At 58.6% G+C, this 57,271-nt stretch carries 50 protein-coding genes and 4 tRNA genes (2 of these 54 running past the window's edge); 27 read left to right on the forward strand and 27 right to left on the reverse strand.

Annotated elements, in window-relative coordinates; translation table 11 throughout:
- Positions 1-90, reverse strand: partial view of a fatty acid desaturase gene (locus J7399_RS14165; protein ID WP_209087028.1) — the 5' portion only. It extends 1,002 nt beyond the left edge of the window; 90 of the gene's 1,092 nt are visible here — the first part of the coding sequence; the start codon lies at positions 88-90; the stop codon falls past the left edge of the window.
- 392 nt (positions 91-482) lie between these two features.
- On the opposite strand from J7399_RS14165, the gene J7399_RS14170 reads away from it, so the two are divergent.
- The 3 genes from J7399_RS14170 to J7399_RS14180 all read left to right on the forward strand — a co-directional run bounded on the left by J7399_RS14170 (position 483) and on the right by J7399_RS14180 (position 3,634).
- A complete protein-coding gene (locus J7399_RS14170; protein WP_209079321.1) occupies positions 483-1,487 on the forward strand; it encodes a DctP family TRAP transporter solute-binding subunit in 1,005 nt (334 codons plus the stop codon).
- Between the two features lie 102 nt (positions 1,488-1,589).
- Entirely contained in the window at positions 1,590-2,255 is a 666-nt protein-coding gene (locus J7399_RS14175; RefSeq protein WP_209063576.1) for a TRAP transporter small permease, read from the forward strand.
- On the forward strand, positions 2,255-3,634 hold the full coding sequence (locus tag J7399_RS14180) for a TRAP transporter large permease (protein WP_209087029.1): 1,380 nt from the start codon (positions 2,255-2,257) through the stop codon (positions 3,632-3,634). The genes J7399_RS14175 and J7399_RS14180 overlap by 1 nt, the downstream gene beginning before the upstream one ends.
- Positions 3,635-3,872: 238 nt before the next feature.
- On the opposite strand, the gene tpiA is transcribed toward J7399_RS14180, so the two are convergent.
- From tpiA to J7399_RS14210, 6 genes are all read right to left on the reverse strand, one after another.
- The gene (tpiA, locus tag J7399_RS14185) at positions 3,873-4,616 is read right to left on the reverse strand and encodes a triose-phosphate isomerase (RefSeq protein ID WP_209087030.1); all 744 of its coding nucleotides are present in this window, start codon (positions 4,614-4,616) and stop codon (positions 3,873-3,875) included.
- Between the two features lie 79 nt (positions 4,617-4,695).
- Entirely contained in the window at positions 4,696-5,094 is a 399-nt protein-coding gene (locus tag J7399_RS14190) for an iron-sulfur cluster assembly accessory protein (protein ID WP_209063570.1), read from the reverse strand.
- 28 nt (positions 5,095-5,122) lie between these two features.
- Complete coding sequence (locus J7399_RS14195) at positions 5,123-5,497, reverse strand: SUF system Fe-S cluster assembly protein (RefSeq protein ID WP_209087031.1); 375 nt, start codon at positions 5,495-5,497, stop codon at positions 5,123-5,125.
- 133 nt (positions 5,498-5,630) lie between these two features.
- A complete protein-coding gene (locus J7399_RS14200) occupies positions 5,631-7,610 on the reverse strand; it encodes a pentapeptide repeat-containing protein (RefSeq protein WP_209087032.1) in 1,980 nt (659 codons plus the stop codon).
- A gap of 103 nt (positions 7,611-7,713) precedes the next feature.
- Positions 7,714-7,989 (reverse strand): hypothetical protein, encoded by a 276-nt coding sequence (locus J7399_RS14205; protein ID WP_209063566.1) that lies wholly within the window; start codon positions 7,987-7,989, stop codon positions 7,714-7,716.
- Positions 7,990-7,993: 4 nt separating this feature from the next.
- Positions 7,994-8,875, reverse strand: a complete 882-nt coding sequence (locus J7399_RS14210) for an SPFH domain-containing protein (RefSeq protein WP_209087034.1) — start codon at positions 8,873-8,875, stop codon at positions 7,994-7,996.
- A 134-nt stretch (positions 8,876-9,009) separates the two neighbouring features.
- Between J7399_RS14210 and tgt the strand changes: the two genes are divergently transcribed.
- Positions 9,010-10,140, forward strand: a complete 1,131-nt coding sequence (tgt, locus tag J7399_RS14215) for a tRNA guanosine(34) transglycosylase Tgt (protein ID WP_209087036.1) — start codon at positions 9,010-9,012, stop codon at positions 10,138-10,140.
- Positions 10,141-10,153: 13 nt separating this feature from the next.
- On the opposite strand, the gene J7399_RS14220 is transcribed toward tgt, so the two are convergent.
- Both J7399_RS14220 and J7399_RS14225 read right to left on the reverse strand, forming a co-directional pair.
- Positions 10,154-10,408, reverse strand: a complete 255-nt coding sequence (locus tag J7399_RS14220) for a hypothetical protein (protein WP_209087038.1) — start codon at positions 10,406-10,408, stop codon at positions 10,154-10,156.
- A complete protein-coding gene (locus J7399_RS14225) occupies positions 10,401-11,975 on the reverse strand; it encodes a hypothetical protein (RefSeq protein ID WP_209087040.1) in 1,575 nt (524 codons plus the stop codon). Before J7399_RS14225 ends, J7399_RS14220 begins: the two co-directional genes overlap by 8 nt.
- 357 nt (positions 11,976-12,332) lie before the next feature.
- Between J7399_RS14225 and lon the strand changes: the two genes are divergently transcribed.
- Positions 12,333-14,735, forward strand: coding sequence for an endopeptidase La (gene lon / locus J7399_RS14230; RefSeq protein ID WP_209087042.1), 2,403 nt, complete (start codon positions 12,333-12,335; stop codon positions 14,733-14,735).
- 179 nt (positions 14,736-14,914) lie between these two features.
- Positions 14,915-16,147 carry a hypothetical protein gene (locus tag J7399_RS14235; RefSeq protein WP_209087043.1) on the forward strand — a complete coding sequence of 411 codons (1,233 nt, stop codon included), beginning with the start codon at positions 14,915-14,917 and terminating at the stop codon, positions 16,145-16,147.
- A gap of 71 nt (positions 16,148-16,218) precedes the next feature.
- Here the strand turns inward: J7399_RS14235 and J7399_RS14240 are convergent, their stop codons facing one another.
- The 5 genes from J7399_RS14240 to phaZ form a co-directional block, all read right to left on the reverse strand.
- Positions 16,219-16,509 (reverse strand): CcdB family protein, encoded by a 291-nt coding sequence (locus J7399_RS14240; RefSeq protein ID WP_209087044.1) that lies wholly within the window; start codon positions 16,507-16,509, stop codon positions 16,219-16,221.
- Positions 16,497-16,751 carry a type II toxin-antitoxin system CcdA family antitoxin gene (locus J7399_RS14245; RefSeq protein WP_209087045.1) on the reverse strand — a complete coding sequence of 85 codons (255 nt, stop codon included), beginning with the start codon at positions 16,749-16,751 and terminating at the stop codon, positions 16,497-16,499. Before J7399_RS14245 ends, J7399_RS14240 begins: the two co-directional genes overlap by 13 nt.
- Before the next feature lie 319 nt (positions 16,752-17,070).
- Positions 17,071-17,328, reverse strand: coding sequence for a hypothetical protein (locus J7399_RS14250; protein ID WP_209087046.1), 258 nt, complete (start codon positions 17,326-17,328; stop codon positions 17,071-17,073).
- Positions 17,329-17,338: 10 nt separating this feature from the next.
- A complete protein-coding gene (locus J7399_RS14255) occupies positions 17,339-21,031 on the reverse strand; it encodes a vitamin B12-dependent ribonucleotide reductase (RefSeq protein WP_209087047.1) in 3,693 nt (1,230 codons plus the stop codon).
- A 601-nt stretch (positions 21,032-21,632) separates the two neighbouring features.
- Complete coding sequence (gene phaZ / locus J7399_RS14260; protein ID WP_209087048.1) at positions 21,633-22,904, reverse strand: polyhydroxyalkanoate depolymerase; 1,272 nt, start codon at positions 22,902-22,904, stop codon at positions 21,633-21,635.
- Positions 22,905-23,012: 108 nt separating this feature from the next.
- On the opposite strand from phaZ, the gene phaC reads away from it, so the two are divergent.
- The 7 genes from phaC to J7399_RS14295 all read left to right on the forward strand — a co-directional run bounded on the left by phaC (position 23,013) and on the right by J7399_RS14295 (position 27,685).
- Positions 23,013-24,806 carry a class I poly(R)-hydroxyalkanoic acid synthase gene (phaC, locus tag J7399_RS14265; protein WP_209087050.1) on the forward strand — a complete coding sequence of 598 codons (1,794 nt, stop codon included), beginning with the start codon at positions 23,013-23,015 and terminating at the stop codon, positions 24,804-24,806.
- 146 nt (positions 24,807-24,952) lie between these two features.
- Positions 24,953-25,399 (forward strand): phasin, PhaP, encoded by a 447-nt coding sequence (locus J7399_RS14270; protein ID WP_209079306.1) that lies wholly within the window; start codon positions 24,953-24,955, stop codon positions 25,397-25,399.
- A gap of 135 nt (positions 25,400-25,534) precedes the next feature.
- Positions 25,535-26,083 carry a polyhydroxyalkanoate synthesis repressor PhaR gene (gene phaR / locus J7399_RS14275; RefSeq protein WP_209079305.1) on the forward strand — a complete coding sequence of 183 codons (549 nt, stop codon included), beginning with the start codon at positions 25,535-25,537 and terminating at the stop codon, positions 26,081-26,083.
- Positions 26,084-26,236: 153 nt separating this feature from the next.
- Positions 26,237-26,731 carry an HU family DNA-binding protein gene (locus J7399_RS14280; RefSeq protein WP_209079304.1) on the forward strand — a complete coding sequence of 165 codons (495 nt, stop codon included), beginning with the start codon at positions 26,237-26,239 and terminating at the stop codon, positions 26,729-26,731.
- Between the two features lie 19 nt (positions 26,732-26,750).
- A tRNA-Val gene (locus J7399_RS14285) sits at positions 26,751-26,825 on the forward strand.
- Positions 26,826-26,958: 133 nt separating this feature from the next.
- Complete coding sequence (locus tag J7399_RS14290; protein WP_209079303.1) at positions 26,959-27,540, forward strand: histidine phosphatase family protein; 582 nt, start codon at positions 26,959-26,961, stop codon at positions 27,538-27,540.
- Positions 27,541-27,609: 69 nt separating this feature from the next.
- Positions 27,610-27,685, forward strand: a tRNA-Val gene (locus tag J7399_RS14295).
- 374 nt (positions 27,686-28,059) lie between these two features.
- Here J7399_RS14295 and J7399_RS14300 read toward each other — a convergent pair.
- Positions 28,060-28,251: a hypothetical protein gene (locus J7399_RS14300; RefSeq protein ID WP_209063537.1), complete on the reverse strand. Its 192-nt coding sequence runs from the start codon at positions 28,249-28,251 to the stop codon at positions 28,060-28,062.
- Between the two features lie 225 nt (positions 28,252-28,476).
- Between J7399_RS14300 and J7399_RS14305 the strand changes: the two genes are divergently transcribed.
- Together J7399_RS14305 and J7399_RS14310 are read left to right on the forward strand one after the other, a co-directional pair.
- Positions 28,477-28,553: transfer RNA gene (locus tag J7399_RS14305), tRNA-Asp, on the forward strand.
- Positions 28,554-28,619: 66 nt separating this feature from the next.
- Positions 28,620-28,696: transfer RNA gene (locus tag J7399_RS14310), tRNA-Asp, on the forward strand.
- A 139-nt stretch (positions 28,697-28,835) separates the two neighbouring features.
- Here J7399_RS14310 and J7399_RS14315 read toward each other — a convergent pair.
- Positions 28,836-30,218: a M20/M25/M40 family metallo-hydrolase gene (locus tag J7399_RS14315; RefSeq protein ID WP_209087052.1), complete on the reverse strand. Its 1,383-nt coding sequence runs from the start codon at positions 30,216-30,218 to the stop codon at positions 28,836-28,838.
- A gap of 224 nt (positions 30,219-30,442) precedes the next feature.
- Between J7399_RS14315 and hemA the strand changes: the two genes are divergently transcribed.
- The 3 genes from hemA to ispG all read left to right on the forward strand — a co-directional run bounded on the left by hemA (position 30,443) and on the right by ispG (position 34,284).
- On the forward strand, positions 30,443-31,666 hold the full coding sequence (gene hemA / locus J7399_RS14320; protein ID WP_209087054.1) for a 5-aminolevulinate synthase: 1,224 nt from the start codon (positions 30,443-30,445) through the stop codon (positions 31,664-31,666).
- A gap of 111 nt (positions 31,667-31,777) precedes the next feature.
- Positions 31,778-32,986 carry a helix-turn-helix domain-containing protein gene (locus J7399_RS14325; protein ID WP_209087055.1) on the forward strand — a complete coding sequence of 403 codons (1,209 nt, stop codon included), beginning with the start codon at positions 31,778-31,780 and terminating at the stop codon, positions 32,984-32,986.
- 167 nt (positions 32,987-33,153) lie between these two features.
- Entirely contained in the window at positions 33,154-34,284 is a 1,131-nt protein-coding gene (ispG, locus tag J7399_RS14330) for a flavodoxin-dependent (E)-4-hydroxy-3-methylbut-2-enyl-diphosphate synthase (protein WP_209063529.1), read from the forward strand.
- 203 nt (positions 34,285-34,487) lie between these two features.
- Here ispG and J7399_RS14335 read toward each other — a convergent pair whose 3' ends face one another.
- Together J7399_RS14335 and J7399_RS14340 are read right to left on the reverse strand one after the other, a co-directional pair.
- Complete coding sequence (locus tag J7399_RS14335; protein ID WP_209079299.1) at positions 34,488-35,234, reverse strand: DsbA family protein; 747 nt, start codon at positions 35,232-35,234, stop codon at positions 34,488-34,490.
- Positions 35,235-35,268: 34 nt separating this feature from the next.
- Positions 35,269-36,615 (reverse strand): M48 family metalloprotease, encoded by a 1,347-nt coding sequence (locus J7399_RS14340; protein ID WP_209063525.1) that lies wholly within the window; start codon positions 36,613-36,615, stop codon positions 35,269-35,271.
- A gap of 41 nt (positions 36,616-36,656) precedes the next feature.
- On the opposite strand from J7399_RS14340, the gene J7399_RS14345 reads away from it, so the two are divergent.
- The 3 genes from J7399_RS14345 (at position 36,657) to J7399_RS14355 (ending at position 39,840) form a co-directional block, all read left to right on the forward strand.
- Positions 36,657-37,808: an aminotransferase class I/II-fold pyridoxal phosphate-dependent enzyme gene (locus J7399_RS14345; RefSeq protein ID WP_209087056.1), complete on the forward strand. Its 1,152-nt coding sequence runs from the start codon at positions 36,657-36,659 to the stop codon at positions 37,806-37,808.
- Between the two features lie 188 nt (positions 37,809-37,996).
- Positions 37,997-39,259, forward strand: coding sequence for an N-acetylmuramoyl-L-alanine amidase (locus J7399_RS14350; protein ID WP_209087057.1), 1,263 nt, complete (start codon positions 37,997-37,999; stop codon positions 39,257-39,259).
- 149 nt (positions 39,260-39,408) lie between these two features.
- Entirely contained in the window at positions 39,409-39,840 is a 432-nt protein-coding gene (locus tag J7399_RS14355; protein ID WP_209087058.1) for an NUDIX hydrolase, read from the forward strand.
- A gap of 12 nt (positions 39,841-39,852) precedes the next feature.
- On the opposite strand, the gene J7399_RS14360 is transcribed toward J7399_RS14355, so the two are convergent.
- On the reverse strand, positions 39,853-40,278 hold the full coding sequence (locus J7399_RS14360; protein WP_209087059.1) for a hypothetical protein: 426 nt from the start codon (positions 40,276-40,278) through the stop codon (positions 39,853-39,855).
- Positions 40,279-40,651: 373 nt separating this feature from the next.
- Here J7399_RS14360 and J7399_RS14365 point away from each other — a divergent pair, with 373 nt between their 5' ends.
- Complete coding sequence (locus J7399_RS14365) at positions 40,652-43,207, forward strand: penicillin-binding protein 1A (protein WP_209087060.1); 2,556 nt, start codon at positions 40,652-40,654, stop codon at positions 43,205-43,207.
- A gap of 84 nt (positions 43,208-43,291) precedes the next feature.
- Here the strand turns inward: J7399_RS14365 and J7399_RS14370 are convergent, their stop codons facing one another.
- Complete coding sequence (locus J7399_RS14370; protein WP_209087061.1) at positions 43,292-44,407, reverse strand: Hint domain-containing protein; 1,116 nt, start codon at positions 44,405-44,407, stop codon at positions 43,292-43,294.
- Positions 44,408-44,824: 417 nt separating this feature from the next.
- Entirely contained in the window at positions 44,825-46,654 is a 1,830-nt protein-coding gene (locus tag J7399_RS14375) for a sensor domain-containing diguanylate cyclase (protein WP_209087063.1), read from the reverse strand.
- Between the two features lie 237 nt (positions 46,655-46,891).
- Here J7399_RS14375 and prfB point away from each other — a divergent pair, with 237 nt between their 5' ends.
- From prfB to J7399_RS14390, 3 genes are all read left to right on the forward strand, one after another.
- Positions 46,892-48,019, forward strand: coding sequence for a peptide chain release factor 2 (gene prfB, locus J7399_RS14380; protein WP_209063510.1), 1,128 nt, complete (start codon positions 46,892-46,894; stop codon positions 48,017-48,019).
- 192 nt (positions 48,020-48,211) lie between these two features.
- Positions 48,212-49,654, forward strand: coding sequence for an amidase (locus J7399_RS14385; RefSeq protein WP_209087065.1), 1,443 nt, complete (start codon positions 48,212-48,214; stop codon positions 49,652-49,654).
- Between the two features lie 228 nt (positions 49,655-49,882).
- Entirely contained in the window at positions 49,883-50,608 is a 726-nt protein-coding gene (locus J7399_RS14390; RefSeq protein WP_209063934.1) for a DUF2189 domain-containing protein, read from the forward strand.
- Positions 50,609-50,629: 21 nt separating this feature from the next.
- Here J7399_RS14390 and J7399_RS14395 read toward each other — a convergent pair whose 3' ends face one another.
- The 3 genes from J7399_RS14395 to J7399_RS14405 form a co-directional block, all read right to left on the reverse strand.
- A complete protein-coding gene (locus J7399_RS14395) occupies positions 50,630-50,854 on the reverse strand; it encodes a hypothetical protein (RefSeq protein WP_209087067.1) in 225 nt (74 codons plus the stop codon).
- Positions 50,851-52,035 carry an aromatic ring-hydroxylating dioxygenase subunit alpha gene (locus tag J7399_RS14400; RefSeq protein WP_209087068.1) on the reverse strand — a complete coding sequence of 395 codons (1,185 nt, stop codon included), beginning with the start codon at positions 52,033-52,035 and terminating at the stop codon, positions 50,851-50,853. Before J7399_RS14400 ends, J7399_RS14395 begins: the two co-directional genes overlap by 4 nt.
- Before the next feature lie 139 nt (positions 52,036-52,174).
- Complete coding sequence (locus J7399_RS14405) at positions 52,175-52,990, reverse strand: helix-turn-helix transcriptional regulator (RefSeq protein ID WP_209087069.1); 816 nt, start codon at positions 52,988-52,990, stop codon at positions 52,175-52,177.
- Positions 52,991-53,255: 265 nt separating this feature from the next.
- On the opposite strand from J7399_RS14405, the gene J7399_RS14410 reads away from it, so the two are divergent.
- A complete protein-coding gene (locus J7399_RS14410; protein ID WP_209087070.1) occupies positions 53,256-53,654 on the forward strand; it encodes a hypothetical protein in 399 nt (132 codons plus the stop codon).
- Positions 53,655-53,846: 192 nt separating this feature from the next.
- On the opposite strand, the gene ilvN is transcribed toward J7399_RS14410, so the two are convergent.
- Entirely contained in the window at positions 53,847-54,410 is a 564-nt protein-coding gene (gene ilvN / locus J7399_RS14415; protein WP_209087071.1) for an acetolactate synthase small subunit, read from the reverse strand.
- Positions 54,411-54,421: 11 nt separating this feature from the next.
- On the reverse strand, positions 54,422-56,176 hold the full coding sequence (locus J7399_RS14420; protein ID WP_209079285.1) for an acetolactate synthase 3 large subunit: 1,755 nt from the start codon (positions 56,174-56,176) through the stop codon (positions 54,422-54,424).
- 304 nt (positions 56,177-56,480) lie between these two features.
- Between J7399_RS14420 and J7399_RS14425 the strand changes: the two genes are divergently transcribed.
- On the forward strand, positions 56,481-56,864 hold the full coding sequence (locus J7399_RS14425; protein WP_209087072.1) for a VOC family protein: 384 nt from the start codon (positions 56,481-56,483) through the stop codon (positions 56,862-56,864).
- 7 nt (positions 56,865-56,871) lie between these two features.
- Here J7399_RS14425 and J7399_RS14430 read toward each other — a convergent pair whose 3' ends face one another.
- Positions 56,872-57,271 carry the 3' portion of a response regulator transcription factor gene (locus J7399_RS14430; RefSeq protein ID WP_209063486.1) on the reverse strand. Its footprint extends 260 nt past the window's final position, so 400 of the gene's 660 nt are visible here — the last part of the coding sequence; its start codon lies beyond the right edge, outside the window; the stop codon is at positions 56,872-56,874.

Consider the following 57,271-nt stretch of genomic DNA (forward strand, 5'->3'; position numbering starts at 1 on the left):
TGGGTGCGCGGCCAAAGCAGCTTTGCGCATTTCATTGTGGCGGCGGGAATGCGGAGAGATCCCCTTGGGGCGCGGTGCGGTATCAGACATCGGGTTTTCAGCGTTCAAAATGGTGTTGTCGCCAGCCTAAGCTGCGCAGGGGGAGCGTCAATGTGCAAATCGCCTGCGAAGGGCGCTCCTACCGTAGCTTGCCTTAACTTGGCGTTTCATAGGGCTGCTAGCCGCTTTCCCAGTTGTGCGGATTTCCGCACAACCCCTGTCTCGCCTGTGCGGGATTTCGCACGTTTTTGAAGGCCGCCTATCGGGGTAAGTGGGTATTTTGCCGATAACCATCTGTTTTTGTGACGAAAAAATTTCAAGAGGGGACATATGCAAGAAATTGTTGAGCGGTCTCTTCGGTAGGGCCACAGTCCTGTCATCCAGCGCTTTGAGCACTTCTGGGCGCTGACGGCACTTGAACGAATATCTGGGAGGAAAAAGATATGAAATTCTTGACCACTGCGGCCACAGCGATGGCCCTGACTGTCACCGGCGCGAGCTTTGCGGCTGCGGCCTGTGACGATGGCGAAATCGTCGTCAAATTCAGCCACGTGACCAACACCGACAAGCACCCAAAAGGGATTGCTGCGTCGCTCTTGGAAAAGCGCGTGAACGAAGAGATGGACGGCAAGATGTGCATGGAGGTCTTCCCGAACTCCACACTCTATAACGACAACAAAGTGCTGGAAGCGATGCTGCAGGGCGACGTTCAACTGGCCGCGCCTTCGTTGTCCAAGTTTGAAAAATTCACCAAACAGTTCCGCCTGTTTGACCTGCCGTTCATGTTCAAAGACATCGCGGCCGTGGATGCGTTCCAAGCCTCTGACAAAGGTCAGGCGATGCTGGACAGCATGCAGCGCCGTGGTCTGCAGGGGCTGGGTTACTGGCACAACGGCATGAAGCAGATGTCTGCCAATGTGCCGCTGGAAACTCCAACCGATGCAAACGGCCTGAAGTTCCGCGTACAGTCCTCTGACGTGCTTGTGGCCCAGATGGAAGCCATGGGTGGCTCCCCGCAGAAGATGGCCTTCTCCGAAGTTTACGGCGCACTGCAGCAGGGCGTTGTGGACGGTCAGGAGAACACCTGGTCCAACATCTACGGCAAGAAGTTCTTTGAGGTGCAGGACGGCATCACAGAGACCAACCACGGCATTCTGGACTATCTGGTTGTGACCTCTGTTGATTGGCTCGACAGCCTGCCAGAAGATGTGCGCACCCAGTTCATCACCATCTTCCAAGAGGTGACCCACACCCGCAACAAAGAAGCGGAAGCGGTGAACCAAGCAGCGCGTCAGTCCATCATCGATGCGGGCGGCACCATTCGTGAGCTGACCCCAGAACAGCGTCTGGCTTGGGTTGAAGCCATGAAGCCGGTTTGGGAGAAATTCACTGACGATGTTGGCCAGGACAACATCGACGCAGCGCAGGCGATCAACGCCGCAGGCTGATTTCAGGGCGTAAATCCTGATCAAATTTGAGCGGGCGGGCCGCCAATGGCCCGCCCGTTTTGCAACCAAAATCCACTCAACACACAAGCGGGACGCAGGACAATGCAAACCAAGCATAGCTTTGTGGACCGGATCGAAGAGACGCTGATCGCGTTTCTTCTGGGCAGCATGACATTGATCACTTTTGCCAATGTGATTGCCCGGTTCGGTTTCAACTCAAACATTCTCTGGGCGCTGGAGGCGACGGTTTTCCTGTTTGCCTGGCTGGTGCTTTTGGGCGCCTCATATGCCGTCAAGAAACACAGCCATCTGGGCGTCGATGCGATCCTGAACATGGTGAGCCCGGCGACGGCGCGTGTTCTTGGCCTGATCGCGGCTGCGGCCTGCCTGATCTTCTCGCTGCTGATGCTGAAAGGCGCCTATGATTATTGGGCGGTCTTTGCGGATCTGCCGCCGACTTCGGGCCGCTGGTTCCCGACCGGCTTTGATCTGAAGGCGCGCAGCCAGTCTTTCTATGAGGTGCAGGACGTGCCGATGGTCAGCGCGTTCAAGTTTCTGGAAGACCTGATCAACTACGGTGACGAATACGAAAAACTGCCCAAAGTGGTGCCTTATATCGTGCTGCCGATCTCCATGTTCCTTCTGGTGTTCCGGTTTGCACAGGCCTCCATCGCGATCTGGAAAGGCGACACCGACCGTCTGGTGGCCAGCCACGAAGTTGAAGATGAAATTGAAGAAGTGCGCGCACTTCAAGGGGAGCACGACTGATGGCTGTTGTTCTACTATTTGCCATGGTGATTGGCCTCTTGCTGATCGGGGTGCCGATTGCGGTCTCCCTTGGTCTCAGCTCGATCCTGTTCCTGCTGATCTTTGGCGATGCGACGCTGGCCTCGGTGGCAGGCACGCTGTTTGAAGCCTTTGAAGGGCACTTTACCCTGCTGGCGATCCCGTTCTTCATTCTGGCCAGTTCTTTCATGACCACAGGTGGTGTGGCACGCCGCATCATCCGCTTCTCCATCGCCTGTGTGGGGCATTTGCCCGGCGGTCTGGCGATTGCGGGTGTGTTTGCCTGCATGATGTTTGCAGCACTCTCCGGATCCTCTCCAGCCACCGTTGTGGCGATTGGCTCCATCGTGATCGCAGGCATGCGTCAGGTCGGCTACTCCAAAGAGTTCGCCGCAGGTGTGATCTGTAACGCAGGCACCTTGGGCATTCTGATCCCGCCCTCCATCGTGATGGTGGTATACGCGGCAGCTGTAGAAGTCTCCGTGGGCCGTATGTTCCTCGCAGGTGTGATCCCGGGCCTCCTGGCGGGGCTGATGCTGATGGTGACCATCTATGTGATGGCCAAGGTGAAGAACCTGCCCAAAGGCGAATGGCGCGGCTTTGGCGAGATCGCACAGAGCGGCATGGAAGCGGGCTGGGGCCTGTTCCTGATCGTGATCATTCTCGGCGGCATCTACGGCGGTGTGTTCACTCCGACAGAGGCAGCGGCTGTGGCGGCGGTCTACGCCTTCTTCATCGCCTGCTTTGTCTACAAAGACATGGGCCCGCTGGCGGCAGACAACAACGGTGGTCAGAAGGTCTCCCTGTTTAAGAAGCCACACGCGCTGGTCACATCCTTCTTCCACGCAGACACCAAACACACGCTGTTTGAGGCCGGCAAACTGACCGTCACCCTGCTGTTTGTGATCGCCAATGCGCTGATCCTGAAGCATGTTCTGACCGAGCAGCAGGTGCCGCAGACCATTGCAAATGCCATGCTGTCTGCTGGCTTCGGCCCTGTGATGTTCCTGATCGTGGTGAACGTGATCCTGCTGATCGGTGGTCAGTTCATGGAGCCCTCAGGCCTTCTGGTGATTGTGGCGCCGCTGGTGTTCCCGATTGCGATTGAGCTGGGCATTGATCCGATCCATCTGGGCATCATCATGGTGGTGAACATGGAGATCGGGATGATCACGCCGCCGGTGGGTCTCAACCTCTTTGTGACCTCCGGTGTGGCCGGGATGCCGATGATGGGCGTGGTGCGGGCGGCGTTGCCGTTCCTTGCAGTGCTCTTCGTCTTCCTGATCATGATCACCTATATCCCGTGGATTTCCACCGTGCTGCCCAATGCGGTCATGGGGCCGGAGATCATCACCAACTAGGGGAAGTAAGCGGTGCGCTTCCGCGCACTCTTATCCTGAACAAAACAAAGGCGACGCTCCGATCTCGGGGCGTCGTTTTTTGTTGTGGGTTAGGATTAGGAAGTTTTGTTGAGAAGCGGTTCAGGGGCAGGTCTGCCCTGAACGCGCCAATCCCAGTGTCAGGCTTGCGCGGCCCGCCTCGAGGCCAGGCCGCTGCGCGGGCGCTCACGCGCGCCTTGACCCGCGCCACCCAGCGGTGTCAGGCCGCGTCAAGCGCGGTGATGATGGCGCTGAAATCCGCTGCTTTGAGGCTTGCGCCGCCCACCAGAGCACCGTCCACGTTAGAAACTGCAAAGATCTCTGCGGCATTCGAGGGCTTTACGGAGCCGCCGTAGAGCAGGCGCACAGAGCGGCCAACGCCTTCGCCAAAGCGCATTTCCAGTTGGGTGCGCATGAAATCATGGACCTCGCCAATCTGGGACATGGTGGGCACTTTGCCGGTGCCAATCGCCCAGATCGGCTCATAAGCCACCACGAGGTTTTCGCCGGTCGCCTCATCCGGGATGGAACCCGCCAGCTGGCCGCCGATGATGTCGAGCGTGTTGTCGGCCTCACGCTCCGCGAGGCTTTCGCCCACGCAGATCACAGAGATCAGCCCGGCTCCCCAGGCGGCGGTGGCTTTGCTGCGCACATCCGCATCGGTTTCGCCGTGGTCTTCGCGGCGCTCGGAGTGGCCCAAGATCACATGGCTTGCGCCTGCATCCTTCAGCATGTCGGCTGCGATGTCGCCGGTGTGGGCGCCGCTGGCATTGGCGTGGCAATCCTGACCGCCGATGGCGACAGGCCCGCTGATCGCGGCGGCGCGGGAAATCAAGGTGGACGGGGGGCAGATCAGCACATCGGTTTGCGCCTGCGCGCCTGCGGCGGCGAGCGTTTCCAGCTCCGCCAGAGCTGTGGCGGTGCCGTTCATTTTCCAGTTTCCTGCTGCCAGTTTGCGACGCATTTCTGCCCCTCCGTGTGTTGACCCGAGCTATCTAGTGTGAGCGCAAGTCATGCGAGTATGGGCGGCTTACGTCAAGCGCTCAGGTGAGTTTCGGCGCTCCGTTTGCGGCAACCTGTTCGGCCAGCTCATCCATGTCCTTGAATTTGATGGATTCGCCGCAGCCACAGGCATCGGCCACATTGGGGTTGTTGAATTGAAAGCCGCTTTCCAGAAGCGAAACGCGGTAGTCAATCTCGGTGCCAAAAAGGAACATTTGCGCCATGGGGGCAATCATCACCACCGCGCCATCCTGTTCCACACGCTCGTCATGCGGGTCGGACTCGGTCACGTAATCCATGGTGTATTCCATGCCCGCGCAGCCGCCTTTTTTGACGCCAATGCGCAGGCCCGCATGGCCCTCTTTGGCCATGAGTTTGGAGATCTGCGCGGCGGCAGATTTGGTCATGGTGACCGCTTGTTTTCCGGGAATGCCAAACATCAGCTTTCCTTTATAACCCGTTGTGAGATCACATGAAGCCCAGCTCAAGCCGTGCTTCATCGCTCATCATTTCCATCCCCCAAGGCGGCGACCAGACAAGTGCCACCTCAACCGTGCGCACACCGCCGACACCGGCGACAGCTTCCTGCACCCAGCCTGGCATTTCGCCAGCCACAGGGCAACCGGGCGCGGTGAGGGTCATGATCACATTCACGTCGTTCTCGTCATTGACCAGGATCGTGTAGATCAGGCCCAGATCGTAGATATTCACCGGGATTTCAGGGTCATAGACGCTGCGGCACGCCTCCACGATCTGCTCGTGCAGCGGGTGATCCGTGCTTGACGGAGTGATCAGCGGCGCGCCTTCGACGGGATCGGTGGCGGGATCGGGAGCCTGTGTCATGCTGTGTCCTACATAAATCCTGAGGTTTTCATATAGGAAATTCCAATTCAGAGGTCCAGAGGGGGGAAGGGGCGAAAATGCAGGGTTGGTGTTTAGGAGGTAGTGCGACTGTATCGCGGCGGTGCGGATTTCGTCAGTTTTCCGCCGCGCCGGGGAGCGGATCGGTGATCCATTTGCAGTCGGCGGGTGGGGGGATAAGAGGGACGTTTCGAAATTCGGGCGGCGCGAGTCTCTCCCATCCATCATCTCCCCATTTTTCTTCGATGCTCAGCCATCCGCGCCATCGCGCAAAGTACTCAAAGTCCTTTAGCGGTTTCGGGTTGGCTTCGACCCAATCCCACCAACACGGTGATCCGATCCGGTCTCTCATATCTTTGGGGACCGAGACAGATGCATCAAAAAAGACATTTCTCCAGTCTGTACTTGCGTCTATTTTGGCGTAGGTAAAATCGACGGATCTAATCGCGCCGCCATAGTTACGACTACCACTTAGGTCCGTTTGAAAAAGCTCGATTGGGTTTTTGATTGGTGCCCCTATTAGGGACCCATCGAAGTTTACGTTTTGTAACTTTGTGTTACTTAGATTGACATTATGTAGTTTCGCGGCTGTGAAGTCAGCATTTTGGATGCTTGCTTCCATAAGGTCAGAATTGACTAGCTTTGCGCCGCTGAGGTTAACTCCTGTCATAATAGCGAAGCTAAAATCAGCATTCTCTAGATCAGCTAAGGCTAGGAACGCTTTTTGCATTTCCGATTTATCTAAACTCGCACCTTGCAGCTTCGCGCCTGAGAGATTTGTCCCTTGCATTTTAGCCCAGCGAAAGACTGCTTCGTTTAACTGTGCTCCGCTCAGGTTGGCATTTTGCATCTCGGCGCCACTCAGGTCTGCGCCGCTAAGATTTGTCCACTGTAATTTACTGTGGTGCAGTTTTGCCCCATTGAGATTTGCTAGTTGCATCTCCGCGCCACGCATTATGGCATGCGACATTTCTGCCCTATTCAAACGTGCTCCCTGCATCTGCGCCTCTACCAAGAGGGCGCGTTGTAAGAGAGCCTTAGATAAGTCCACTCCCGGCAAGTAGGCCTTGGCTGCTCGTGCGTCCCTTAAATCTAGCTGACTACCCTCTTCTGTATGCCAATGGGGTTTTCTCAATCCGCTTACTTGTGCACTCAGTCGCTGATGCCATTCTTCAACAAAGGCTTGTGGTTCAAGTTCTGTTTCACATGCGGTCGTTTCGCGCTTGCACCAAACGGCGAGAAAGTCTTTGCGGGCTATTTCGTAGGGGAGCCAGTTGGCTGGGCGCTCTACGATGTCTTCGCCAGTGAGATCGAGTTCGGCAAGCCAGATCGTCGGTTGCTCGCCAATATACTCTGGGAGTTGCGGCCAAGCTTCTACCCACTTCGCAGGCCATTCGTCTGGGGCTTCTGTTTTCAGATAGCTGAAAGCGAACACGCCGGGCACAAAGATAAATATAGACAAGAGTCCTCCGGGGATCGTCCACCGTCGCACGCGGTAAACCTCCTTTGGTGGCCCTAAGCGCAGCCAAGCCATAATCAGGCTTGCCAGCCCGGCCCAAAGTACAGCCAGAAAGGAGGCGGCGGCGACGGCTGTCATCCAAAATTCGCGGGCGGGTAGGGATTGCAACCAGACAAAACCCAGAATGAGCCAGCCGCCGCCCCATGCCAGAATGATGTTCAACAGAGCGGAGGGGAATTCTAGGGGGCGACGCTTGGCGCTGTTGTCCTTGCGACGAAAGCGGCGCACGAAGAGTGCGGCGTCGGTGATCAGCCATGGCGTCACGGCGTCGCTGAGTTGACGGCCTTCAATCCGCGTGGGCGCGTCGGCCAGCGCATCCCACAAACGGATCAGATAGAGGTGGAAGTAGCTGTAGACCGCCGCTGTAAGGATCGGCGAAGCGTAGAAAAACAGCGGCGTCGGGACGGAGACATTGATCAGCGGCAAGTCCGTGGCGCGGTCTGCGCCGTAGAAATCAATGTCGCTCACGCTCATTAGGGTAATGCCGACAAACAGGAGCACAGAGAGCAGAGCGAACCATGTGCTGCGCGCGTTTTGGGTGAGGGCGTTGATCCGCTCGACGGAGGGGTCGGCCATAACTACTGCTACCAAATAACCTAAAGAATAGCGGCAGCGTAGCAGGTTTGGCGTTTCAGACAACTTTGGGCTGCCTGAAACGCTGTGGTGGTCTTAACTGACGTCAGTCGTTGATGTCATGCTTGAAGGTTTTGACCTGGCCTTTGGGCAGCGCGAACAGGCGGCGCAGGATGAGCCAGGCGGCCAAGCTGACGGCGGCGAAGATCAGGAGCAGCATGGGCACGGACAGGAGTTGCAGCGGGCCGAGGAGGGCGAGGCCGACCACGGCGGCGGCGATTGCGAAGCCGAGGAAGACAAAGCCCGGGGCGAGCACTTCGAGGATGGCGAGCACCAAAGCGGCGGCGAGCCAGACCCACCATGTTGTCATGAGGTCGGCCATATCCTTATCCTTTCAAGAGCTTAAATGCGTCGCCAAAGGCTTCGATCGCGGCGGCGGGCAGGACGATGGTCTGTTTGCCTTCGCCATTGCCAAGCGCGTTGAGCGATTCGACCTGCTTCAACGCCACCTGATATTGCGCGGCCTCGATGCCGTTATTTTTGATCGCTTCGGCCACAACGCCGGTGGCATAAGCTTCGGCCTCCGCCTCAATGCGGCGGGCTTTGGCGGATTGCTCGGCGGCGTAAAGCTCCGCATCAGCCTGCAGTTCAACGGCGCGCTTCTGGCCCTCGGCCTCGGTCACCTGCGCGCGGCGGGCGCGTTCGGCGTTGAGCTGTTGCAGCATGGCGTCGCGGGTGGCTTGGTCGAGGTTCACGTCAAGGATCTCGGCGCGGGTCACTTCGATGCCCCAGTCATCCACGGCGGTTTCGACCATTTTCTGGATCGAAGAGATCAGATGTGCACGATTGGATTGCACCTCGTCCAGATCCATTTTGCCGATCTCGGCCCGCACAATGCCGGCGACGGTGGTGGCAATGGCGCCATCCACATCGCGGATGCGGTAAACGGTCTTTTCCGGCTCCAGAATGCGATAGAATACGGAGGTGTCGATCTGCACCAGCACGTTGTCTTTGGTGATCGCGTCCTGTGTGGCGTTGGGCAGCTGACGCTCCAGAATGGAGATCTGGTGGCGAACCACATCAAGGAAGGGCACGACAAAGTTGATGCCCGGCCCAAGCACCGAATGCAGGCGGCCAAAGCGCTCGACCACGTGTTTTTCGCTCTGCGGCACGATGCGCACGCCTTTCAGAACGACGATGATCAGGAAAATAGCGCCCAAAATCAGGACGATGTTTTGTGATAGCAACGATAAAATCAGATCTTCCATATGTGGTCTGCTCCCCAAAAAATGCTTGTGTTTCTGTGGTTTGCAATATGGGGATTGGGGGGTGTTTTACAAGCGAAACGCGAGGGCGTATGGAGGGGGAAAATACGTCAAATGTCCCCGAAAGAAGGTGTGTGATGTCAGAGAAGTTTTCGTTCTCGCTTAAGGCCACGGATGGCAAAGCCCGTACAGGTGTGATCGACACGCCGCGCGGCGAAATTCGCACGCCTGCGTTTATGCCGGTGGGCACGGCGGCAACGGTGAAGGCGATGATGCCGGAAAGTGTGCGCGCGACCGGGGCGGATATCCTGTTGGGCAACACCTATCACCTGATGCTGCGCCCCACAGCGGAGCGGATCGACCGTCTGGGTGGGTTGCATAAGTTCATGAACTGGGAGCGCCCAATTCTGACGGACAGCGGCGGGTTTCAGGTGATGAGCCTTGCGGGGCTGCGCAAGCTGACGGAGAAAGGCGTGACCTTTAAGAGCCACATTGATGGCTCCAAACATGCGCTGACGCCGGAGCGGTCAATGGAGATCCAGAAGCTCTTGGGCAGTGACATTGTCATGTGTTTTGATGAATGCCCGGCGCTGCCCGCGGATCGGGACCGGATTGCAGAGAGCATGCGGCTGTCGATGCGCTGGGCGCAGCGCTCGCGTGATGCTTTCGGGGATCGCCCCGGCCATGCGCTCTTTGGCATTCAGCAGGGTGGGCTCGAGCAGGACTTCCGCGAAGAATCCGCTGAGGCACTCAAAGAAATCGGCTTTGACGGTTATGCCGTGGGTGGCCTTGCGGTTGGCGAAGGACAGGAGGCGATGTTTGGCTGTCTGAACTATGCGCCTGACATGCTGCCGGTGGACAAGCCACGCTATCTGATGGGCGTGGGCAAACCGGATGATATCGTTGGTGCCGTCAAGCGCGGGATCGACATGATGGATTGCGTGCTGCCGTCCCGATCGGGCCGGACGGGGCAGGTGTTCACGCGCCACGGGGTGGTGAACATCAAAAATGCACGCCACGCGGATGATCCGCGCCCGCTGGATGAGCAGTGTAGCTGCCCGGCGTGTTCCAACTATTCACGCGCCTACCTGCATCATGTGTTCCGCAGCAACGAGATGATCTCTGGCATGCTGCTGACCTGGCACAATCTGCACTATTTCCAAGAGATTATGCAGGGCATGCGGGATGCCATCGCAGAAGGCGCCTTTGCGGCCTGGGAAGCGGACTTCCATGCGCAGCGTGCGCAAGGGGACATTGAGCCGCTGTAAGGCTCATGATTTCCTAAGTTTGTTGGCCCTCGCCCTCGGCGGGGGCTTTTTCGTCTTCGTCGCTCTCTGCATCCTCGGCTGGCCGGTCAAAGATCAGATCGATCAGCATCCCGATGCCGCGCAGGATCAGGGTGAAAAAGAGGAACGAGACAATCACCAGCGCGATGTCACCGTCGCGGGTGGTGGGGTCAACCCACATCATCATGCCAAGCGCCAGAAGCAGCGCGGCAATGGAGGCGGACTTGAGGGAGGTGAGTTTCTTAAGCATCGTCGCTGTCCCCTTCGCCCAAGAGTACATCCGTGATCATTGCCCGAATGGCCCCAATGATGCGCGCGCCGTGATAGTCGCTGTAAAGCCGCAAGGTGCGGCGCAGCTCATACCGATAGATCGGACAATCCCAGCAGGTTGCGGCGATCTTGCGTTTCCACGCGCGGAAATCAGCCTCGGCCTGCTGTTTGGTCACAACGAGGCTCAGGTTCTTGCTCAGCACCGGCGCACCAATGGTGCCGATGGAATGGCCCGGGTTCCATGCCAGCAGGAAGGGGCCGCGATCTGAGCCGATGTTTTCGCCTGCGGCGCGGGCCGCATCCATGAAGAAGTCGCTGTGGGGCAGGTTGTAGTGCTTCGCTGCCAGCTCGCATTTTTGCCCGTTGGGGCTGGAGTTCAGCTCATTTGCGATCTCGGCGCTGGAGACTGGCCAGATCGTCACAACCTGTCGGGCCGAAGGGAAAGCTGCTGTGGCCCCTGCAACGGAGGAGATGATGCCCTGAAACGCGCGGCACAGCATGGCGAAGCGCGCCTCTGTGTCCGGTGTCGGATTTTGTGGGAAGGCCACCACGCCATAGGCCAGATAGCCCTCAGGCGGGAACTGGCCCGGTGCGGCAAACAGATGCGTGGGGATGATGCGGTCAGACGGAGGCGGACTAGCGGCGGTTGCCGGCAGGAGCTCGCTGAGATCTGCGCCTTGCTCCAGCGCTTCCAATAAGGCGTCGACCTCCTCAGAGTCCGTCTCGGCGCGTTCCTCCGCGCCAACCGTGTCAGAAGCCGCTTCCACGGAGATGGTTTCCTCCGCAACAGGGGCGGCAGCGGTGTCTTCAGTTGCGCTGACATCCATTGTCGCGAGCTGTTCGAATGCGCCCTCTGCCGGGATGTCTGAGGCGCTTTCAAACTCATCGGGAGCCTCTAACACCATTTCAAGCGGGGCATCAAAGTCTTCGATCACTGGTGGCTCTTCGGAGGCAAACGGTTCGGGATTGTCTTCGATGCTCAGAAGCGTGCCCGGCTGGATTGAGAGCGCTTCGTCAAAGGGGGCGCTTGTTGGGCTGTCTGGTTGAGCGGTGGTGGTCGAGGGCGCGGCGATGCTTCCCGTGGGAATGTCCATTTGCGCCAGCGCTTCGGGCGTTATCGCGCCGTCTTGGATCATCTGCTCGGCAGTGTTGAGAACCAGACCACGGGTGGGCTGTTGTGTAGATTGAGCCTGCTGTTGAGCGTCGCCAATCTCGGCGCGTAGAGCTGTCATGGCCCGTTGCGAATTTGACTCTTCAGCGCTGGGCTCTGCCGCGATCTCAGGGGTAGTTGGTGCAGCGGTATCTGCGCGCGGTGCGGATACCACGCTGTCTGTTGCCGGAGCGACCTCTTGTTCCGGGGTCGGGCTTGGGGGAACGCTTGCCACCTCTGACTCGGTGGCCGTCTCAGATGCCTCAGGCGGGATGCCGGACATCGTGATCATAAGCGGAGCATCGTTCTCTGTCGGGCGGGGGCTGAACGTGCCAAGCGCGAGGAAGCCGCCAAGCAACACAACGGCCAAAATCCCAACGATCGCAAACCTGCGCATAAAATCACCTCAAAACCGGATACTTAGCAAATACCCAGAAACATTAGCACAAATGCCATCTATTGCCTAACTTCCCGCGCCGTGTGGGATGCGGGGGATCCCAGCTGTGGCGTGGTTGCCGCTACGGCAACTTTTTGCCGATCAAACGGGGCAAACCTACGTCACGAAAAATCACCTGAGATGGGGCTTTCCGCCTTGTTCCTTACGCTCTGTAAAGGCATTGTGTGCTCCAACGAGCAAAACGCTGTTGAAAGCGGAGGCATCGGCCCCCAAATCAATAAGCCGAGGAAACGGAAAGTGGCCGAGTGGCTGCCTCAAAGAGGGGCCTGTGTCGCTTTGCTAGAACAAGGAAAACTCATGCAAGAGCCTCTCAACACATCTTATCCTGTCCTGCCGCTGCGCGACATTGTGGTCTTCCCGCATATGATCGTGCCGCTGTTTGTGGGCCGGGACAAATCGGTCCGCGCGCTGGAAGAGGTGATGGCCGATGACAAGCAGATCCTGCTGTCGAGCCAGATGGATCCCGCTGAGGATGATCCAAACATTGATGGCATCTATCGCACCGGCGTTCTGGCGAATGTGCTGCAGCTCCTGAAGCTGCCCGATGGCACTGTGAAAGTGCTGGTCGAAGGCCAGAGCCGCGTGACAATCACCGACTTTTTGGAAAACGACGACTTCTTTGAAGCGACGGCTGAGCCGCTTGAAGAAATGCCAGGCGACGCCGCCACCATCGAAGCGCTGCTGCGCTCTGTTGGCGATGAGTTTGAGCGTTATGCCAAGGTCAAAAAGAACATCCCAGAAGAGGCGCTGAGCGCGGTGGAAGAAGCCGCTGAGCCGGCGCGTCTGGCCGATCTGGTGGCCGGGCATCTGGGCATTGAAGTGTCTGAGAAGCAGGAGCTTCTGGAGACCCTGTCTGTGAGCGAGCGTCTGGAGAAGGTCTATGGCCTGATGCAGGGCGAGATGAGTGTTCTGCAGGTTGAGAAAAAGATCAAAACCCGCGTCAAATCCCAGATGGAAAAGACCCAGCGCGAATACTATCTGAATGAGCAGATGAAGGCCATTCAGAAGGAGCTGGGCGACGGCGAAGAGGGCGAAGGCGAAATCGCCGAGCTCGAAGAGAAGATCGCCAAGACCAAGCTCTCCAAAGAGGCCAAGGAAAAGGCTGACGCGGAACTCAAGAAGCTCAAGAATATGAGCCCTATGAGTGCCGAGGCCACCGTGGTGCGCAACTATCTGGATTGGATGCTCTCCATTCCATGGGGCAAGCGCGGCCGCGTGAAGAAAGACCTCAAAGGCGCGCAGGCGGTGCTCGACAAAGACCACTACGGTCTGGAGAAGGTGAAAGAGCGCATCGTCGAGTATCTCGCGGTGCAGCAGCGCTCCTCCAAGCTCAAAGGACCGATCTTGTGCCTTGTTGGCCCTCCGGGTGTGGGTAAAACCTCGCTGGGCAAATCTGTGGCCAAAGCGACTGGGCGTGAATTCATCCGCATCAGCCTTGGCGGCGTGCGCGATGAAAGCGAAATCCGCGGCCATCGTCGGACTTACATCGGCTCCATGCCGGGTAAGATCATTCAGGCGCTGAAGAAAGCCAAGACCACCAACCCGCTGATCCTGCTCGATGAAATCGACAAGATGGGGCAGGACTTCCGCGGCGATCCGGCCTCTGCGATGCTTGAGGTGCTCGATCCGGAGCAGAACGGCACCTTTGTGGATCACTACCTTGAGGTGGAATATGACCTCTCCAACGTGATGTTCCTGACCACGGCGAACTCCTACAACATGCCGGGGCCTTTGCTGGACCGGATGGAGATCATTTCGCTGGCCGGGTACACTGAGGACGAAAAGCGTGAGATCGCGCGTCAGCACCTGATCGACAAGCAGATCAAGAACCACGGCCTGAAAAAGGGCGAGTTCGAGGTCTCTGACGAGGCGCTGCAAGAGGTGATCCGCACCTACACCCGCGAGGCGGGCGTGCGGAACCTTGAGCGTGAGCTGGCGAAGCTGACCCGGAAGGCGGTCACACAGATCGTGAAAGGCGACGCCGAAAGCGTGTCTGTCACTCCCGAGAATCTGGATGATTTCCTTGGGGTGAAGAAATACCGCTACGGTCTTGCGGAAGAAGAGCATCAGGTCGGTGTTGTCACCGGCCTGGCATGGACCAGCGTGGGCGGCGATCTGCTGCATATCGAAGGTTTGAAACTGCCCGGTAAGGGGCGGATGAAAACCACCGGTAAGCTCGGCGATGTGATGAAAGAATCCATCGACGCGGCAAGCTCCTACGTGCGCTCGATCAGCCCGCAGATTGGCGTGAAGCCAACCGTCTTTGACAAGATCGACATCCACGTGCACGTGCCAGATGGCGCAACCCCTAAGGACGGCCCCTCTGCGGGCCTTGCGATGGTGACCTCGATTGTGTCTGTGCTGACAGGCATTCCGGTGCGCAAAGACATTGCCATGACTGGCGAAGTCTCTCTGCGCGGCAATGCGATGCCGATTGGCGGCCTCAAAGAGAAGCTCTTGGCGGCGCTGCGCGGTGGCATCAAAACCGTGTTGATCCCGCAAGAGAACGAGAAAGATCTGGCGGATATTCCGGACAACGTGAAAGACGGTCTGGAAATCGTCGCGGTGAAACATGTCTCCGAAGTGCTGAAGCTTGCGCTGATTGAAGAGCCTGAAGCGATTGAGTGGGACGAGGCGGCAGAAGAAGCCGCAGCAGCCGCGCTGAAATCTGAAGAGGGCACAGGCGCCCGCGCGCACTAAAAAGCCCGCTTAAAGTACGAGAAAACGCGTCAGCAATCTGGCGCGTTTTTTTATGCGCTAGATGTATCCAATTTTAAGAAAAAATCGTGTGATTTTAATCGGTCACAGCGGGGTTTTGATCCACTGATCATTAATCATATTCCGGCATCCCAGAGGGGCATTTTACATCAGGAGCCAGAATGGAACCTCAAACACGACTCGGCCTTGCACGGCTGACGAAGATGGCCTTTGACGGAATCGATTTGATGCCGCTGCGGGCTGAACTGCTCACACAATCGGAGCAGAGTGATGACACCGACGGCATTTTTATGGACCTCTCGGTGATTGATCAGCTGCATGGAAATCAGGAGATGGGGCTGGAGTGGCAGGCCAAGGCGCTGAAGGGCCATCGCATGTTCTCCATCAACCGGCGCGAAACGGCGCAACCCAAGCTCTTGGTGTTTGCGGAGCCGAGCCATGTGGGGGGCAATACGCCGATTGAATTCCTGCTGGAAACCTCTGATTTTGAGATCATCACCTATTATCCTGACCTGACACCCGGCGCGCAGAATGTGCTGCCGGAGCATGATGTGGCGTTCTGTGCGGTGCCGACCGATTCCGACATTGCCACACCGTTTTTTGAGACCGTGCGCGGGCTGACAGCACAGAGCGGCGTTCATACGTTCAACCTGCCGGATGGGCCGGTTGACCTTGACCGTGACGTGCTGGCACGCATCTTCCCTTACGTGCGCGGGCTGCGCTTCCCGAAGACCACCCGGATCACACGCGACGCGCTGATTGGCGCGCTGGTTGCGGGGCAGGAGGAAGCGGTGCTGGCCGGGGTAGGGGGCTGTCCCTACATCATCCGTCCGGTGGGTTCTCATGCCGGTCTGGGGCTTGAGAAAGTCGATGATAAAGATGCGCTGGTGGATTACCTGCTGCGCCAACCTGCGCCGGATTTCTTTGTTTCTGAATATGTGGACTATGCGACGCCTGATGACGGCCAATTCCGCAAGTACCGGATTGTTTTTGTGAACGGCAAAGCCTTCCCGTGTCACATGGCGATCGCGGATCAGTGGGACGTCTGGTATCTGAACGCAAAGATGGAGCAGCATCCGGAGAAGCGCGCGGAAGAGGCCGACTGGATGGAAGCGTTTGACGCAGATTTCGCAGCACGCCACAGCCATGCGTTTGAGGCGCTGACCACGGGCATCGGGTTGAACTACTTCGGCATTGATTGCGCCGAGGATCGGGACGGCAATCTGGTGGTGTTTGAAGCGGACAATGCGCTGATCGTGCACGACATGGATTCAGATGCGATTTTCCCGTACAAAAGCAAACACATGCACGAGATCTTTGCGTCTTTTGAAGCGATGCTGAACGCCTATCGCAAAGACGACAAAACAGCCGTTTCTACCAGTGTTCCGCACTGATTGAGACGCAGGTTTGATATTGAGAGCGCGCCCTTTGAGTGGCGCGCTTTTTCATGCTTGGTCGGATGTGCCTAGACACCTGACAACAACACATCCATGGCACGGAGAATGCGGTCGCTTTGATCTTTCACGGTTCCAGTACGCCGCAGACTTGGCCGATGCACGGATGCAATCAGGCGTGTGGCGAGAATGAAGCGTGCGCCATTGTGGACGATCTCAGGATTTAGGAGCCGCACCGCTGGATAGTCTGTCAGCAGAGGGATGACGACAACAGCGGCATCAGGAGGCAGCAAGTAACTTTCGACAATGACCATGGAAACGCCATTGTATTCAGCCACATCGTAGCGCGTCAGCTTTTCCAAGAGGATGCCCTTGGGGTCGTCATGATGTCAGCCAACGGATGCCGGTGGCGTTCGTGCCAATCGGATTGATCGGCAAAGGCGCTTTTGTTCTCTTCCAGCCATTGTTTGTGGCGTGCTTCTGCCACGGCCTTGATGAGAGCCGCCTCTGCCACAGCCGAAACATTCACGCCCAGTTGTTTGGCATCGTCGAGCGCCTCTGCATCAAGCGTGAGGGAGGTTTTGCGTTTCGTGATGGTTGTCATGGTCAGATACTCCCCAACATACCGCAAACATATACCGACATTGAGTTTCAGGCAAACGCCCAAGGCTCAGCAGCCAGATCCGCTCGCCTGTATTCCCTCAAAAAGAAAAAAATTGGGGGGCGCTTGGCCCCCCAGTTTCGCCATTCAGGCTCACTCTATATACCGCTCGATGTTTTTTGCCTGCGGCCTGAATGTCGTCGGAGCGAGCGCACCCGCTCCGGGTATCACCACCACCTGAAATAGGGACGATGGCGGGATATTTCGTCGGGGGCTTCTGCCCCCTACCCAGGTCCCCCCGGGATCTTGTGTGGCGGCGGGGTCAGGCCCGGCGCTGGCTGGCCGCGTAGAGCAGCTGCTCTGCGTAGCCGCTGTCTTTGACTGCTTTGGGGCCGGAGGTCTCCGCACCCAGCAGTTTTTCTTTGGCCCCCTGACGGACCTGCTTGGCCCATTCGCGCCGGACAGAAATACGTCCGACGACGGCGAGATCATCCGTGAGTGGCTTTTCAGCAGGTGATATCTCGTGAATGCTGGCTGTCATGTCTTCGGCTCGAAGGCTTCTGCGCTTCGTGGTAGTCACATTCTTCTCCTTAGCTGCAGCCGCTTGTCGCGCCACAGGTGTTGCATTTCATGCAGGTGCCGTTGCGCACCAGCGTGTAGTTTCCGCAATCGCCGCAGGGGTCTCCCTCATAGCCCTGCATCTTTGCCTTGGACCGTGCGTCCATCGAAAGAGTTGCGACAGGTGCAGCTGCCGGCGTGGCCACCGTTGCGGCGGAGGCGCTGGATGCCACGTCTGATACGCCCGCGCTAGCGGTTTCCGGCACAAGCGTGTTCAATTTTTGGATAGGATCGCCCATTTCCGGCGAGGTCCCGCCGCCGCCGTTCAGAACCACAAGTTCCTGTGGCAGGCGCTTGCGCAGATACCCCGTAGAGGAGATCTGTTTCAGCACTTCCAGAGACCGGCTTGCGGCCGATTCTGACAGCTCTGAGAGGTTTGATACGCCTTCCTCTTCGCCGCGGCCCATATCGTCAAAGCTGGTGCCTTGAGGCTTGATGTGGGCCAGGTCGGTGCGGTCGAGATAGGACACGGCCAGCTCGCGGAAGATATAATCCAGGATCGAGGTTGCGTTCTTGATGCTGTCGTTGCCCTGCACCATGCCTGCAGGCTCAAATTTGGTGAAGGTGAACGCATCGACAAACTCTTCCAGCGGTACGCCGTATTGCAGGCCCACGGAGACCGCGATGGCAAAGTTGTTCATCATCGCGCGGAAGCCTGCGCCTTCCTTGTGCATGTCGATGAAGATTTCGCCCAGCGAGCCGTCGGAGTATTCGCCGGTTCGCAGATAGACCTTGTGGCCGCCCACAACCGCTTTCTGGGTGTAGCCTTTGCGGCGCTCGGGCATCTTCTCCCGACCGCGAGCCACTTCTTTGAGCACGATCTTCTCGACGATTTTTTCGGCCAGCACCTGTGCTTTTTCAGGCACCGAGCCGGATTCGAGCACTTCGGCGGCTTCGTCATCATCTTCCACCAGCGCAGCGGCCAGCGGCTGGGACAGTTTGGAGCCGTCGCGATAGAGCGCATTGGCTTTGATGCCGAGAGACCAGGAGAGCTCATAAGCCTTCTGGCAGTCTTCGATGGTGGCATCATTTGGCATGTTGATCGTCTTGGAGATCGCGCCGGAAATGAAGCTTTGCGCGGCGGCCATCATGGTGATGTGGCTGTCTACGGAGAGGTAGCGCTTGCCTTTCTTGCCGCATGGGTTGGCGCAGTCAAAGATCGCATAGTGCTCTTCTTTGAGATGCGGGGCGCCCTCAAGGGTCATGGTGCCGCAAACATGGTCATTGGCGGCCTCAATGTCGGCTTTGGTGAAGCCGAGGTGGGCGAGCAGCTCAAACGACGGATCGTTGAGTTTCTCCGCCGGAATGCCAAGCGCATTGGTGCAGAACTCTTCGCCCAGCGTCCACTGGTTGAAGACAAAGCGGATGTCGAATGCAGAGCCAAGCGCCGCTTCGATCTTGTCGATCTCATTGGTGGTGAACCCATGGCCGATGAGAGAAGTGTGGTTGATGCCCGGCGCGTTGCCGATGGAGCCGTGGCCCACCGCGTAAGAGACAATCTCTTCGATCTGGGCGGAGGAATAGCCAAGCTTTTCCAGAGCGCCAGGAACGGAGCGGTTGATGATCTTGAAGTAACCGCCGCCTGCGAGTTTCTTGAACTTCACCAGCGCAAAGTCAGGCTCGATCCCGGTGGTGTCGCAATCCATCACCAGGCCAATGGTGCCGGTGGGGGCAATCACGGAGGTCTGCGCGTTGCGGAAGCCGTTTTTCTCGCCAAGCATCAGCGCTTCGTCCCAGCTGGACTGCGCAAGCGCGACCAGCATCGGATCCGGGCAGTTGGCGGTGTCGAGTGCCACCGGTTTGACCGCGAGACCTTCGTAGCCTTCGGTTTTGCCGTAGGCGGCGCGGCGGTGATTGCGGATCACGCGCAGCATGTGCTGGCTGTTGCGGGCATAGCCGTCAAAGGCGCCCAGCTCACCCGCCATCTCGGCGGAGGTGGCATAAGAAATGCCGGTCATGATTGCGGTGAGGGCACCGGCCATCGCGCGGCCTTCGGTGCTGTCATAGCCCAGCCCCATGTTCATCAGCAGGCCGCCAATGTTGGCATAGCCCAGACCCAGCGTGCGGAAATCATAGCTGAGCTGCGCAATTTCCTTGGACGGGAACTGCGCCATGGTCACGGAGATTTCCAGCGTCACCGTCCAGAGGCGGGTGGCGTGGATGTAGTCTTCTGCCTGAAACTGGCCGTCCTTGAGGAAGGTCAGCAGGTTCATGGAGGCCAGGTTACAGGCCGTGTCATCCAGGAACATATATTCAGAGCAGGGGTTGGAGCCGCGAATCTCGCCGTCCTCGGGGCAGGTGTGCCACGCATTCACGGTGTCGTGGTACTGGATGCCCGGATCGGCACAGGCCCATGCGGCGTGGCCCACATCTTCCCAAAGCTTGCGTGCTTTGATGGTTTTGGCGACCTCGCCGTCGGTGCGGCGGATCAATTCCCAATCGTCGTCATTCTCGACCGCCTTGAGGAAGGCGTCGGTGACACGGATCGAGTTGTTGGAGTTCTGGCCCGACACGGAGGCATAGGCCTCAGAATCCCAGTCGGTGTCATAGGTTGGAAATTCGATGCTGGCGTAGCCCTGTTTGGCATAATCCAGCACGCGCTTGATGTAAGTCTCAGGTATCATGACGCTTTTGGCGTCACGTACCGCAGCTTTCAGAGCCGGATTGACCTTGGCGTCATAGGCGTCTGCCTCTGCACCATCCCAGGAGCCGATTGCTGCAAAAATGGCGTTGAGCTTCTGCTCATGCATCTTGGAGCCAGCCACGATGGAGGCAACCTTCTGCTCCTCTTTGACCTTCCAGTTGATGTATTCTTCGATGTCCGGGTGGTCCGCATCCACGATCACCATCTTGGCTGCGCGCCGCGTGGTGCCGCCGGATTTGATTGCGCCAGCAGCGCGGTCACCGATCTTCAGAAAGCCCATGAGGCCGGAGGATTTCCCGCCGCCGGAGAGAGATTCGCCTTCTGCGCGCAGCGAGGAGAAGTTGGTGCCGGTGCCGGAGCCGTATTTGAAGAGGCGTGCCTCGCGCACCCAGAGGTCCATGATGCCGCCATCACCCACCAGATCATCGGCCACGGACTGAATGAAGCAGGCGTGGGGCTGTGGGTGCTCGTAGGCGGATTTGGATTTGGTCAGCTTGCCGGTTTTATAGTCCACATAGTAGTGACCCTGGCTTGGCCCATCGATGCCGTAGGCCCAGTGCAGGCCGGTGTTGAACCACTGTGGAGAGTTCGGCGCTGCGCGCTGGGTTGCGAGCATGAAGCGCATTTCGTCGAAGTAGGCGCGGGCGTCTTCCTCAGAGGAGAAGTAGCCGCCTTTCCAGCCCCAATAGGTCCACGCACCGGCGAGGCGATCAAAAACCTGCTTGGCGCTGGTTTCGCCGCCTAGTTGTACGTCATCATTTGCAGGCACAGAGCGCCACAGGAACTCAGGCACATCCTTTTCGCGCACTTTGCGCAGCTTCGCGGGCACGCCGGCTTTGCGGAAATATTTCTGGGCGATCACATCGGAGGCCACCTGAGACCAGCTGGCAGGAACTTCAACATTGTCGAGGCGAAACACGATGGTGCCATCCGGGTTGCGGATTTCCGATTCGGTGGTCACGAAGTTGAGGTCCGCGTATGCGTCCTGTCCGGTCTTGGTGAAACGCCGTTGAATTTTCATGCCCTGCCTCGTTCCCAGTTCCAAATTAACCCCGACACATCACCTGTGCCCTTGCCCTCAGCGGCCTAAAAACATGCGGTTTGGACCACCGGACGGGGTCTCACTTCGAAAGGCAAAAGGAACCGGGATGCGCACCACACAATATCTGGTGTCGCTAAAGGCCTTAATTGGCGCTGATTTCCGAATTGTCCCTGCCGCCCCTCGCGCCACAACATGTAGTGTGTTTTCTTGGCTGCCCCCACAAACTGGCGTAAATTTACATAGAGGGTCAACGAATTTATTTACAAAAAAGTAGGATTTTCTCTGTTGACCGAATGCGGGCGAGAGGCGGTTTTTGGCCTGCCTACGATTCCTCCACAGAAGGTTAATAGAAGGTTAAAATTGGCTGGCGCCGGTAACCATCTGAAAATCCTTCATGAATCACAAGATCGTGATCTGAGAGCTTGTATTTCTCACTAGATGTTGTGTTGACCTGCGCGGAAATGGCAAAAATGTAGAAATTTTTGCCGATCTGCCCGGATCTGCTCCGCTGGACCTTACGTCAACCAAAAACAGGCCGTCCGAAGGCAGCCTGTTTGATCAAAACTTCAGCGCTGAGGATTTAGGCAGCGGTATTTTTGTTGGCCGGCTTGCGAGTCTGAGGCTCAGAGTTTGCGTCAATGAACTCCAGAACCAGCGGGCGGATGTTGTTGCGCCAGCTCTTGCCGGCAAAGATGCCGTAGTGCCCTGCGTCAGGCTCGACGTGGCTGGCCTTCTTGCTGTCTGGCAGTCCAGTGCACAGATCGAGCGCTGCCACACATTGGCCCGGCGCGGTGATGTCGTCTTTCGCGCCCTCAACGGTCTTGATCGCGACGGTGGTGATTTTGCCCACATCCACAGGGCGGCCTTTCACCATAAAGGTGTTTTTGGCGATTTCGTTGTTTTTGAAGATTCGCTCTACGGTAGAGAGGTAGAACTCTGCGGTCATATCCATCACCGCGAGGTATTCATCATAGAATCGGTTGTGCTGATCGTGGTCGGAGGCTTCGCCGCGGGTCACGCGCATGATCTGGTCGGTGAAGGCCTTGGAGTGGCGCTCCGCATTCATGGACATGAAGGAATGAAGCTGCAGCAGGCCCGGATAGACCATGCGCCCCACGCCGGGATATTTGAAGCCGACACGCTGGATCATGGTTTCCTTAAGCTGGCCCATAGTCACGCGGTGGCCGAAGTCTGTGACCTCAGTGGCTGCGGCCTCGGTATCAATCGGCCCGCCGATCAGCGTCAGGGAGCGGGGCTGGGCCTTTGGATCTTCTCCGGCCAGATAGGCGGTCGCGGCCAACGTCAGCGGCGCGGGCTGGCAGACGGCCATCACATGGATGTCCGGGCCGAGGTGTTTCATAAAATCGACAAGGTAGAGGGTGTAATCCTCAACATCAAACTTGCCTTCGCTGACCGGGATGTCACGCGCGTTATGCCAATCGGTTATATAGACTTCGCAATCGGAAATGAGGCTTTTGACGGTCGAGCGCAGCAGGGTGGCGTAGTGGCCGGACATGGGCGCGACCAGCAGCACCTTGCGTTTCATCGGCGCGCGGCCGGAGACGTCAAAATGGATCAGATCGCCAAAGGGACGCTCAACCAAAGTGTTGATGTTGACGATATGGTCCTTGCCGTCCTCACAAGTGAAGCTGTCGATGCCCCAGTCAGGCTTCACAACCATCCGCTGGAATGTGCGCTCTGTGACTTCGCCCCAGGCCCGCATCCATTGCAGGGCCGGATTGGGAACCAATGCCATCGCAGGGTAGGAGGCCATGGCCGAAGCAGTTGCGCCGAGCCATTGGTTGGTATTGCGCATGGTTTCCATAAGATCATACGTGGCCATGTACCGCATGTGTGTATTCCTTACCTTGGGGTATCCAGTAACTTGTTTCCCCATTAGTATTACAGGGGCGGATATTTTTATGCTGCGTAGCAGCGAGAATAGGACGAATGGGTTAATATGACAACAAATGAGACTGAAGCAGGTGAAAAAATGGATCGCCTGAACGCCAACCTCGCAAAAGTTGAGGCGTTGTCATTAAAGCTCGCGGACATCATGAGCCGCCATAAACCCCTGAGAAATGAACTGAACAGCCCGGAACCCGAAGTCTTTCTGAATGCCGCAAGCGCCTATTGGCAAGGTATGTTGGATAATCCGGGCAAAGTGCTCGAAAACCAGCTCGATCTCTGGAGCAAATCGGTCAAAGGCTTTGTTGATGCCCAGAATATGATGCTGAAGGGGCAGTTTGCTGCTCCGCAGGACGACACGCCCACTGATCGCCGATTCTCCCATCCTCTGTGGAAGAGCCACCCCTATTTCAACTTGCTCAAACAGCAATACATGCGCAATGCGCAGGCCATTCAGACTGCGGTGTCTGAATTGGAGGGGCTTGCCCCTAAAGATAAGCAACGCATCGACTACTTCTCCCAGCAGATCATAGATATGATGTCGCCGACCAATTTTCTGGGCACCAATCCGGAAGCGCTGGAGCGTGCGGTGGAGACGGAAGGCCAGAGCCTTGTGGACGGGCTGGAGAATCTGATCTCGGATCTGGATGCCAACAACGGCGAGTTGCTGGTGAAGCTTGCGGATGAAAGCGCCTTTGAAATTGGCGGCAACATCGCTACGGCGCCGGGCAAGGTGGTGTACCGCTGCCGCATGTATGAGCTGCTGCAGTTCTCACCCAGCACCGAGACGGTATATGAAACACCGCTGGTGATCTTCCCGCCGTGGATCAACAAATACTATATCCTCGATCTCAAAGAGCAGAACAGCCTGATCCGCTGGGCCGTGGCGCAGGGCTACACGGTGTTTGTGGTCAGCTGGGTCAATCCGGACCGGTCTTTGGCGGATGTGGGGCTTGATGACTACATCGAGGAGGGGTTCCTTGATGCGATTGCACAGGTCAAAGAGATCACCGCGCAGCCTCAGGTGAATGTGGTTGGCTACTGTATTGCCGGCACTACCATGCATCTGACCCTGTCTCTGATGAAACAGCGCGGCGATGAGTCGGTGAAATCTGCCACGTTCTTCACCACGCTGACGGATTTTGGCGATCAGGGCGAATTCACACCTTTCCTTCAGGATGACTTCATCGACGGGATTGATGAGGAAATTGAGGAAGAGGGCGTGCTACGGTCGTTCATCATGCAGCGCACCTTCAGCTTTCTGCGTTCAAATGACCTGATTTATACGCCTGCGATCAAAAGCTACATGATGGGGGAGGCCCCGCCTGCATTTGATCTGTTGTTCTGGAACGGGGATGGTTCTGGCCTTCCAGGCAAGATGGCGCATCAGTATTTGCGTGATCTGTGCCAGTCCAACAAGTTTGTTGGCGAAGGTCTTGAGCTGTGCGGCGAGACGCTGAAGATTTCCGATGTGGACATTCCGACGTGTTCGGTGACCTGTGAAACCGATCACATTGCACGTTGGAAAGATTGCTATCACGGCTACCAGCAGACCAAGAGCCGCTCCAAAACCTTCATCGTGTCCCAGTCCGGCCATATCGCCGGGATTGTGAACCCGCCGAGCAAAAAGAAGTACGGCCACTACACCAACAGCAAGCTGAGTTTGTCCGCGGATGAGTGGATGGAGGAGGCCACGTTCCACGAAGGCTCATGGTGGCCGCGGTGGGACACATGGTTGTCAAAGAAATCTGGCAAACAGGTGGAGGCGCGGGTTCCAGGAACAGGCACGCATCCTGCGATCTGCGACGCGCCTGGCGAATATGTCCGGAAAAAAGCATTGAAATAATAGCGGCTTAATAGGTTTTTGCTGCAATGCAGCAAAAAATTCTTGAAATGCCGCAATGCAGTATACATATTGTTTTCAGAGACTAGACGCGCAGCCCTGATCATCTGTTTCTTCCTTGGGCTGTTATTCAATTAAGGAACTGAAAAATGGCTAAAGCAGCACAGGACGTAACTGCAATGTTCAAAGACGTGATGGGCTCCTTCCCAGTTGATACCTCGGCTTTTGAAGATGCGTTCAAAAACACCGCAGCGCTGAACGAGAAACTCGCCGCTGTGGCGCTTGGTGCAGCAGAGAAGTCTTCTGAGATTTCTTCCAAATGGACCAAAGACACTCTGACAAAGCTGGGCGACATGTCCAAAGCCAAAGCAGAGCCGGCCGATTACGCCAAAGCGCTGACCGATTTTGCTTCCGCACAGGCCGAAGTTGCTTCTGAAAACATGGCCGCTTTTGCAGAAGTTGCGAAAAAAGTTCAGATGGAAACCGTCGAGTTGTTGATGTCTGCGGGCAAGGAAGCCAGCGAAGAGGCGACCGCAGCTGTCAAAAAAGCCACCTCTGAGGTGACTGCCGCTGCGAAAAAAGCGACAGCAAAATAAAAACTACGCAAATCTCGCGCTTCTCCTCCTCCCCGATGCGCGGTTTGCAAGGGCAGGCTTCAGGCCTGCCCTTTCTTTTTGTTCTGCAGTCGCATAGGCTTTTTTCTGCACTGCATGAATATTGGGGAGATGGACGTGGGTGACGATAAAAAACCATTGCTGATCAAGCGCTATGCGAGCCGCCGGCTCTACAACACCGAAACCAGCGACTACGTGACGCTTGAAGATATCGCCGGATTTATCCGATCCGGGCGCGAAGTTCAGATCGTGGATCTGAAAAGCGGCGACGACCTGACGCGGCAGTATCTGTTGCAAATCATTGCCGAGCATGAGAGCCGCGGCGAGAATGTTTTGCCGGTGAATGTGCTCAACGATCTGGTGCGGGCCTATACTACGCAAGCAACCTCCATGGTGCCGCAATTCCTGCAGACATCTTTTGAGATGCTGCGTGAAGGGCAAGAAAAAGTCATGGAGAGCATGGGCGGCGGCATGAAGATGCCTGGGCTTGAGGCGATGCAGGCGCAACAGGAAGCTTTCATGAAAGCGATGACCGGCGGCATGGCCTGGCCGGGCAGCTCCTCACCAGCGCCGGAAGCGGACGCGGAAAGCGGCGAGGGCGAAGATCTGGACGCGATCAAACGTCAGCTGGCGGATTTGCAGGACAAGCTGTCCAAACTGAAGTGACGCGGGCGATTCTGTCGACCCAAATCGCCTGGATTATTTTGTGCGCATGATGTGAGTTGTGCGCACATATTGTATGTGAATGTGGAATTCCCTGTTGTTTTGAGCGGTCGCTTGTTAAGCTTTTGCTGTCGAGCAGACCAATGAGGGACCAAAATGGCCAAATCCACCACAGGGACAAGCACACGCAAACGCACCACAACGCGGGCGAAAGCCACGACCAAAACCCGTGCACGCAGCACCTCCACCCGCAAAACCAGCACCAGCCTGCGCGAGGCCCCCAAGGGCGCCAAGGCGATTGCCGAAGAGGCTGTGGCACCGGTTGTTGAGGAAGCCGGCGCTGCGGAAGAAGCGGAGGCGTTTCGCAAGCGGGATCTGATCGAAGCGGTGGTGATGCGCTCAGGCGTGAAAAAGCGTGATGTGAAACCTGCTGTTGAGGCGGCGCTGGCGATTTTGGGGGAAACCCTGGCGCAGGGGCAGGGACTTAACCTGCCGGAATTGGGCAAAGTGAAAATCCAGAATCAGAAGTCGGTTGGCGATGTGCAGGTGCTGAATCTCCGTCTGCGGCGCAAGCTTGCGGATGCGGATACAGAGACCAAGTCCGGGGATGCAGAAAGTGACAAAGAGGGCCTTGCGGAGGCCGCGGAGTGAGGATAGAAGCCGCGTCACCGGGTGATTAGCTCAGTGGTAGAGCGCTTCGTTCACATCGAAGATGTCAGGAGTTCAAATCTCTTATCACCCACCATTCTTCCAAGCGGGCGCTCCCCTAAACGGGGTGAGCGCCCGTTTTTATTTATAAATCTCATCTCCTTGCGCGGCGGGCCCGTGCGGGGCTAGGCTCCGCCAAAAGGTGCGATGTGCGCCGTACGAGGCAGCAGATGACAGAGTTTCCGGCAATTTGGTTTTTGCGCCATGGGCAAACCACGTGGAATGCAGTGCGGCGGGTTCAGGGGCAGCTGGAAAGCGATCTGACGGAGCTGGGAAGGGCGCAGGCGGGTCAGCAGGCCGATTTGATCGCGCCGATTCTGAAAGCGCACCAACCGCACTGCCTTGTGTCTCCATTGCGCAGGACACAGCAAACCGCAGCGATTGCGCTGGGTGGGCATCCGATGGTGAGCGATGCAAGATTGGCTGAGGCGCAGGCCGGTGTCTTTCAGGGCATGACCATGGATGAGATCGACGCGCGCTATCCGGAAATCTATGGGGCGAATCCCAAAGCGCTGGATCTTTTCTGCGCAGCGCCGGAAGGGGAGGGCTATGCCGCCTTTGAGGCGCGGGTGCGTGCGGTGTTGGCAAACTTGGACCGGCCGACGGTGATGGTGGGGCATGGATTGTGGGGGCAGGTGCTGCGCGGGCTGATCTGCGGGCTGAGCCACGCAGAGACGGCGGCACTGCCGAATTTACAGGGCTGCGTCTATGAGCTGAAAGGCGGCCGGGAACGGGTTTTACAGGTCGAGTGAAAATTTCTGGAGATTTTCTCAAATCCCCTCTTGCGCTCCCCCGCGGTATTCTCTAAATCCGCCCTCACCGGGTCGTTAGCTCAGTTGGTAGAGCGCTTCGTTTACACCGAAGATGTCGGGAGTTCGAGCCTCTCACGACCCACCATTCTCCTTCAGAATGTAGCTCTACCGGACGCCAGACGGTGTCTCTGATCTTTGGCTTTTGCTACCTCTTGTTTCTTCCTCACTGCTGCACCGTTTGATCTTTGGAATCGCGCTCCGCCTTTCTTTCGTCGCGTGGGCGGGTTGGCTGATTCCTCACGCGGGTCGCGAGTCGCGCAGGTGGGCTATCAGATGCTTCGCCGCGGAGTTCTTTGAAGGACCGTGGTGGAGTGAGACGGGGCGTTTGAGGATCTGTTCGGGCTGGAAACTGCCTCGGGGGAGGGGGCTTGAACCCGTCATGTCCTACGCGAGGGGCCTCCAAGACAAAAGCGGCCCCAGAGGGCCGCTTTAAGGGGTGAAACACGTCTTGGCTCTGAATTAGCCTGCGACGATTGGGGAGCAGATCAGCGCGCCGGTTTCGGTGCTCTGCAGCTCATAGCCACCTGGGCAGCTTGCGTCGCCTGCTTTGTCAAAGCTTGGCTGTACAGTGATCGGGGCCGGCTCTTCTTGTTGGCCACAAGCTGCAAGGGTCAGGCCGGCGATGCAAAGGGCAGCATAAATCGGTTTCATTTTGTTTTGTCCTTCAAAAAGCAATTGAATCGAGTGCGCCTATCTAATCACAAAACCGTCATTGCTCAAAGCGAACCCGACGTCGTGCATAACGGAAAAAATACGGGTTGGCAGGGGCTTGTGAAATTTCTTCGATTTTCGTGCGGATATCCGCTTGACGCGCCTAAGCGCTCAGCATAAACCCCACCACACGCTGAGGGGCACACGCCAAACAGCGAGCAGCGAGCGGTTGTAGCTCAGTTGGTTAGAGTACCGGCCTGTCACGCCGGGGGTCGCGGGTTCGAGCCCCGTCAACCGCGCCACCGCTGCCAGCCCCGACCTTGGGTGCCTTCGGGTAAAGGGTCATGCCGAAAGGCGAAGATATATGCGCGGTTGTAGCTCAGTTGGTTAGAGTACCGGCCTGTCACGCCGGGGGTCGCGGGTTCGAGCCCCGTCAACCGCGCCACTTCTTCCTCCCTTAAAAGTTGGTTGATTTGGTCGCTTATAAGCGCGCATTATCTGCGCCTTGTTGCGCCGTTTTTAGCCCGCCACAGAAAAAACGCGCCCAAGGGGCGCGTTTCTGATTCTTGCATGTTTCTAGTGTCTTATCGTGTGAGCGCTTCAAGGATTCGCGCCCAGGAGCGGGTGCCTTTGTGAAAGCTCTCCACATCATATTTTTCGTTGGGCGAGTGGATCTGGTCGTCATCCCGGCCAAAGCCGATCAGCATCGAATCCATGTCGAGAATCTCTTTGAAGTAGCCTGCGATCGGAATCGAGCCGCCACAGCCCACATAAGCGGCAGGGCGGGGCCATTCGTCGCTCAGTGCGCTGCGGGCTTTTTCAAACGCCGGATCGTCAATGGACATATGGGAGGCGCCAGAGCCTTTCTCGGTGCGATACTCCACGGTGAAGCCTTCGGGCAGATTGCTCTCCAGATAGCTGCGGAAGGCCGCGCGGATTTTGTCCGGATCTTGGTGGCCGACCAGACGGAACGACAGCTTTGCAGAGGCCTGTGAGGGCAGAACCGTTTTAAAGCCATCGCCGGTGTAGCCGCCCCAGATGCCATTCACATCACATGTCGGGCGGGACCAGATTTGCTCCAGCGGTGTGCGGTCCTGCTCGCCAGCAGGCGCCTTAAGGCCCACATCGCCGAGATAGGTGGCGTGGTCAAAGTTCAGCCCCTGCCATTGCGCGCGGATGTCGTCAGGCAGTTCGGGCACATCGTCATAAAAGCCATCAAGCGTCACAGCGCCGGTTTCATCATGCAGACCTGCGAGGATTTTGTTCAGCACGCGGATCGGGTTCATCGCGATGCCGCCGTACATGCCGGAATGCAGGTCGCGCGACGGGCCGGTGATGGTGAAGTCTTCCCCCAAGAGACCCCGCAGCATGGTGGTGATCGCAGGCACGGCGCTTTCAAACAAGCCTGTGTCACAGATCAGGGCGATGTCACAGCTCAGCTCCTCAGCGTTTTCCTTGAGGAAGGGCACAAGGCTTGGAGACCCTGATTCTTCTTCGCCCTCAAACAGGAACGTGATTTTGCAGGGCAGGGCGCCATGCTCTGCGATCCATGCGCGGCAGGCTTCCACGAAGGTCATCAGCTGACCTTTGTCATCAGAGGCGCCGCGGGCGCGGATCACTTGGCCTGCGTCAGTGTCTTCAAGAGCTGGATCAAATGGATCGCGGTCCCAGAGCTCCAGCGGGTCCACCGGCTGTACATCGTAATGGCCATAAAACAGAATGTGGGGGCTGTCTTCGCTGGGGCCGTCCACATGGCCCACCACCATTGGATGGCCTGTGGTCATGCGCTTTTCTGCTGCGATGCCAAGGCTTTGCAGATCTTTCACCAGCCAGTCGGCGGCCGCTTCGACATCCGCGTCAAAAGCCGGATCGGTTGAGATCGACTTGATGCGCAGCAAATCGAACAAACGCTCGATGGCCTCAGGCATATTTGCGTCAATCCGGGAGAGGACTGGATCAAGTGTCATGGGAACTCCTTTTCTATGCGCCACGGGTGCAGCGATTTGCGCAAACCGTAACATTCGAATCTGGGGTGTCCAGAGCGGGGCGTTAACACATTGATCGATATCAAAGTGCTACACTTTGTCAGTTTGCTACCCATTGCCCAAGACGCTGTTGAGGTTTAGAACAGCTCTAATATTCAGTCAGTTCCATCCCCGTGATGATCTGGCCGGGAAAAAGGAAAGCCACTGTGGATTACACTGCAAAGCTAGATGACGCTCTCAATCGTTTGCACGAAGAAGGGCGCTATCGCACGTTCATTGATATCGAACGTCAGCAAGGTCATTTCCCGCATGCCACATGGACCCGTCCTGATGGCACCCAGCGCCCGATCACCGTGTGGTGTGGCAACGACTATCTCGGCATGGGGCAGAACCCTGTGGTGCTGGAGGCGATGCACGAGGCTGTTGATGCCACCGGTGCAGGCTCTGGCGGCACCCGCAATATCTCCGGCACGACCGTCTATCACAAACGCCTTGAGGCGGAGCTGGCGGATCTGCACGGCAAAGAATCAGCGCTGCTTTTCACCAGCGCCTACATCGCAAACGATGCAACTTTAAGTACTTTGCCAAAACTCTTCCCGGGATTAATCATATATTCCGACGAATTGAACCACGCTTCCATGATCGAAGGTGTGCGCCGCAACGGCGGGGCGAAGCGTATTTTCAAACACAATGATGTAGACCATCTGCGCAGCCTGCTTGAGGCCGATGATCCGGCAGCGCCTAAGCTCATCGCCTTTGAATCTGTCTACTCCATGGATGGTGATTTCGGCCCGATCGAGGCGCTCTGTGATCTGGCGGATGAATTTGGCGCACTGACCTACATTGATGAGGTGCACGCGGTTGGCATGTACGGCCCGCGCGGTGGTGGTGTGACCGAGCGTGACAACCTTGCCCATCGCATCGACATCATTAACGGCACCCTTGCCAAAGCCTATGGCGTGATGGGCGGCTACATCGCCGCATCTGAAAAAATGTGTGACGCCGTAAGGTCTTACGCGCCAGGCTTCATCTTTACCACATCTCTGCCGCCTGCTGTGGCAGCCGGTGCTGCGGCCTCTGTGGCGCATCTGAAAATCGATCAGGCGTTGCGCGAACGCCACCAGACGCAGGCCAAAATCCTGAAGCTGCGCCTGAAAGGTCTGGGCCTGCCGATCATCGATCATGGCAGCCATATTGTGCCTGTGATTGTGGGCAATCCGGTGCACACCAAAATCCTGTCTGATCACCTGCTCGACGATTATGGAATTTACGTGCAGCCGATCAATTTCCCGACGGTTCCGCGCGGTACAGAACGCCTGCGTTTCACGCCGTCGCCGGTGCATGGTCCGAAAGAGATTGATGCGCTTGTGCATGCTTTGGATGCACTCTGGAGTCACTGTGCGCTGAATCGTGCCGACCTGGCAGGTTAACCAACACATATTGTTCTCAATTATACCACATATGGTATAGTATTGTTTAACAAGGGGATCGGTCCGAATCGGGGGAAGAACGGACCGGCGTTGCTAAACGAGGCATTTGGGATGATCGGGCGCAGATCCAAGCGCGATACCGAAGAGGTATCCGAGGGACCGAAAGGTTACGACGACTTTGCCGTGAGCCTAGGCGATATGATGCGAGGCGAACGGGCGACTCTGGGCAAGTCGCTGCTGGATGTGCAACGCGAGCTCCGAATACGCGCAAGTTACGTTGCTGCCATCGAAAACTGCGATCCATCCGCTTTTGAAACGCCGGGCTTTATTGCGGGCTATGTGCGCTCTTATGCACGTTACCTCGGCATGGACCCTGAGCAGGCGTTTGACACTTTCTGTGCAGAAAGTGGCTTCACCACCGCGCATGGCATGTCTGCGGAGGCCTCCGGCGCGCGCAAGACGGAGAAGGCGGCACCTATTGTGTCAAGTGATCCGTTCTCCGGTGCCAATGCCCCCTTCACACCGATCCAAGAATCCCTGCTGTCTCGTATCGAGCTGCGTGCCATTGGATCTTCGGTGGTCTTGCTCGCGCTGATTGCAGGGATTGGCTATGGCGGCTGGTCGGTGCTCAATGAAATACAGCGGGTGACTTTGGCCCCCGTGGAGCAGACACCGGTTGTGCTGAGTGATCTGGATCCGCTGGAAGGCGCAGCCCGTGCGACCAATGATGGCGATGATCTTGAAGGCGCAGAGCTTGCGGAAGCCGGGGCGGGCGTGTTTGCGCCGTCTGAGGCGCTGGACCGTCTCTATCGCCCTCAGGCGTTGGATGTGCCTGTGCTGGTGGCGCGTGATGCGCCGATTTCCCAGCTGAACCCGGACAACATCGGTGTGTTCACGCCGGAAGTGCCGGAGCTGGTCGCAGCTGTGGTGCCCGAAGAAGATCGCCCGATCCCGATTGTGGTTGAGGAAGAAGCACCGGAAATCGTCGTGATGGCGGTGCGGCCTGCCTGGGTGCGCGTGCGCGGTGCGGATGGCACGGTGTTGTTTGAGAAAATCCTCAACGCCGGTGAGGAATATGTGCTGCCCGCCACCGAAGAAGCGCCAATCCTGCGCGCAGGCATGAGTGGCTCAGTCTACTTCAAGCTCAACGGCGAAATCTACGGACCAGCCGGTGAGGGCACCAGCGTGGCGCGCGATCTGCCGCTGGCGATGGATGCTTTGAAAGAGGGGTATCAGGTTGCGGATCTGGATGACGATCCGGAGTTGGCCCGTATTGTCGCCCTGGCGGCGGCAACAGATGTGGTGGTGGGCGAAGAATAAGCGCTCCGTCGCCGTCAAGGCGTCGCAAAATCCTCTGGCTTTTCAGCGGTATAACATTGACAGAGCGCAGCTTGGGCTGCGCTTTTCTTTATCGTGCATTGCCCCGACTGTGCAGAGCGACTAGATAGGCAGAAAGCTGTTTCCATGCTCTGATGAGGGGGCCTGCCATGTCGATGAACCACATTCGCCCTTGGCGTAATATCGAGCGACGCAAGTCGCGCCAGATCATGGTGGGCAATGTGCCTGTTGGCGGCGATGCCCCGATTGCCGTGCAGACCATGACCAACACCGACAGCGGTGATGTGAAGGCCACCTTGGGGCAGGTGCTGGCTGCGGCAGAGGCCGGGGCGGATATTGTCCGCATCTCAGCGCCGGATGAGGCCGCCACCAAGGCCTTGAAAGAAATCACAAAAGAAAGCCCTGTGCCGATCGTGGCGGATATTCACTTCCACTACAAACGTGCGATTGAGGCGGCGGAGGCCGGTGCGGCCTGTCTGCGGATCAATCCGGGCAACATCGGTGATGAGAAGCGCGTCAAAGAGGTGATTGCGGCCGCCAAGGATCACGGGTGCTCCATCCGTATCGGGGTGAATGCCGGCAGCCTTGAGAAACACCTCTTGGAAAAATACGGCGAGCCGTGCCCAGATGCGATGGTGGAGAGTGGTCTCGACCATATTAAGATCCTGCAAGATAACGATTTTCACGAGTTCAAGATCTCGGTGAAAGCCTCTGATGTGTTTATGTCGGCAGCCGCCTATCAGCTGCTTGCAGATGCGACAGATGCGCCGATCCACCTTGGCATCACCGAGGCGGGCGGCTTTGTCAGCGGCACCATCAAATCCGCGATTGGCCTTGGCCAGCTCCTGTGGATGGGGATTGGCGACACGCTGCGCGTGAGCTTGAGTGCCGATCCGGTGGAAGAGGTGAAGGTCGGCTTTGAGATCCTCAAAAGCCTTGGCCTGCGTCACCGTGGGGTCAATATCATCAGCTGCCCAAGCTGCGCCCGCCAAGGGTTTGATGTGATTAAGACCGTGGAAACATTGGAAGAAAGGCTCGCGCATATTCACACGCCGATGAGCCTGTCGATCATTGGCTGCGTTGTGAACGGGCCGGGTGAGGCGCTGATGACCGATGTGGGCTGGACCGGCGGTGGCAATGGCAACGGCATGGTCTATCTTGCCGGTAAGCAGAGCCACCGGATGTCCAACGACGATATGGTGGAACACATCGTTGAGCAGGTGGAAGCCAAGGCCGCGGAGCTGGAAGCGGCGAAGGCCGCAGCAGAGGCTGCGGAATAAGTTCCGATTTTTGCGCCAAAGCTTAACGACGCCAGACGGGGCCAAACCGGCACGTCGGTATCGCGTCGGTATCCCTACGGTATTGCGTAGGTGCAAAATCGCGACTTTGGCGGCTTAACATGCCGAACGTTGCGCAACACTGCGCCACAAAAATAGCAGCGGCCGGGCCGCTGCTTTTGTTTTTGGAAAGAAGGCGGTGCGGATTAGCCGCGTTTGTCAGCCACGATGGAGCGCATGCCTTCAAGCGGGACGTAGCCGCGCAGCATCTCGTCTTGCATCACAAAGGAGGGCGTGCCGGTGATCCGCATATCGCGTGCGAGCAGGCGGGTGGTCATGATCTCCTCGGTGACTTCATCGCTGTTCATATGCGCAAGCAGAGGGGCGGCATCAAAGCCGAGCCCTTTGGACAGGCGGGTCAGGGAACGCTCGGTCACGTCACCGCGCATTTTGATGAGCGCGTCATGGGCCAGCTTGTAGGACTCATTGCCCAGCTTCTGCTTCACGGCGATGGCGAAGCGGGAGCTCAGCTCGGAAGCTTCGCCAAGGATCGGGTATTCTTTGACGATGAAGCGGATGTTGCCGTCTGATTTGATCAGCTCTGCCACTTCGTCATGCGCCTTGCGGCAGTAGCCGCAGCGGTAGTCGACAAATTCCACCAGTGTGATGTCGCCCTCAGGGTTGCCGCCTTCCCAACTGTAGCCATCGTTGAACAGGCGCTCGGTGTTGGCTGCGACCAGCGCGAGGTCATCCTGCTCCTGTGTCTGCTCCTGGCGCGCCTGAAGGATGGCGACGGCCTCCATGATCACTTCGGGGTTTTCGAGCAGGTAGGCGCGAATTTCATCGCGAAACGCGCCGCGCTCTTCTTCAGACATGCTGTCGATGTCAAAGGCCATTGCGGAGGTGGCGCTGAGCCCGAGGGCGACGAGGGCGGGGGCGAAAAGGCGTTTCATCAGGGGGGTCTCCATCACTTTAGGGGGGTCTCCATCACTTTTTCTTTTGGGCACGCTTTGCAGCGGACACGATGTCTTGGGCACGGCGCGCGGCGCTTGATCCACGCGGCAGGCGGGTCAGGGCGCGTTGGGCGTGTATGTCGGCATCTTTGAGGCGGTTGGCAAGGGCATAGCGCTCTGCCGTGGCCAGAGAGGCCATGCCGGGCTGGCCGGTCTGGGCATAGGCGGAGCCGAGATCACGCAGCAGCTTGGCATTGCGGAAGTCACGCGCCCGCGCATTCTCCAGATGTTTGAGCGCCTCTTTGGGGCGGTTCACCGTCAACAACGAGCGGCCCAGCCCGCCAAGGATCAGCGGATTGCGCGGTTCAAGCTCTGCGGCTTTGCGATAGGCGGTCACCGCGCTTTGGAACTGGCGGCTTTCCAGAAGGATCTGACCTTTGAGCTCGTAGTAGAAGGCATCATTGGGGCGCAGCGCGATGGCTTTGTTGATATGGGCCAGCGCCTCAGAGCTGTTCTGCTGGCGGTGATAGGCCACCGCAAGGCGCATGTGGCGCACGTCGTCAGCGCGGCTTTCACTGGCGCGTTGCAAGGTCCATTTGGTCGGGCGCATGAACGCGGTGATCTTGGAGCGCGCCCGGTCATACCAATAGTCCATTTCAGGCTGCGGGCGGCTTTTGCCGGTATAGGCGGCGACAAAGCGTTCCATCGCGCGCACCCGGTCACGCGACAGCGGGTGCGACCGCATGTAAGGATCCTGACGGGAGACATTCAGCAGCTCCTGGCCAACAAACAGCTGGTGCACATCGACAGCGCCCGCAGGGTCGATCCCGGCAGAGGCCATGTAGCGCACGGCGGATTGGTCGGCAGAGGCTTCTTCGGCCCGTGTGTGGGCGAGAAATTGCCGAAGGGCAGAGCTTTGCGTGCCAAGCGCGACACCGGCGGCGACATCGCCGCGGCCCGACGCCGCAGCGGCGGCCAGCGCAAGGGCCAGACCAAGGGTTGAAGCGTTGCGCGCCGAATCAAGATTGGCGATGCGGCGGGTCAGATGACCATTGGCGATATGGGCCGCCTCATGGGCGATCACCGCCTGCAGCATCTCCGGCGTTTCCATCCGCATGATCATGCCGGTGTGGATAAAAATATGTTGTGGATCAACGACAAAGGCGTTGAGGCTGTTGTCGTTCACCAGAAGGATTTTGACGTTACCACCAAGGCCCGCAGCCGTCAGAATGGGGGCGGCCATTCTGCTCAGGGCGTATTCGATATCCGGGTCGCGGATCAGCGAAACCGCCCGGGCCATCGGGGTGGTGATCAACAGGGCAAGCAGCGTCACCAGAGTGACGGCATGGATGCGCAAAGCGGTGATTGACGGCGCCGTCATTTCGCGGTGAAACCTCATGAGCGACACTAGGGAACAAATTCATGCGGAACTCAAGACGTGGGGCGGTTGATCCCTTCATTGTGATGGATGTGATGGAAGCGGCGCGTCAGGCCGAGGAAGCCGGACGCCACATCATACATATGGAAGTGGGCCAGCCGGGCACCGCCGCGCCGCAAGCCGCGCGCCATGCGCTGAGCCAACAGATGGAACAGGGGGCGCTTGGGTACACGGTGGCCTTGGGCATTCCGGAGCTGCGCGCGCGCATCGCCCAGCTTTATGGCGACTGGTACAATGTGGATCTGAACCCCAACCGCGTGATTGTGACCCCGGGCTCTTCGGGGGCGTTTGTGCTGGCGTTTTCTGCGCTGTTTGACGCGGGTGAGCGGGTGGCGATTGGTGCGCCGGGCTATCCGAGCTACCGCCAGATCCTCAAAGCGCTGAGCCTTGAGCCACTGGATATCCAGACCGCACCGCAGAACCGCCTGCAGCCGGTGCCCGATGATCTGCGCGCGATGGATTTTGAGGGGCTGATGGTGGCCTCACCGGCCAACCCCACAGGCACGATGCTCGACACAGCCGCCATGGGGGCGCTGATCGACCTCTGTCAGGAGAAAGACGCTGCCTTCATCAGCGATGAGATCTATCACGGCATTGAGTATGAGGCCAAAGCGGTCACCGCGCTGGAGCTGACCGATGAGTGCTATGTGATCAACTCATTCTCCAAATACTTCAGCATGACCGGCTGGCGCGTGGGCTGGATGGTGGTGCCTGATGACCACGTGCGCAAGGTTGAGCGACTGGCACAGAACATGTTTATCTGCGCGCCGCACGCAAGCCAGGTGGCAGCATTGGCGGCGATGGATTGTCACGATGAGCTGGAAGCCAATATGGCGGTCTACCGCGCCAACCGCGCGATGATGATCGAGGGTTTGCCCAAAGCGGGCTTTTCCAAATTCGCGCCGCCGGACGGGGCGTTTTATGTCTATGTGGATGTGAGCAATTACACCAACAACAGCCGCGCCTTTGCGCAGGAGATTCTGGAGCAGGCCGGAGTGGCGGTGACACCGGGGCTCGATTTTGATCCGGTGCGCGGGCATCAGACGCTGCGGTTTTCTTATGCGCGCAGCACAGAGGACATCGCGGAAGGCCTGACACGTTTGCAACGCTTCATGGCTGCGCGCGGGGCGGTTTAGCATCGCCTGAATTAAGGTATCGAACGGGCAGGGAGGGGCCAGCCCCTCTTGGCCCTTCGGTCCAATTCACCCCGGGATATTTTTGGCAAGAGGAAGGCCGCGTGAGCTGCGCAAGTCTGTCGTGGCGAGTGGCGCGCGGCTGGTGTAGGCTTTGGCCAACAAGAACGCGCAAGAGCGGTGAGACGAGCATGATTTTTGGCAAACGAGCGGGCGGCATTCAGGCTTTGGCACGGGGGGCGGCTTTGGCGCTGACTGTGTGTCTGGCACCGGTAGCAGGGGCTGCGCAGGAAGAGGGCTTCTCCGCACTGGCGCGGCTGGATGTGGCGCAAAGCGGCTTGTCTGATGCGCGCCGCGGGGCCACGGCGCTGGAGCTGAGCCTGAGCCAAGGGGTGCCCTGGCGGGTGTTCACGCTGGATGCGCCGCGCCGCGTGGTGCTGGATTTTCGCGAGATTGACTGGGGGCAGCTGCAGGCCGCCGAGCTCGGGGCCGCCGAAGGCGTAGCGGCGGTGCGCTTTGGGGCCTATCGCCCGGGCTGGAGCCGCATGGTACTGGATCTGGCCGCGCCGCTGAAGGTGCAAAGCGCCGAGATGTCGGTGGCAGAAGCCACGGGGCGCGCGCGCCTGTCGCTGCTGCTGACCCCAACCGAGGCGGCTGCGTTTGCCGCAGAGGCAGGGGCGCCGTATGATCCGCGCTGGGATCTGCCGGCCCCGGCCACCGAGCCTGCGTCTGAGGCGCGGCCGGATTGGGCGCCAACCAAAGTGATGATTGATCCGGGCCATGGCGGGATTGATCCAGGGGCGGAGCGGGGCGAGACTCAGGAGAAAGACCTGATGCTGCTGTTTGCGCGCGAGCTGCGGGATCTTCTGCGCCGTTCGGGTGGCTTTGAGGTGGTGATGACGCGGGATGCGGATGAGTTTGTCTCGCTGGAGCGCCGCGTCGCGCTGGCGCATCAGCATCAGGTGGATGTGTTTTTGTCGCTGCATGCCGACAGCCTGAGCCAGGGCAACGCCAAGGGCGCCACGATCTACACCCTGTCTGACGACGCCAGTGACGCGGCCTCAGCCCTGCTGGCGGAGCGCCATGACCGGGCGGATATCCTCTCCGGTGTGGATCTGTCCGGTGCGGATGATGAGGTGACCGATGTGCTGCTTGATCTGGCGCGTATGGAGACCGAGCCGCGCACTGATAGGCTGGCGCGCTCTTTGGTGGATGCGCTGAAGGAGAGCACCGTAACTTTGAATCGTAAGCCGATGAGAGAAGGAGCTTTTTCTGTCCTAAAGGCGGCAGATGTGCCCTCGGTTCTGGTGGAGCTGGGCTTTATGTCATCGCAACGTGATCTGGCCAATCTGCAGGATCCGGGCTGGCGCGCGGCGATGGCGGCGGGCTTGCGTGACGGGCTGATAGCCTGGGTCGAGGACGACAGGGCAGCGCGGGCGTTGGTCCGGCAGTGAGCGGCGTGGCAGTGAACGGGCTGGACGCAGCTGGGCGGATCGGCGAAGCTTTGCCCATGCACGGAGATTTGAAGGCGTGTGGCTTTCCTTTCCGGGCTGAAGCCCGTCGAGTGATAGGCTGGGGTAGTTGAACATAAGAGCGGGCTGCGATGCGCGAATTTACCGATTTTGAGGGGGCCAAGCTGGCCATTTTGAAAGGCGATCAGCTGGTCTCGATCCTGCGCGATGACAAGGCGGACATTCCCTTCCCGAACATGTGGGATTTTCCCGGTGGCGGGCGTGAAAAGGGCGAAAGCCCCGAAACCTGCGCGTTGCGTGAGCTGCGCGAAGAGCTGGGGCTGCGGCTTGATGAAGAGGCGCTGACCTATCGGCGGCGCTATGCCTCTGGTCGGCAGGGCGAGGTTGTGACGTGGTTCTTTGTCGCTGAGGTGCCCGATCTCGATATCAACCGGCTGCGGCTGGGCGAAGAAGGGCAGGCCTGGCGCATGTGGGATGTCTCCCGCTATTTGCGGATGGCCAATGCGGTGCCCAATATGAAAGCGCGGCTGGCGGAGTATCTGGAGCAGCGCGCCGCGGGGTGAGGCGCGGGGGGATCAAACGACTTGGTTGGATCCTTCGCGGGCAAAGGCATCTGGCCTATTCCATTCTGCAATGCGCCCGATAAGCTTAAAGTTCGAAGGGGCTGAACAGTTTGGCTCGCTGGAACCATCGGCAGTAAAATGATACCATTCTTCAGCGTCGCAGTGCCATTCACCAATGACTTGGCCATCCAAAACAAGAACATCGCCCGATAAATCGGAACCGCGATAGCCAAGCATAATGATACCTTGATCTAAATGGGCACCTTCTTCCAATAGCTGACCGACCCAGTTGAAAGTGGCTTCTATTTCCTCGATAGAAGTGTCTTCGAATACGCCAACTTCGCGTCGGTTGTATTTGATGGATGCAAGAAACCCTTTCCCCATGCCGTGCTCGCTAACGTCACAGGTCAGGTTATTGTTGTATCGAAGCTGCTCCATTTCTAACACCTTAAGGTTGATTTTTTCTTGTACAAAAGTTGGTTCTGTTTGTGTCTTTTCAAGGAGGATGACGCAATAAGCTGCAAAAATTTTGTAAGCTGCAAAAATTTTGTCAGCGTGAATGTGTTTGAGGGCCGAATTGGCTCGCTGATGTCAAATATGCCAAAGCCCTGCTTTGGCAGCGCCAGAACCGCCCGCACGGGGCGGGCGCCTTGCTTCCTGCCCCTCGGTTCGGGCGCGGATCGTGGCAATCTGCGAAATCCCGCCCGTTGACGCAGCGCATATTCGCGCGCTCAAACGGAGAGGTGTTTTGACCCGCCTCCCGGGCCTCTATATAGAGAGGCTAGCAGACCCGACTTAAAAGGCCTTCGGCGTGATACGATTTATCCTGTCTTTCCTTGGAACCATTTTCACCTTTGTTACCATGGGGCTGGCCGTTGTGGCGCTCTCCATCGGGGCGGTGTTCTGGATCTATGGCCAAGAGCTGCCAAGCCACGAAAGTCTGGCGCAGTACAAACCGCCGACCATCAGCCGGATCTATTCCGGTGAAGGCCATATCATTGACGAGTTTGCCAAGGAGCGGCGTCTGTTTGTGCCAGCCGAGGAGATCCCGGATCTGGTCAAAGAGGCCTTTATCTCCGCAGAAGATAAGAACTTTTACCACCACTCAGGGTATGACGCGCGCGGGATTGCGGCGGCGGCTGTTGAGGCTGTGCAAAGCCGGGGTGGCAGCGTGCGCGGGGCCTCGACCATCACCCAGCAGGTGATGAAGAACTTCCTTCTGTCCGGTGACCGCCGCATTGAGCGCAAGATCAAAGAGATCATTCTGGCGACCCGCGTCGAGGAGACGCTGACCAAAGAGCAGATCCTTGAGCTCTATATGAACGAGATTTTCCTTGGTCAAAACTCCTATGGTGTGGCCGCCGCAGCGCAGACCTATTTCAACAAATCGCTGGAGCAGCTTGCGCCGCATGAGGCGGCGACGCTGGCCTCAATGCCCAAGGCGCCGGGCAAATTCCATCCGGTGCGCAACAAAGAGCGCGTGTTGGCGCGGCGCAACTTTGTGCTGAAGGAAATGGCGGAGAACGGCTATATCACGCAGGCCGTCTATGAGGCCGAAAAGGAGCTGCCGCTGCGCTCGGTGCAAAACGGTGACTATGCAAGCTTCAAATCGACCCTGCCACCACGGGATTACTTCACCGATGAGATCCGCCGCCAGCTGAGCCGGGATTTTGGCGAAGACGAGTTTTTCTCCGGCGGTATGACTGTGCGCTCCACCGAAGATCCGGAGATGCAGAAGGTTGCCGCGAAGGCGCTGCGCCGCGCGCTTGAGAAATATGACCGCAGCCGCGGTGTCTGGCGCGGCACGGGAGAGGCGATTGACGCGGGCCTTCTGGAAGATGAGATCGCCTGGCGCGGAGCGCTGGCGGAGGTCTCTCTGCCACGGGATGTGGATCTTGAGGGGCAGTGGTATCCGGCCGTCGTGCTGCGGGTTGGCAACAATGACGCGCGCATCGGGATCGAAGGCATCGAGGATGATGAGGACGGTCACTGGATTGCCGCCAATGACGTGACCTGGGCGCGCAAGCGTCAGGCGGACGGCTCGCTGGGCCGTCAGGCGCGGGTGGCCGGAGATCTGGTCTCCGTGGGCGATGTGGTGCTGGTGCGTGCGATCACCAAAGATGACACCGGCGAGTTTGTGCGCTGGTCCCTGCGGCAGGTGCCGGAGGTGCAGGGCGGCTTTATGGCGATGGACGTGAACAACGGCCGTGTGATCGCGATGCAGGGCGGTTTCAGCTATCAGGACACGGTGTTTAACCGCGCCACACAGGCCAAGCGTCAGCCGGGTTCCAGCTTCAAACCGTTTGTCTATGCCTCAGCACTTGATAGCGGGTATTCGCCCGCGACCATCGTGATTGACGCGCCGATTGAGATCGACACCCCGCAGGGGGTGTGGCGTCCGAAAAACTCCACCAACAAGTTCTACGGCCCGACGCCGATGCGCACAGGCATCGAGCAGAGCCGGAACCTGATGACCATCCGTCTGGCGCAAGAGGTCGGGATGGAGACCGTGGCGCGTTATGCGGAGCGCTTTGGTGTTTATGAAGACATGGGACCGTTTCTGGCGAACTCGCTGGGCGCGGATGAGACCACGCTTTATCAGATCGTGGCGGCCTATGCGATGTTTGCCAATGGCGGCGAGCGGGTGGAACCCACGCTGGTCGACCGGGTGCAGGACCGTTACGGCAAGACCATCTATCGCCATGATCAGCGCGAATGTACCGATTGTCTTGATGCGACGATCCCGGCCACCCGTGGCCCGCGCATCGTGACCAACCGCGAGCGCGTGATGGATGCGGTGACCGCCTATCAGCTGACCTCGATGATGGAAGGCGTGGTCACACGCGGCACCGCCAGCAGCCAGATCAAACTGCCGGTGCCAGTGGCGGGGAAGACCGGCACCACCAATGAGGCCAAAGACGTCTGGTTTGTTGGCTTCACCAGCAACATCGTGGCGGGCTGCTATATCGGCCATGACCGTCCGCGTCCGCTGGGCCGTGGCGCCTTTGGCGGCACCACCTGTGGTCCGGTGTTCCAGGAGTTCATGGAAGAGGCGATCCAGAAATACGGCGGCGGCAAGTTCCGCGTGCCGCCCGGGGGCCACTTCATCAAGATCGACCGCTACACCGGTGCGCGTCTGGATGGGGACGCGCGCGGCACAAATGTGGTGGCGGAGTATTTCCGGGATGGCGAGGAGCCGGTGTTTGGCATCACCTATGACGGTGGCTTTGCCATGGGGCAAAACCTGCCGCTGGTGGAAGAGGTTGCCACGTCGCAGGGCCGCGAAGTGACCACCTCCTCAGGCGGCACCGGCATTGTGGGCCCGAAAGCCGACTTTGGCACGGTGAGTTCCGGCGGGCTCTACTGAGCTCAGCGCCCCCGTTGATCGGGGGCGTTGCTTGAGGCCGCTTTAGGGCGCTGAGATGGAGGCGCAGCGAGCGCGGCGCAATCCTCAGAAGTGACAGTACAAAGGCTTGTTGTTGGCCTGATGCCGTTCGATCATCTTTTTGACCTGCTTGCCTTTTTCCGGGATGTGTCGCGCCGAAATAGGCTTGAAGTCCGGTTGGCAAATCTCTGGAAACAGGCTCTGGATTTCCGCGCGCCCCTCAGGGGATAGCGCCTTGAGCGCCTGTGGGCCGGTGTAGAGGCTTTCTGAGGGCGCACCGTTGGACCAGACCACCTGATGGCTGTCAAACAGGATATGCCAGTACTCCACGCCCTCTGTGGTGTCGCCCACCACCTCAATGCCATCCATCGGCAGTAGCTTGTGCGCGGGGATCAGCACGTCTTTGGAGCCGAACATGCGCATGGCGACCTTTGAGGACACCAAAAGGCGGTGCTGTGGGGAGACCTGCAAATCCTGTTTCGGGTATCCCAGTCCCAGCGCGTTGGCGCGGATCAGGATTGGTTTGAGCTTGGGCTTGGCGCGCAGCTGCGCCGCGGTGACCTTGCGCGAGCCAATCCAGCGGATCGGTTCATAGTCACAATCATAGGTCAGGACCATGTCGCCGACCTGCAGGCTTTCAATCGGTTTTGGGCCAAACAGGGTGTCAATCAACGTGCCGGTGGTGAAGCAGGGCACATCGACAAATTCGCCGCTGGCGTTTGTGGGGCCGGTGACGATCTGATCCACGACAATGGTGTTTGAGCCGCTGTCGTTCCACGCGGCAGCCACCGCTGCGGAGTTCACCGAGAGCCCGTTAAAGAGCTCCAGCGGCTCCAGCGCGCCGCCGTTGGACTTCACACCAGAAAGCGTGACCGTGCCGTCCGGGTCCACCTGCAGCCGGAAGATGGGGTTTGCGGCGGTGCCGTTGAGCTGCCAGATTTCTGGCGTGTCGCTGGCGTAGCGGTCGCCATCGGCAAATCTGACGGTCTGGCCTGAGGTCGCAGCGGTCTGAAACTGCAGCTCCGTTGCCGCGCCGCCAGGACCGCCGACAAACAGATTAACCCCGTTGATCTGCACATTCAGGCTGTTGTCGAGCCGCACAAAATCAATGACGAAACCGCCATTGGGCGTCGTATCTGTGAACGTCGTGGAGTTCCCCCCGACGATACTAAAACTAGGCATCTAAAAACACTTCTCACAGGGCAGACACCCAATCTTTGTCGCTTCTCAACAAGGGTGCCTGTTAACCAAAATTCTCAAAAACCTGAGGTTCTCCTCGGTTTCTGGGAAAAAACTACTAATCAATTCGGGCGAAATTTAGATAATTTGAGGCGCATGCCATGGCGATTGTAGCACATTTTTAGCGAGACCGCATGGCGTGTTAGCCGACCCTGTAAACATCAGTAAGCCGCCCTTGCGGGAGGCAAGGACGGGCGCGGGCTGAGGGGCAGTGCGGCGCTGAAGAGGGTGGTGATCCGGAAGGGAATGTGGCGCGTGCGCTATCCCGCTGGATGGTCAGTAATGCGCTTCGGGTGTACCGCCGTAAGGTGCTGATCGCACAAGAAGAAACGGCCCTGCCGGGGCAGGGCCGCTGTTGTCTTAGCTGGCTTTTTTCTTGGGGGTGTCTTCTGCCCTATCTTCTGAGGGGATGTTCTCAGATGCCGGTACGTCCGGAGCGGCGGCGGGCAGGGCGGTGGGCATGGTCTTTTCCCAAAGCTCGCCTTCGTGTTCGCCGGTTTCGAGCGCGTCCGCCACCACCACGCGGTTGCGGCCCTGCGCTTTGGCCTGATAGAGCGCGTCGTCCGCGCTGCGCAGCAGCATCTGCGGCAGGGTGCCATGCGCCGGATAGGTCGCGATGCCGACCGAGATGGTGATGCGCGGCAAGGTCTTTTCGCCATAACGCACTTTGATGTTTTCCACCGCGCGGCGCAGGGTTTCGGCGCGCTCCTGAGCGGTTTCAAGATCACTGTTTGGCAGAACCACGGTGAATTCTTCGCCGCCGGGACGGCAGGCCACATCGTCGCGGTCACAATCCTGCTGCAGCACCGAGCCAACCGCGCGCAGCACCATGTCGCCTGCGTCATGACCGTGGGTGTCGTTGAACTTCTTAAAGTGGTCGACGTCGATGGCCACCACAGAGAACGGGTCCGTGCTGCGCTGGCTGTCGCTGATGGTTTTGCGCAGGGTTTCATTCATGTGGCGGCGGTTGAATAGGCCGGTGAGGGGGTCGCGCACCGATTGGTCATGCAGCTCGTCGCGCATGCGCACATTGGCAATCGCCATGGAGATCTGTTCCGAGCACATCTGCGCCAGATCGCGGTTGGCATGAAACACCTCGGCGTCTGCGCTCTTGGCGCGCAGATGCAGCAGACCAACGGTTTCGCCATGCGCCAGAATGGGGAAGCAGAAATAGGGGTGGTCGTTGTGGGGCTCAGCATGGGAGCAGGTGAAGTTGATTTCGCTGTCGCCAAATTCATAGGTGCGGCCACGGCGCAGGCCCCAGCATTCATCGGGATGAATGTGATCCTTGTGCTCACCACCGTTCCAGCTGGCCCAGCCATCCAGAACATCGCGGGAGTTGGAATAGACGTAAATGCTGCCCTCAGAATCCGGCAGGATGTGGGTCATGAAGCGTTTGACCATATCAAACAGCTCTTCCAGAGAGCGGCTGGATTGCAGCCATTCGTTCAGCTCGCCCAGCAGTTTGACGTTTCGCGCCAGCTTGAGCTGTTCGTTCAGCAGATCTTTTTCTTTGGCGCTGCGGTTGGTGAGGGTCTGATACTGGCGGCGATTGGCGCGATAAAGCAGCACGGCCACGATGCTGACCGTGGCAATGGCCAGCGTGGTGAGCGCGGTGAGCAGTACACGGACGCGGAACAGGAAGCTTTTGCGCACATCGGTGATGTCGGTGTAAAATTCAAGCGCCCCGATCACCCGGCCGTTGGAAATAACCGGTTCATAGAGTTCCGCCACCTCATGCGTTGCGACATCTTCTGACAGGGCATGTAGAGCCAGCCCGTCAATCTCAGAGGCAGGTTTTTGCTCGCGACGGTAGGAGGTGATCCCTTGCATGATTTCATCTGCGGGGAAGGTATCCGCGTCCGACAGACCTCTTTCTCCGGGGCGAGTGGACCAGACCACAGTGCCCTCGGTGTCATAGATTTTGAAGCGGTACACATCGGAAGCTTCGGGGAGAAGTTCGAAATAGGTGATGTTGTCGCTTGTCAGCTCTCCATACAGGAAGGTGCGGGACGGGTCATCAAGATGCAGGACCACGCGGCGGTGCCAGAGCTCTGACTGTTTGCGCAGGTCGGCCTCCATCAGTTTCTCAACGATGGGCACAGAGACCTGCATCACGCCAAACAGGGCGGCAGCAGCCCCGGAGAGGCCAAAAAGGGCGGTGAAAGAGAGCTTGGCGAGCGTGCGCATAGGGTTGGTCCTGGAAAGAAAGTCGGGGCGAGTGTCGCAACAAAGGTTAAGTGTTCGGTAAAACCGGGCAGGACATTGAATGGACAATTTGTGGTAAACACCGGCGGAATTATTATCGATCCACCTTGGGTTGCGCGCGAGGTGTGTTTTCTTCACCCGTAGGCGCGTGTGTGCCACCTTGCCCCCCTAGCGGCTCTGCGCTATCACCCTGATCTGAACCGGAATGAGGCTAAGATCATGCGCGCGGACGCTCAGAACACAGTTACAGAGATCGAGAAATCCCTGACCCTTTTGCGCCAGCGTATGGATTGGGAAACGGCTGCTTACCGCTTGGAGGAATTCAACGCGCGGGTGGAGGATCCGGACCTGTGGAATGATGCCGAGGGCGCGCAGAAGCTGATGCGGGAGCGTCAGTTGCTGGTGGATGCCATGGACACCGTCAAATCCATCGAAACCGAGCTGTCTGATAACGTCGAGCTGATCGAGCTTGGCGAGATGGAAGAGGATGATGAGGTTGTGGCCGAGGCCGAAGCGGCGCTGAAGGCGCTGGCAGAGAAGGCGGCGGAAAAAGAGCTGGAAGCGTTGCTGGATGGCGAGGCGGACGGCAATGACACCTTCCTTGAGATCAACTCCGGTGCGGGTGGTACGGAAAGCTGTGACTGGGCCTCGATGCTGGCGCGGATGTATGTGCGCTGGGCGGAGAAAAAAGGCTATAAGGTTGAGCTGCAGTCTGAGACCGCGGGCGAAGAGGCGGGCATCAAATCCGCCGCCTACAAGATCTCCGGGCACAACGCCTATGGCTGGCTGAAGTCGGAAAGCGGCGTGCACCGTCTGGTGCGGATTTCGCCTTATGACAGCGCTGCCAAGCGCCACACGTCTTTCAGTTCGGTCTGGGTCTATCCGGTGGTGGATGACAACATCGAAATCGAAGTGAACCCCGCCGATATCCGTGTGGACACCTATCGCTCCTCCGGTGCGGGTGGTCAGCACGTGAACACCACCGACTCTGCGGTGCGGATCACCCACATGCCCACCGGCATTGTGGTGACAAGCTCTGAGAAATCGCAGCACCAGAACCGCGACATCGCCATGAAAGCGCTGAAATCGCGGCTGTATCAGATGGAGCTGGACCGTCGGAACGCTGACATCAACGCGGCGCACGAGGCCAAGGGTGACGCAGGCTGGGGCAACCAGATCCGCTCTTACGTGCTGCAGCCCTACCAGATGGTGAAAGACTTGCGCACCAGCCATGAGACCAGCGACACCAAAGGCGTGCTCGACGGCGATCTGGACGGGTTTATGGCGGCGACGTTGGCGATGGACGTGGCGGGCATGAGCCGCGCCGATGCGCAGGCGGACGACTGAGCCTGACCTTGCAGGCATAAGCTGCGCTGAGAGGGAAGAGAGGGGCGTTGCCCCTGCCACCGCAAGCGGTGTCTACCCCAGGATATTTTGTGAATGAGAAGACGGCGTGTCCTTTGAGGGTGCGCCGTTTGCGCTTTGAGGCTTGCGGTTGTGGGCGGATCGTGCTGCGATTGCCTTGGAGGGTCAAAGCAGATGAGCGATTTTCTCGATTGGGATGCAGGGGTTCTGAGTGCGGCGCTGCGGGAGGGGCGGCTGACCGCTGAGGCGGTGATGACGGCCACGCTGGAGCGGATTGCGGCGCGCAACGGTGCGGTGAATGCGATTGTGGATCTGCGCGACACAGAAGCGCTTCTGGCGGAGGCGCGCGCGGCGGATGAGGTGCCTTATGAGGCGCGCGGCGCGCTGCACGGCATGCCCATGGCGATCAAGGCGCTGGCCCATGTGAAAGGCACGCGCAACACCGAAGGTAGCCCCTTGTTTGCCGAACGGATCTCGGAGGCGGACAGCGCCTTTGTGGCGCGGATGCGGGCGGCGGGTGCGATCTTTATCGGCAAGACCAATGTACCGGAATTTGGCCTTGGCAGTCACAGCTACAATCCGGTGCATGGGGTCACGCGCAACCCGTTTGACGCCGCCCGTACCGCCGGGGGCAGTTCCGGCGGGGCCGGGGCCGCGCTGGCGCTTGGGTTGGTGGCCCTGGCCGATGGCAGTGACATGATGGGCTCGTTGCGCAATCCGGCGGGCTGGAACAATGTCTACGGCTTTCGCCCCAGCTGGGGCGTGGTGCCGCGGGAAGTCGGGGCGGAGAGCTTCTGGCAGCAGCTTTCGACCATTGGCCCGATGGGGCGCAGTCCGCGCGATTGCGCCTTGCTGCTCAAGGTGATGGCGCAGGCAGAGCAGGGCGTGCCCTTCAACATGCCCGCGCAGGACTGGGAGGTGCCTGAGCTCTGTGCCGCTGACGGACTGCGGATCGGCTGGCTGGGGGATTGGGGCGGTGCGATGCCCATGGAGGAGGGCATTCTGCCGCTCTGTGAAGCGGGGCTCAACGTGCTCGCGGGCGTGGGGGCGGAGGTTGCACCTGTGGAACCGCCCTTTGATGCGGAAGCGATGTTTCAGAGCTGGAGCGCGTTGAGGGCCTTTGCCTTGGCGGGGGAGCTGGCACCGCTTTATCAGGTAGAGGCGACCCGCGAACGGCTGAAACCTGAGGTGCAATGGGAGGTGCGGCGCGGCATTGAGATGGACGCCATGGCGCTGCATCAGGCCACCCGTGTGCGTTCCGCCTGGTTTGCCGCCGCGGCAGAGATGTTTGCGCAGTTTGATGCGGTTGTTCTGCCGGTGGCGCAGTGTTTCCCCTTCCCGGCGGAGTGGGACTGGCCCAAGGACATCGGGGGCCAAGAGATGGACACCTATCACCGCTGGATGCAGGTGATGGTGCCCGCAAGCCTGCTGGGGCTGCCCGCGATCAGCGTACCGGTGGGCTTTGATGGGCGCGGCTTGCCCATGGGGATGCAGATCATTGGTGCCAAAGGGGCGGACCGCAAGGTGCTGGAGATTGCACAGGCCTACCACGGTGCAACCCACTGGCCGCAGCAGCATCCGCCGCAACCGCGCGAGGTTGCGGCAGCAAGCGGTTGATTTGACGCGGCAAAGCCGCTTTCATGGCAGGTGGAGGAACAGGCGCGGGGAGGGCGCATGTCTGAGGAGAGCACTTTTGGTGGTGAGGCACCAAACACCCAAAACACAGCCACACAAACTACGGCCACGCAAAGCACAGCCATAGAGGAAACCAAGCTGTCTGCCGCGCGCTCTGCCAATGGCGAGCGCGAACATGGTGCGCCGCCTTTGGGTGCGGTGCGCTTTGCCATGCTTGGGGCTGCCCTGCGGCTGGGTCTGCGGGATTTTGTGAAAAAGCCGGTCTACGGGCTTGGATTTGCGCTGTTTTATGTGCTGGGTGGCTGGGCCATGGTCTGGCTGACGCTGGCCAGTGGACAGAGCTACTGGCTGACCTTTGCGGCGATTGGCTTCCCGCTGTTGGGGCCGTTTGCGGCTGTGGGGCTTTATGAGGTGTCACTCAGGCTGGAGCGCGGCTGGGAGATGAACTGGCCGCTGATTGCCGGGGTGGTGATGCGACAGAGCAAGCGGCAGCTGCCGTCGATCTGTGCGGTGATCATCATTGTGTTTCTGTTCTGGTTTTTCCTTGGCCATATGATTTTCGCCCTGTTTCTGGGACTGTCGGTGATGACCAATGTGTCAAGCTCGCTGGAGGTCTATTTCACTGCCAATGGCATGATGATGCTGGGCTTTGGCTCGGTGGTCGGCTTTCTCTTCGCGCTCTTGCTGTACATGATCACGGTGCTGTCGCTGCCCTTGCTGCTGGACCGCGAGCTGGATTTTGTGACCGCGATGATCACCAGCTTTCAGTATGTGCAGAGCCATTTTCTGGTCATGCTGATCTGGGCCGGGATGGTGGCCGGGCTGACCTTTGCGGCGATGATCCCCGGCTTTCTCGGGCTGTTTGTCATCTTCCCTGTGGTCGGGCATGCGAGCTGGCATCTTTATGCGCAGATCAAGGCGGCGGGGGCGGCGTAAACCACCTGCCGCGCAATCCTCTCAGTCCTCTTGCCCCTTTTCTCGGCCGAGGGCGTGTAGCTGCGTCCTGAGCCCTTCGGTGGCGGCGTGTCCGCTTTCCAGCGCATAGACATAGGCCTGCGTGAGGTAGAACCCCTGCGCGTCCACGTCAGGCGCGGCATCGGCAGCCTCCTGATAAAGCGCCACGAGGGCTGCCGGGTCTTCGCCTGCATGGGCCGCCAGCAGGCGCTGGTGCAGATCGCTCATTCCGCAGCGGCGGGGGTGGCCGGCGCGCGATGTGCCATCATGCGTGCGGCGACCCAATCGTGGAAGCAATGGGTTGGCCCATCCATGGCCGGGGAGAAGCGGCCACCGTCAAAACCCGGGGCATGGCGGCCTTTCTGCATGCCCTCCACCACAAAGATGTCCTCTTCAAAGACCTCTTTCCACTGGGCGGCGTTTTGCGCGCGCAGGGCGGGATCGGTTTCAGAGGCGGCGTAGTAGAGATGCACATGTTCGCGGGTTTGCTCGCAAGAGACCGGCTCCAACACGATGGCGAAGCTGTGGTCACGCTGGGCGCCCAAAAGCACATTGGGGTAAAGCGCGACATATTCCGCGCCCTCATCCCAGAAGACAGGCAGATCGGCAAAGTCAGGGAAGCAAGTGCCGTCCTCAGCCTTCAGTTGCCGGTACACATGGGTGCCCTGGCCGGAATAGTGACCGGGTGCGGTGATGTTGTAGTGATCTTCCAGCCGGGAGTAGCTGTTCAGCCCCGGATGCACCCAAGGCAGATGGTAGCTTTCACAATAGTTTTCGACCGCGAGCTTCCAGTTGGTCTGCACATCCAGGGTGAAGCGGCTCTCTGCGCCGCCGTGATGTTGTGGCTGGTCCAGCGCGGCCCAGCGGGTGATGAGGTCGGCATGGACCTCCTCAAAGGGCGGCGCTGTGCCGTCGATGTTCACAAAGACCACGTCGCGCCAGATGTGGCTGCGCACTTCGAACAGGCCAAGGGTGCTGCGGTCGATATCGGCGTGGGTGTTCTGCCCCGGGCCACCCACATGCGGGGTCGTCACAAGGCGGCCATCGGTGGCGTAACACCAGCTGTGATAGGGGCAGCGCAGCGCGCCCTCGATCTTGCGCGGTTCCTCCACAAGGATCATGCCCCGGTGGCGGCAGACATTGTTAAAGACCCGCACAACGCCCGTCTTGTCGCGCAGCAGCAGGAGCGGCATGCCAAGGAAATTGACCGGCTTGGCATCCCCGGGCTCTGGCACATCGGTAGCAACGCCCAGACCGGCCCAGGTAGATTTTAAGAGCGCCTCTGCCTCTTCCTCAAACAGGGCAGGGCTGGTGTAGTGGCTGTTAGGCAAGCCTTGGGCCTGCGCCACAGGCGCGCGCACCTTGTGCAGCGCTGTGGCCGAGGGGGGCGTGGGGCGGCTGTTGGACATGGCGGCACTCCTCCTGATCATTGTGATCAGTCTAGGCCCCGCGCTCAGCGGGGCACTGGCCTGTCTGCGACCTCTGATGACGGAGACAAACCAGTCTGACCGCCTGATGTTGGGCCGGAGGCTGGCCGTTGCGCGCGCGTCAGCTAAAAGGCGTGCCCAGGCGCAGGTGGCGCTGGTGCAGCTCTGGGATCTCGCCGAGGGGGACATAGCCGGTGCTTTTGGCCATTGCGCGCACGTCAGAGAAGGAGCCGTTTATCTTTTCATAGACCAGCCGCGTGACCCGGCGTTTGATCACATTGTCCCGTTCGGGGCGGGCGGAAAATCCGACCCAGACATTTTGCTGCAGGGCGCTCGCGCGGCTGAGGTAGTTGAAGACCGTGGCGATGTTGTTGCGGTGGGAGATGGTGAAATGCACGCCTTCTTCCTGAGGAATCAGCACGCCGCGGAATTCGCGGATGGGGCTGTTGGTGGGCAGAGCCAGGTCCCGCATGATGCTGCGGCTAGCATAGCCGCGGATGAAGGCAAACCCGTCCCGCCGGAAGACATAGACCAAGCCGTTCATCACCAGATCCGTGTCCAGAAAGCTGCGGCGGCTGAACCGGTAGAAGCCTGAGGGAAAGCGCTCTTCGCTCACCGTGTCAGGCTTGGGGCCGACAAATTCGTCCAGAAATGGATGCTCACGACCGATCTGGGCTTTCTTGCGGCGCGCGAATGGTCCCAGCAACGTTTGGGCGTCAACCTCAAAAAAAGCGCAAATTTGAGCTAGAATTTCGGGACGGGGAAAACTCTCGCCAGCGAGGTAGCGGTTGAACTGGGTCCGGTTGATTCCAAGTTCGCGGCAGAGACCGGAGATCGAGCGGTAAGGTTTTGTCAGTTCACGCAGATTGCGGCCGAACGTCTGACGCAATTCGGCTGGGGACAGTTCCAGATCATTCTCAGAATTGATGTTCTTCACAGTGCTCTTTCATTGATCATTGTCAAATTAAGTAGTTACCGAGGACACACTCATTCAATTTTCGCTGGATTTTACCCAACATCAGACGCTAACGTGAGGCAGTTGATGCATATTAGCGTCAACTTTGCGCCAGAACGGCGCGATTACAAACCCTGACGGCCAGAAGGCAGTATTTAATGGGGGGCGCCTGTGTGCAAGCCCCCGCCAGGGCGAAAGGAAATGTGTGTGACTACACGGGGTAAATGGGACTATTGGGGAGTACGGGATGCTCGGTTTGGTACTTTGGAGCAATCCAAAGCGCCGAAAGGCCCTGATCTGGTGCGAAGATCAAAGAGATCTTGCGTATTTTGATGGGGCTGACGAAGGCGATAACGTTGCCCAATTTGGCACAGGGGACACTTCGGTGGTGCCAGTTGTGGGTGATATGTTGATTTTTGATATCTGCAGTAGCAGCGAAATGCGCCGCGCAATCAATGTGCGGGCTTTGGCTAACGGTGCAGTGGACGATCTGATCGCGCGGCTGAAAGCGGCCGGGCGTCGGGCAAGTGGCGCGGATATTGACGCGCTGGTGGCAGAGTCTGCCGCCAACATGGACAATGTGGTGAGCTTCCCGTCTGGGGCGCGCTCACGCAATCCGGCACCAAATCTGGTGACGGTCGGTTAAGGCAATCGCGCCCGTGGGGGAGCGGTCTGGTCAGAAAGCGTCTGGTGTGGACCAAAGTTTTCTGGCCGGATCAGCGGGCCGATGCCGAGGAATTCGGAGGCGGGATCCTCCGTTTACTGCGACCACTCACGAACCAAAAAGGGAGGCAAGCTGCCTCCCTTTACTGTTTTCACCTGTGAGAATGTGGCGGCGTTATTCCGCGCCGCGCGACATGGCCGCAACACCGGTGCGCGCCACCTCAATCAGGCCGAGCGGGCGCATGAGATCTGCAAAGGCGTCAATTTTCTCAGGCGCACCAGTGAGTTCAAAGACAAAGCTCTCCAGCGTGCTGTCCACCGCATTGGCGCGGAAGATATCGGCCAGACGCAGGGCCTCCACACGTTTGTCGCCGGTGCCTGCCACTTTGAAAAGCGCCAGTTCACGCTCAACAGAGGGGCCTTCCACGGTCAGGTCATGCACATCATGCACCGGCACGATGCGGCCCAGCTGTGCCTTGATCTGTTCGATCACCTGCGGTGTGCCGGTGGTCACAACGGTGATGCGCGACAGCTTGCCGGTGTGATCCACCTCAGCCACGGTGAGGCTCTCGATGTTGTAGCCACGGCCGGAGAATAGGCCAATCACACGCGCCAGAACGCCCGGCTCATTGTCGACCAGAACCGCCAGTGTGTGCGCTTCCTGAGTGTCCGAGAAATTGGGACGTAGGTTGTAGGCAGAGTGGCTCGTGGAGCCTTTCTTGATTTTTAGAGCAGCCATGATCTTTCTCCTTACACCAGTACCGCGCCGCCGGCCTCGATTGCGCCCTGCGTGCTGGCTTCGCCCAGAAGCATTTCATTGTGCGGCTTGCCTGATGGGATCATCGGGAAGCAGTTCTCGTGTTTCTCTACCAGACAGTCAAAGATCACCGGACCGTCGTAGTTCAGCATTTCCATGATCGCCTCATCCAGATCATCCGGGTCAGAACAGATGATGCCTTTGGCGCCAAAGGCTTCGGCGAGCTTTACAAAATCAGGCAGCGCCTCAGACCAGCTGTGGCTGTAGCGTTCGCCGTGCAGCAGTTCCTGCCACTGGCGCACCATGCCGAGGCGCTCGTTGTTGAGGATGAACTGTTTCACCGGCAGGCGGAACTGCACCGCGGTGCCCATTTCCTGCATGTTCATCAGCCAGCTGGCCTCACCTGCCACGTTGATCACGAGGCTGTCGGGATGTGCGACCTGCACACCCACGGACGCCGGTACACCGTAGCCCATGGTGCCAAGGCCCCCGGAGGTCATCCAGCGGTTGGGATCTTCAAAGCCGAGATACTGCGCGGCCCACATCTGGTGCTGACCAACCTCGGTGGTGATATAGCGGTCGTGGTCTTTGGTCAGGGCCTCAAGACGCTCCAGCGCGTATTGAGGTTTGATGACTTTGCCTTCCTGCGTGTACTTCAGGCATTCCACCTTGCGCCAATCGCTGATCTGGCCCTGCCATTTGGCAATCGCCTCGCGGTTCACAGTGCGGCCACGGGCTTTCCAGACTTTCAGAATGTCGGTCAGCACGCTTTCCACATCGCCCACAATCGGGATGTCCGCCTTGATCACCTTGTTGATCGAGGAGGGGTCGATGTCGATATGCGCTTTGATGGAGTCTGGCGAGAAGGCCGAGATCAGGCCGGTGATGCGGTCATCAAAGCGTGCGCCGATGTTGATCATCAGATCGCAGTCATGCATCGCCATATTGGCTTCATAAAGACCGTGCATGCCGAGCATGCCAAGCCAGTTTTCACCGGACGCCGGATAGGCACCCAGCCCCATCAGAGTGGAGGTGATCGGAATACCGGTGGCATCCACCAGTTCGCGCAGCAGCTGCGAGGCCTTGGGGCCGGAGTTGATCACGCCGCCGCCGGTGTAAAACACCGGACGCTCGGCCTTTTCCATCGCCTCAACCAATTCGTTGATTGCGGTGATGTCGCCTTTGGTTTGTGGCTCATAGATCGAGGTGTCCGACTTCTCCGGCGCGGTGTAGGTGCCGGAGGCAAACTGCACATCTTTGGGGATGTCGATCAGCACAGGGCCGGGGCGGCCAGAGCGCGCCACGTGGAAGGCCTGATGCAGGGTTTCGCTCAGGGTTTCGGTCTCTTTGGCGAGCCAGTTGTGCTTGGTACAGGGGCGGGTGATGCCCACGGTGTCTGCTTCCTGAAAGGCGTCAGAGCCGATCATGAAGGTTGGCACCTGTCCGGTGAGCACAACAATCGGAATGGAATCCAGCAAAGCATCGGTCAGACCGGTCACCGCGTTGGTGGCGCCGGGGCCGGATGTCACCAGCGCCACGCCGACCTTGCCGGTGGAGCGGGCATAGCCCTCAGCCGCATGCACCGCGCCCTGCTCGTGACGCACGAGGATGTGGCGGATGTCATTTTGCTGAAAAATCTCGTCGTAAATCGGTAGGACGGCTCCCCCCGGATAGCCAAAGACTGTGTCCACACCCTGATCCTTCAGGGCTTGAACAACCATTTTTGCTCCGGTCATCTGACGTGTCATCACTCTCTCCGTTACCGACGTCATTTCACATTCGTTGCGCACAAAAAAACCCCCGCTTTTGGCGAGGGCGCATGGGGTACCATTATGGTGTCCGTTACCGGCCCATGCGCCAATTTCTTAGAATGACGACTAGCTGTTGCATTGCGTCGGTCCTCAAGTTGGGTTCCATTGTGTTCGAACCGGACCTTATGTGTGCTGCACAGCGGCGTCAACCGCGAATGGTAAGAGAAATGCATATTTTGGGTCGAAATTCTTTTCATTTATTGCGCGGAGTGCGGGTCTCCGTGAAATTTGAGGAAAAATCATGGGCGCATTTCAACTGATTCAGATCACACCGTTTGTTCCGTGCCGCAATTTGGAGCGTCAAATCGGCTTCTATCGGGACGTGCTGGGTTTTGAGCTGGGCTTTCAGGCGGAGAATTACGCCTTCCTTCGGGCAGGGCCCGTGGCGATCCGCTTGATTGAGGTGGAGGAGGGGGAAGACCTTGCTGCCGCGGGCAAGGAGACTTCATTCTATATCGATGTGGTTGGCATCGACGCGCTTTATGAGCGGCTGCGTCCGCAGCTTGAGACTTTGGCGGAAGGTCGGGTGCGCGCGCCTTTTGATCAGGATTACGGCCAGCGCGAATTCCATGTGAAAGATGAGGATTGCACGCTGGTGTTCTTTGGCGAGGCCATTGCGGGCTGAGCCGCTGTTATAGCCCGACGCCGGTGCCTTGCAGCACGCCATGTTCCATAGCGTAGCGGGTCAGACCCGCGGTGGAGGAAATCCCCAGCTTGCGCTTGATGTTCTTGCGGTGGGTCTCCACCGTGCGCACAGAGATGTTCAGATCAATCGCAACCTGCTTGTTGGATTTGCCCTGTGCCAGTTGCAGCAAAACGGTCTGTTCGCGGCTGGTGAGCGGTTCACGCCCTTCGCCATCCGCAGGCGACAGCGATCCGGCTGCACCGGTGCAGAGATAACGCTCGCCCTGCATCACCGCATCAATCGCGGTTTTGATTTCCTCGGTGGGCACATCTTTGAGCACATAGCCCATCGCACCATGGCTGAGGGCGGTGTTGATATACTCCGGGCTGTCGTGCATCGACAGGATC

The organism is Shimia sp. R9_1, from assembly GCF_017743775.1.
In the GTDB taxonomy this organism is placed as follows: Bacteria; Pseudomonadota; Alphaproteobacteria; order Rhodobacterales; family Rhodobacteraceae; genus Shimia.

Bases quoted from the DNA above. Each gene is read 5' to 3' on its own strand.
- J7399_RS14335 (WP_209079299.1), bottom strand. From the start codon at position 35,234: ATGAAACGCCTTTTCGCCCCCGCCCTCGTCGCCCTCGGGCTCAGCGCC.
- J7399_RS14315 (WP_209087052.1), bottom strand. From the start codon at position 30,218: ATGACACTTGATCCAGTCCTCTCCCGGATTGACGCAAATATGCCTGAG.
- J7399_RS14420 (WP_209079285.1), bottom strand. From the start codon at position 56,176: ATGACACGTCAGATGACCGGAGCAAAAATGGTTGTTCAAGCCCTGAAG.
- J7399_RS14220 (WP_209087038.1), bottom strand. From the start codon at position 10,408: ATGCTTAAGAAACTCACCTCCCTCAAGTCCGCCTCCATTGCCGCGCTG.
- phaZ (WP_209087048.1), bottom strand. From the start codon at position 22,904: ATGCGGTACATGGCCACGTATGATCTTATGGAAACCATGCGCAATACC.
- J7399_RS14245 (WP_209087045.1), bottom strand. From the start codon at position 16,751: ATGACAACCATCACGAAACGCAAAACCTCCCTCACGCTTGATGCAGAG.
- ispG (WP_209063529.1), top strand. From the start codon at position 33,154: ATGTCGATGAACCACATTCGCCCTTGGCGTAATATCGAGCGACGCAAG.
- J7399_RS14400 (WP_209087068.1), bottom strand. From the start codon at position 52,035: ATGTCCAACAGCCGCCCCACGCCCCCCTCGGCCACAGCGCTGCACAAG.
- phaC (WP_209087050.1), top strand. From the start codon at position 23,013: ATGACAACAAATGAGACTGAAGCAGGTGAAAAAATGGATCGCCTGAAC.
- J7399_RS14325 (WP_209087055.1), top strand. From the start codon at position 31,778: ATGATCGGGCGCAGATCCAAGCGCGATACCGAAGAGGTATCCGAGGGA.
- J7399_RS14290 (WP_209079303.1), top strand. From the start codon at position 26,959: ATGACAGAGTTTCCGGCAATTTGGTTTTTGCGCCATGGGCAAACCACG.
- tgt (WP_209087036.1), top strand. From the start codon at position 9,010: ATGTCAGAGAAGTTTTCGTTCTCGCTTAAGGCCACGGATGGCAAAGCC.
- J7399_RS14225 (WP_209087040.1), bottom strand. From the start codon at position 11,975: ATGCGCAGGTTTGCGATCGTTGGGATTTTGGCCGTTGTGTTGCTTGGC.
- J7399_RS14385 (WP_209087065.1), top strand. From the start codon at position 48,212: ATGAGCGATTTTCTCGATTGGGATGCAGGGGTTCTGAGTGCGGCGCTG.
- lon (WP_209087042.1), top strand. From the start codon at position 12,333: ATGCAAGAGCCTCTCAACACATCTTATCCTGTCCTGCCGCTGCGCGAC.
- J7399_RS14175 (WP_209063576.1), top strand. From the start codon at position 1,590: ATGCAAACCAAGCATAGCTTTGTGGACCGGATCGAAGAGACGCTGATC.
- J7399_RS14395 (WP_209087067.1), bottom strand. From the start codon at position 50,854: ATGAGCGATCTGCACCAGCGCCTGCTGGCGGCCCATGCAGGCGAAGAC.
- J7399_RS14370 (WP_209087061.1), bottom strand. From the start codon at position 44,407: ATGCCTAGTTTTAGTATCGTCGGGGGGAACTCCACGACGTTCACAGAT.
- J7399_RS14355 (WP_209087058.1), top strand. From the start codon at position 39,409: ATGCGCGAATTTACCGATTTTGAGGGGGCCAAGCTGGCCATTTTGAAA.
- J7399_RS14205 (WP_209063566.1), bottom strand. From the start codon at position 7,989: ATGGCCGACCTCATGACAACATGGTGGGTCTGGCTCGCCGCCGCTTTG.
- prfB (WP_209063510.1), top strand. From the start codon at position 46,892: ATGCGCGCGGACGCTCAGAACACAGTTACAGAGATCGAGAAATCCCTG.
- J7399_RS14350 (WP_209087057.1), top strand. From the start codon at position 37,997: ATGATTTTTGGCAAACGAGCGGGCGGCATTCAGGCTTTGGCACGGGGG.
- J7399_RS14235 (WP_209087043.1), top strand. From the start codon at position 14,915: ATGGAACCTCAAACACGACTCGGCCTTGCACGGCTGACGAAGATGGCC.
- J7399_RS14360 (WP_209087059.1), bottom strand. From the start codon at position 40,278: ATGGAGCAGCTTCGATACAACAATAACCTGACCTGTGACGTTAGCGAG.
- J7399_RS14425 (WP_209087072.1), top strand. From the start codon at position 56,481: ATGGGCGCATTTCAACTGATTCAGATCACACCGTTTGTTCCGTGCCGC.
- J7399_RS14255 (WP_209087047.1), bottom strand. From the start codon at position 21,031: ATGAAAATTCAACGGCGTTTCACCAAGACCGGACAGGACGCATACGCG.
- J7399_RS14345 (WP_209087056.1), top strand. From the start codon at position 36,657: ATGCGGAACTCAAGACGTGGGGCGGTTGATCCCTTCATTGTGATGGAT.
- J7399_RS14180 (WP_209087029.1), top strand. From the start codon at position 2,255: ATGGCTGTTGTTCTACTATTTGCCATGGTGATTGGCCTCTTGCTGATC.
- ilvN (WP_209087071.1), bottom strand. From the start codon at position 54,410: ATGGCTGCTCTAAAAATCAAGAAAGGCTCCACGAGCCACTCTGCCTAC.
- J7399_RS14340 (WP_209063525.1), bottom strand. From the start codon at position 36,615: ATGACGGCGCCGTCAATCACCGCTTTGCGCATCCATGCCGTCACTCTG.
- J7399_RS14210 (WP_209087034.1), bottom strand. From the start codon at position 8,875: ATGGAAGATCTGATTTTATCGTTGCTATCACAAAACATCGTCCTGATT.
- J7399_RS14410 (WP_209087070.1), top strand. From the start codon at position 53,256: ATGCTCGGTTTGGTACTTTGGAGCAATCCAAAGCGCCGAAAGGCCCTG.
- J7399_RS14170 (WP_209079321.1), top strand. From the start codon at position 483: ATGAAATTCTTGACCACTGCGGCCACAGCGATGGCCCTGACTGTCACC.
- J7399_RS14200 (WP_209087032.1), bottom strand. From the start codon at position 7,610: ATGGCCGACCCCTCCGTCGAGCGGATCAACGCCCTCACCCAAAACGCG.
- J7399_RS14390 (WP_209063934.1), top strand. From the start codon at position 49,883: ATGCTTGGGGCTGCCCTGCGGCTGGGTCTGCGGGATTTTGTGAAAAAG.
- J7399_RS14280 (WP_209079304.1), top strand. From the start codon at position 26,237: ATGGCCAAATCCACCACAGGGACAAGCACACGCAAACGCACCACAACG.
- J7399_RS14300 (WP_209063537.1), bottom strand. From the start codon at position 28,251: ATGAAACCGATTTATGCTGCCCTTTGCATCGCCGGCCTGACCCTTGCA.
- J7399_RS14195 (WP_209087031.1), bottom strand. From the start codon at position 5,497: ATGACACAGGCTCCCGATCCCGCCACCGATCCCGTCGAAGGCGCGCCG.
- J7399_RS14270 (WP_209079306.1), top strand. From the start codon at position 24,953: ATGGCTAAAGCAGCACAGGACGTAACTGCAATGTTCAAAGACGTGATG.
- J7399_RS14375 (WP_209087063.1), bottom strand. From the start codon at position 46,654: ATGCGCACGCTCGCCAAGCTCTCTTTCACCGCCCTTTTTGGCCTCTCC.
- J7399_RS14190 (WP_209063570.1), bottom strand. From the start codon at position 5,094: ATGTTTGGCATTCCCGGAAAACAAGCGGTCACCATGACCAAATCTGCC.
- tpiA (WP_209087030.1), bottom strand. From the start codon at position 4,616: ATGCGTCGCAAACTGGCAGCAGGAAACTGGAAAATGAACGGCACCGCC.